The 56075-nt window shown below is 59.8% G+C and carries 54 protein-coding genes (1 of these 54 running past the window's edge); 21 read left to right on the top strand and 33 right to left on the bottom strand.

Going from position 1 to position 56075, the window contains the following annotated elements; genetic code table 11:
- Positions 1 to 307, top strand: a 307-nt coding sequence (locus PKE98_RS22825; protein ID WP_271197719.1) for a D-aminoacyl-tRNA deacylase, incomplete at its 5' end; no start/stop codon positions are given.
- A gap of 14 nt (positions 308 to 321) precedes the next feature.
- On the opposite strand, the gene PKE98_RS22830 is transcribed toward PKE98_RS22825, so the two are convergent.
- The 4 genes from PKE98_RS22830 to PKE98_RS22845 form a co-directional block, all read right to left on the bottom strand.
- Positions 322 to 2028, bottom strand: a complete 1707-nt coding sequence (locus PKE98_RS22830) for a trypsin-like serine protease (RefSeq protein WP_271197720.1) — start codon at positions 2026 to 2028, stop codon at positions 322 to 324.
- 339 nt (positions 2029 to 2367) lie between these two features.
- The gene (locus PKE98_RS22835; protein WP_271197721.1) at positions 2368 to 3495 is read right to left on the bottom strand and encodes a diguanylate cyclase domain-containing protein; all 1128 of its coding nucleotides are present in this window, start codon (positions 3493 to 3495) and stop codon (positions 2368 to 2370) included.
- Between the two features lie 96 nt (positions 3496 to 3591).
- Positions 3592 to 4071, bottom strand: a complete 480-nt coding sequence (locus tag PKE98_RS22840) for a GNAT family N-acetyltransferase (RefSeq protein WP_271197722.1) — start codon at positions 4069 to 4071, stop codon at positions 3592 to 3594.
- An 87-nt stretch (positions 4072 to 4158) separates the two neighbouring features.
- Positions 4159 to 4824 (bottom strand): hypothetical protein, encoded by a 666-nt coding sequence (locus tag PKE98_RS22845; RefSeq protein WP_271197723.1) that lies wholly within the window; start codon positions 4822 to 4824, stop codon positions 4159 to 4161.
- Positions 4825 to 5054: 230 nt separating this feature from the next.
- Between PKE98_RS22845 and PKE98_RS22850 the strand changes: the two genes are divergently transcribed.
- The gene (locus tag PKE98_RS22850) at positions 5055 to 5492 is read left to right on the top strand and encodes a hypothetical protein (RefSeq protein ID WP_271197724.1); all 438 of its coding nucleotides are present in this window, start codon (positions 5055 to 5057) and stop codon (positions 5490 to 5492) included.
- A gap of 21 nt (positions 5493 to 5513) precedes the next feature.
- Here the strand turns inward: PKE98_RS22850 and PKE98_RS22855 are convergent, their stop codons facing one another.
- The 5 genes from PKE98_RS22855 to PKE98_RS22875 are packed head-to-tail and all read right to left on the bottom strand — an operon-like array spanning position 5514 to position 8729.
- A complete protein-coding gene (locus tag PKE98_RS22855) occupies positions 5514 to 6074 on the bottom strand; it encodes a DUF4136 domain-containing protein (protein WP_271197725.1) in 561 nt (186 codons plus the stop codon).
- Between the two features lie 56 nt (positions 6075 to 6130).
- Entirely contained in the window at positions 6131 to 6736 is a 606-nt protein-coding gene (locus PKE98_RS22860; RefSeq protein ID WP_271197727.1) for a DUF4136 domain-containing protein, read from the bottom strand.
- A gap of 50 nt (positions 6737 to 6786) precedes the next feature.
- On the bottom strand, positions 6787 to 7536 hold the full coding sequence (locus PKE98_RS22865) for a methyltransferase (protein WP_271197728.1): 750 nt from the start codon (positions 7534 to 7536) through the stop codon (positions 6787 to 6789).
- Positions 7533 to 7838 (bottom strand): MazG-like family protein, encoded by a 306-nt coding sequence (locus PKE98_RS22870; RefSeq protein ID WP_271197729.1) that lies wholly within the window; start codon positions 7836 to 7838, stop codon positions 7533 to 7535. Before PKE98_RS22870 ends, PKE98_RS22865 begins: the two co-directional genes overlap by 4 nt.
- Positions 7839 to 7877: 39 nt before the next feature.
- Positions 7878 to 8729, bottom strand: coding sequence for a MaoC family dehydratase (locus PKE98_RS22875; RefSeq protein ID WP_271197730.1), 852 nt, complete (start codon positions 8727 to 8729; stop codon positions 7878 to 7880).
- Between the two features lie 196 nt (positions 8730 to 8925).
- Here PKE98_RS22875 and PKE98_RS22880 point away from each other — a divergent pair, with 196 nt between their 5' ends.
- Positions 8926 to 9933 carry an AraC family transcriptional regulator gene (locus tag PKE98_RS22880; protein WP_271197731.1) on the top strand — a complete coding sequence of 336 codons (1008 nt, stop codon included), beginning with the start codon at positions 8926 to 8928 and terminating at the stop codon, positions 9931 to 9933.
- Positions 9934 to 9952: 19 nt separating this feature from the next.
- On the opposite strand, the gene PKE98_RS22885 is transcribed toward PKE98_RS22880, so the two are convergent.
- Both PKE98_RS22885 and PKE98_RS22890 read right to left on the bottom strand, forming a co-directional pair.
- The gene (locus tag PKE98_RS22885; RefSeq protein WP_271197732.1) at positions 9953 to 10540 is read right to left on the bottom strand and encodes a 2-hydroxychromene-2-carboxylate isomerase; all 588 of its coding nucleotides are present in this window, start codon (positions 10538 to 10540) and stop codon (positions 9953 to 9955) included.
- A gap of 214 nt (positions 10541 to 10754) precedes the next feature.
- Positions 10755 to 11483 carry an SDR family oxidoreductase gene (locus tag PKE98_RS22890; protein ID WP_271197733.1) on the bottom strand — a complete coding sequence of 243 codons (729 nt, stop codon included), beginning with the start codon at positions 11481 to 11483 and terminating at the stop codon, positions 10755 to 10757.
- Between the two features lie 132 nt (positions 11484 to 11615).
- On the opposite strand from PKE98_RS22890, the gene PKE98_RS22895 reads away from it, so the two are divergent.
- A complete protein-coding gene (locus PKE98_RS22895; protein WP_271197734.1) occupies positions 11616 to 12104 on the top strand; it encodes a winged helix-turn-helix transcriptional regulator in 489 nt (162 codons plus the stop codon).
- Between the two features lie 101 nt (positions 12105 to 12205).
- On the opposite strand, the gene PKE98_RS22900 is transcribed toward PKE98_RS22895, so the two are convergent.
- From PKE98_RS22900 to ubiE, 9 genes are all read right to left on the bottom strand, one after another.
- Positions 12206 to 12913 (bottom strand): 16S rRNA (uracil(1498)-N(3))-methyltransferase, encoded by a 708-nt coding sequence (locus PKE98_RS22900; protein WP_271197735.1) that lies wholly within the window; start codon positions 12911 to 12913, stop codon positions 12206 to 12208.
- Complete coding sequence (gene tatC, locus PKE98_RS22905) at positions 12910 to 13698, bottom strand: twin-arginine translocase subunit TatC (protein WP_271197736.1); 789 nt, start codon at positions 13696 to 13698, stop codon at positions 12910 to 12912. Before tatC ends, PKE98_RS22900 begins: the two co-directional genes overlap by 4 nt.
- Positions 13695 to 14129 (bottom strand): Sec-independent protein translocase protein TatB, encoded by a 435-nt coding sequence (tatB, locus tag PKE98_RS22910; protein WP_271197737.1) that lies wholly within the window; start codon positions 14127 to 14129, stop codon positions 13695 to 13697. The genes tatC and tatB overlap by 4 nt, the downstream gene beginning before the upstream one ends.
- Before the next feature lie 3 nt (positions 14130 to 14132).
- Entirely contained in the window at positions 14133 to 14408 is a 276-nt protein-coding gene (locus PKE98_RS22915; RefSeq protein ID WP_271197738.1) for a twin-arginine translocase TatA/TatE family subunit, read from the bottom strand.
- Positions 14409 to 14433: 25 nt separating this feature from the next.
- The gene (locus PKE98_RS22920) at positions 14434 to 14766 is read right to left on the bottom strand and encodes a phosphoribosyl-ATP diphosphatase (RefSeq protein WP_108096276.1); all 333 of its coding nucleotides are present in this window, start codon (positions 14764 to 14766) and stop codon (positions 14434 to 14436) included.
- Positions 14759 to 15160, bottom strand: a complete 402-nt coding sequence (gene hisI / locus PKE98_RS22925; RefSeq protein ID WP_271197739.1) for a phosphoribosyl-AMP cyclohydrolase — start codon at positions 15158 to 15160, stop codon at positions 14759 to 14761. Before hisI ends, PKE98_RS22920 begins: the two co-directional genes overlap by 8 nt.
- Before the next feature lie 66 nt (positions 15161 to 15226).
- Positions 15227 to 16834 carry a ubiquinone biosynthesis regulatory protein kinase UbiB gene (gene ubiB / locus PKE98_RS22930; RefSeq protein WP_271197740.1) on the bottom strand — a complete coding sequence of 536 codons (1608 nt, stop codon included), beginning with the start codon at positions 16832 to 16834 and terminating at the stop codon, positions 15227 to 15229.
- Positions 16831 to 17460 carry a ubiquinone biosynthesis accessory factor UbiJ gene (locus PKE98_RS22935; RefSeq protein ID WP_271197741.1) on the bottom strand — a complete coding sequence of 210 codons (630 nt, stop codon included), beginning with the start codon at positions 17458 to 17460 and terminating at the stop codon, positions 16831 to 16833. Before PKE98_RS22935 ends, ubiB begins: the two co-directional genes overlap by 4 nt.
- The gene (ubiE, locus tag PKE98_RS22940; protein WP_271197742.1) at positions 17460 to 18230 is read right to left on the bottom strand and encodes a bifunctional demethylmenaquinone methyltransferase/2-methoxy-6-polyprenyl-1,4-benzoquinol methylase UbiE; all 771 of its coding nucleotides are present in this window, start codon (positions 18228 to 18230) and stop codon (positions 17460 to 17462) included. The genes PKE98_RS22935 and ubiE overlap by 1 nt, the downstream gene beginning before the upstream one ends.
- 151 nt (positions 18231 to 18381) lie before the next feature.
- Between ubiE and PKE98_RS22945 the strand changes: the two genes are divergently transcribed.
- The 3 genes from PKE98_RS22945 (at position 18382) to PKE98_RS22955 (ending at position 20381) form a co-directional block, all read left to right on the top strand.
- Entirely contained in the window at positions 18382 to 18657 is a 276-nt protein-coding gene (locus PKE98_RS22945; protein WP_271197743.1) for a polyhydroxyalkanoic acid system family protein, read from the top strand.
- Between the two features lie 181 nt (positions 18658 to 18838).
- Positions 18839 to 19297, top strand: a complete 459-nt coding sequence (locus PKE98_RS22950) for a phasin family protein (RefSeq protein ID WP_271197744.1) — start codon at positions 18839 to 18841, stop codon at positions 19295 to 19297.
- A 10-nt stretch (positions 19298 to 19307) separates the two neighbouring features.
- Positions 19308 to 20381, top strand: a complete 1074-nt coding sequence (locus PKE98_RS22955) for a phasin family protein (protein WP_271197787.1) — start codon at positions 19308 to 19310, stop codon at positions 20379 to 20381.
- A gap of 223 nt (positions 20382 to 20604) precedes the next feature.
- Here the strand turns inward: PKE98_RS22955 and PKE98_RS22960 are convergent, their stop codons facing one another.
- The 12 genes from PKE98_RS22960 to PKE98_RS23015 form a co-directional block, all read right to left on the bottom strand.
- The gene (locus PKE98_RS22960; protein WP_271197745.1) at positions 20605 to 21219 is read right to left on the bottom strand and encodes a TetR/AcrR family transcriptional regulator; all 615 of its coding nucleotides are present in this window, start codon (positions 21217 to 21219) and stop codon (positions 20605 to 20607) included.
- Positions 21220 to 21345: 126 nt separating this feature from the next.
- Positions 21346 to 23028: a class II poly(R)-hydroxyalkanoic acid synthase gene (gene phaC / locus PKE98_RS22965; RefSeq protein ID WP_271197746.1), complete on the bottom strand. Its 1683-nt coding sequence runs from the start codon at positions 23026 to 23028 to the stop codon at positions 21346 to 21348.
- Between the two features lie 195 nt (positions 23029 to 23223).
- Complete coding sequence (gene phaZ, locus PKE98_RS22970; RefSeq protein WP_271197747.1) at positions 23224 to 24087, bottom strand: poly(3-hydroxyalkanoate) depolymerase; 864 nt, start codon at positions 24085 to 24087, stop codon at positions 23224 to 23226.
- A 226-nt stretch (positions 24088 to 24313) separates the two neighbouring features.
- A complete protein-coding gene (phaC, locus tag PKE98_RS22975) occupies positions 24314 to 25996 on the bottom strand; it encodes a class II poly(R)-hydroxyalkanoic acid synthase (protein ID WP_271197748.1) in 1683 nt (560 codons plus the stop codon).
- A gap of 271 nt (positions 25997 to 26267) precedes the next feature.
- Complete coding sequence (locus tag PKE98_RS22980) at positions 26268 to 26639, bottom strand: gamma-butyrobetaine hydroxylase family protein (RefSeq protein WP_271197749.1); 372 nt, start codon at positions 26637 to 26639, stop codon at positions 26268 to 26270.
- A gap of 121 nt (positions 26640 to 26760) precedes the next feature.
- Positions 26761 to 28101, bottom strand: a complete 1341-nt coding sequence (hslU, locus tag PKE98_RS22985; RefSeq protein WP_271197750.1) for an ATP-dependent protease ATPase subunit HslU — start codon at positions 28099 to 28101, stop codon at positions 26761 to 26763.
- Between the two features lie 16 nt (positions 28102 to 28117).
- A complete protein-coding gene (gene hslV / locus PKE98_RS22990) occupies positions 28118 to 28648 on the bottom strand; it encodes an ATP-dependent protease subunit HslV (RefSeq protein WP_122494527.1) in 531 nt (176 codons plus the stop codon).
- 174 nt (positions 28649 to 28822) lie between these two features.
- Entirely contained in the window at positions 28823 to 29002 is a 180-nt protein-coding gene (locus PKE98_RS22995; protein ID WP_271197752.1) for a hypothetical protein, read from the bottom strand.
- Positions 28984 to 30330: a lytic polysaccharide monooxygenase gene (locus PKE98_RS23000; protein WP_271197753.1), complete on the bottom strand. Its 1347-nt coding sequence runs from the start codon at positions 30328 to 30330 to the stop codon at positions 28984 to 28986. The genes PKE98_RS22995 and PKE98_RS23000 overlap by 19 nt, the downstream gene beginning before the upstream one ends.
- 171 nt (positions 30331 to 30501) lie before the next feature.
- Complete coding sequence (locus PKE98_RS23005; protein WP_271197754.1) at positions 30502 to 31182, bottom strand: SPOR domain-containing protein; 681 nt, start codon at positions 31180 to 31182, stop codon at positions 30502 to 30504.
- Position 31183: 1 nt separating this feature from the next.
- Positions 31184 to 32923 carry an arginine--tRNA ligase gene (gene argS, locus PKE98_RS23010; protein ID WP_271197755.1) on the bottom strand — a complete coding sequence of 580 codons (1740 nt, stop codon included), beginning with the start codon at positions 32921 to 32923 and terminating at the stop codon, positions 31184 to 31186.
- A gap of 97 nt (positions 32924 to 33020) precedes the next feature.
- Positions 33021 to 35240 carry a primosomal protein N' gene (locus PKE98_RS23015; RefSeq protein ID WP_271197756.1) on the bottom strand — a complete coding sequence of 740 codons (2220 nt, stop codon included), beginning with the start codon at positions 35238 to 35240 and terminating at the stop codon, positions 33021 to 33023.
- A gap of 159 nt (positions 35241 to 35399) precedes the next feature.
- Between PKE98_RS23015 and rpmE the strand changes: the two genes are divergently transcribed.
- From rpmE to PKE98_RS23035, 4 genes are all read left to right on the top strand, one after another.
- Positions 35400 to 35615: a 50S ribosomal protein L31 gene (rpmE, locus tag PKE98_RS23020; protein ID WP_108096257.1), complete on the top strand. Its 216-nt coding sequence runs from the start codon at positions 35400 to 35402 to the stop codon at positions 35613 to 35615.
- A 26-nt stretch (positions 35616 to 35641) separates the two neighbouring features.
- A complete protein-coding gene (locus PKE98_RS23025) occupies positions 35642 to 36442 on the top strand; it encodes a thermonuclease family protein (protein WP_271197757.1) in 801 nt (266 codons plus the stop codon).
- Positions 36439 to 37875: a M48 family metalloprotease gene (locus PKE98_RS23030; RefSeq protein WP_373877905.1), complete on the top strand. Its 1437-nt coding sequence runs from the start codon at positions 36439 to 36441 to the stop codon at positions 37873 to 37875. Before PKE98_RS23025 ends, PKE98_RS23030 begins: the two co-directional genes overlap by 4 nt.
- Positions 37876 to 37976: 101 nt before the next feature.
- On the top strand, positions 37977 to 39245 hold the full coding sequence (locus tag PKE98_RS23035) for a malic enzyme-like NAD(P)-binding protein (RefSeq protein ID WP_271197758.1): 1269 nt from the start codon (positions 37977 to 37979) through the stop codon (positions 39243 to 39245).
- A 111-nt stretch (positions 39246 to 39356) separates the two neighbouring features.
- Here PKE98_RS23035 and PKE98_RS23040 read toward each other — a convergent pair whose 3' ends face one another.
- On the bottom strand, positions 39357 to 41786 hold the full coding sequence (locus tag PKE98_RS23040; RefSeq protein ID WP_373877906.1) for a penicillin-binding protein 1A: 2430 nt from the start codon (positions 41784 to 41786) through the stop codon (positions 39357 to 39359).
- Positions 41787 to 41970: 184 nt separating this feature from the next.
- Here PKE98_RS23040 and PKE98_RS23045 point away from each other — a divergent pair, with 184 nt between their 5' ends.
- The 10 genes from PKE98_RS23045 to PKE98_RS23090 all read left to right on the top strand — a co-directional run.
- On the top strand, positions 41971 to 43035 hold the full coding sequence (locus PKE98_RS23045; RefSeq protein ID WP_271197760.1) for a pilus assembly protein PilM: 1065 nt from the start codon (positions 41971 to 41973) through the stop codon (positions 43033 to 43035).
- Positions 43035 to 43607 carry a PilN domain-containing protein gene (locus PKE98_RS23050; RefSeq protein WP_271197761.1) on the top strand — a complete coding sequence of 191 codons (573 nt, stop codon included), beginning with the start codon at positions 43035 to 43037 and terminating at the stop codon, positions 43605 to 43607. Before PKE98_RS23045 ends, PKE98_RS23050 begins: the two co-directional genes overlap by 1 nt.
- Positions 43604 to 44278 (top strand): type 4a pilus biogenesis protein PilO, encoded by a 675-nt coding sequence (gene pilO, locus PKE98_RS23055; RefSeq protein ID WP_271197762.1) that lies wholly within the window; start codon positions 43604 to 43606, stop codon positions 44276 to 44278. Before PKE98_RS23050 ends, pilO begins: the two co-directional genes overlap by 4 nt.
- Positions 44275 to 44802, top strand: coding sequence for a type 4a pilus biogenesis lipoprotein PilP (gene pilP / locus PKE98_RS23060; RefSeq protein ID WP_271197763.1), 528 nt, complete (start codon positions 44275 to 44277; stop codon positions 44800 to 44802). Before pilO ends, pilP begins: the two co-directional genes overlap by 4 nt.
- Positions 44803 to 44855: 53 nt before the next feature.
- On the top strand, positions 44856 to 46946 hold the full coding sequence (locus PKE98_RS23065) for a type IV pilus secretin PilQ (protein WP_271197764.1): 2091 nt from the start codon (positions 44856 to 44858) through the stop codon (positions 46944 to 46946).
- A 4-nt stretch (positions 46947 to 46950) separates the two neighbouring features.
- On the top strand, positions 46951 to 47469 hold the full coding sequence (aroK, locus tag PKE98_RS23070; protein ID WP_271197765.1) for a shikimate kinase AroK: 519 nt from the start codon (positions 46951 to 46953) through the stop codon (positions 47467 to 47469).
- Positions 47470 to 47519: 50 nt separating this feature from the next.
- Entirely contained in the window at positions 47520 to 48623 is a 1104-nt protein-coding gene (aroB, locus tag PKE98_RS23075) for a 3-dehydroquinate synthase (protein ID WP_271197766.1), read from the top strand.
- 11 nt (positions 48624 to 48634) lie between these two features.
- The gene (locus PKE98_RS23080) at positions 48635 to 50263 is read left to right on the top strand and encodes an SPOR domain-containing protein (protein WP_271197767.1); all 1629 of its coding nucleotides are present in this window, start codon (positions 48635 to 48637) and stop codon (positions 50261 to 50263) included.
- Between the two features lie 226 nt (positions 50264 to 50489).
- Entirely contained in the window at positions 50490 to 54935 is a 4446-nt protein-coding gene (gltB, locus tag PKE98_RS23085; RefSeq protein WP_271197768.1) for a glutamate synthase large subunit, read from the top strand.
- A gap of 34 nt (positions 54936 to 54969) precedes the next feature.
- On the top strand, positions 54970 to 56075 hold the 5' portion of the coding sequence (locus PKE98_RS23090; protein ID WP_271197769.1) for a glutamate synthase small subunit GltD family protein. 313 nt of this gene lie beyond the right edge of the window; the window shows 1106 of its 1419 coding nt (coding positions 1-1106); it begins with the start codon at positions 54970 to 54972; the stop codon falls past the right edge of the window.

The following is a 56075-nucleotide window of genomic DNA, read 5'->3' on the forward strand; positions in this document are numbered from 1 at the left end:
CGGGGCGCATCATGGGCTGGCTCCAGAAAGAAAATCGGGAGCACAGCATCAGGTCGTACTTGGGTCATTTGAAGGTGGGGTTTATGGAGCGCTTACGTCGCAATTCACTTTGGCCGCCGATACCAAAAGCGGCCTGCGCCCGAGCTTTTCTACCGCTGCGCCGCCAGCGCTGGGGGCCGAATTATTCGATTACCTGGTGAATCAGGCCAAAATAAAACACCCGGTGGTGGCCACCGGGTGTTTTGGCGCGGATATGCAGGTGTCGCTAGTCAACGACGGGCCAGTGACTTTCCTTCTCGTCGTTTAAGTATCTTGTGTCGCTCAGTCGTCGACGGCGGGGTTGCCGCTATAAAGTAGTTTGGACGTCCTTGGGGTGCCGTAACTGTCCCCAGTTTTGCCAGGTACTATGCCGACCTGAACGGTAGGTGTACCCGTCACGAAAGCCGACGGGATACGAACAAGGCCGCCAACAGAGTACGGTTGGCGAGCACCGTAGTAATTCACACCGTTATAGAATTCGGATGAGTAGACCCCGTTTACCCAGGTAACTAAGCGAATGGGCGCATTGAACATGTCCGGGCTGATGTGGACGTCAAAACGTTTGCCGTTGCGAACGACATCCTGAATGCCGGAAAGTCGGCCGCTATAGAGCAACACCGAAGCAGCTGGTGAGTTGATGTTAGTGAATACGCCAATCTGTACGAGATCACCGTACTGGACGCCACCTGTTTTGAAAATTGTTCCGCCAGTAACATCTTGTCTAGATAGGGAGTACGCACTGTTGTTTTGGACTTGGCCGTGATAAGCACCGTTGACCCAGATGCCGATCTTGTGCCCGGAGTTGATCAGTTGGGTACTCATTTTAACCGAGAGTTGGCCACCGTTAATGCTGACATCTTCGACGCCGCCAGGAACCTTTTCATACAGCAATTTTGCCGCTTGGGGATTGTTTGCTCCGGTAACGATACCAATTTGTACGATATCCGTGTCGTTAACCCGGAAGCCGCCCATTCGATAGATGGCACCGCCGTTGATATTTTCTCTGGTCGCGTAGTAAGCGCCATTTTTATTAACCTCCCCCAAATATCGGCCATTAACCCAGACTACAATTTGCTTGCCTGAATTAATGAGTTCGGAGCTAATCGTTACCGAGACAGCGCTGTTTTCAACCTTGACATTGCTGATTGGCAGCAACGCAACAGGGTTTTCCGAGGCAGAACGCATTTCGCGGGCGTGCTCAAGTTGGCGGATGGTGGAAAGTGCCGGCGCAAGCCCTTGGAACTCACTAAACAAAACGCCACGGTGCGTGAAGTCTGCGGAAAGAATGCCTACCAGCATGTCATTGATAATTAGCGGCCCTCCAGAATCTCCACCTTCGGTTTGTCCATTAAGCCCCTGCACCACAAGCGCTTCGTTCAATAGTTTATTTTTGTGATGTGTAAAAACTTTTACGTCCAGGCTTTTTTGCTCGTCCATAAACGCAGACCCGTCGCCTCCATAAGCATACAGCGTACCTAGGGTGCCTGGAGGGAGGGGATTGTTCTTGGCAAGATAGTCTGGCGCTAGCTGTGGATATGAGGCGAGACGGTGCGCAGTTTGAAGAACAACTACCTGTAGGTCTGTTCCTTCGACGGGATGAGTACTGGCGACCATTGATTGCTGGAACTGTGTCGAGTCTTTGGCGCTATGAAATACTACTAGACTGACATTGCAGTGCTTGGCCGTGACAACCATCAGTTCGTTAATTGCCACTCCGGAACAGTATGTATAGTCCATCATGTCAGAAGTGAGACCGAAAGTTTGTACCACCCAAGGTTGGTTTGCACGCTCACCGCCAACTATGGCCAGTGTAGGGCTGGATGCCAACAAACTTCCTGCAGCTAGGGTAGTGGCGGTAACAGTGCACAGGGTACTTGATAGCTTTCGTAGCTGACTGTTGAATTTTTGATTGATGCCGTTCTCAGGTTTTTTGTTGGTATTCCTTGAAGGAGTTGAGGAATGGCTGATAGAGCTATTTGCAGTATTCATGCGGCGATCCTCTAGGTGGCTAGAATATTAGCGTGCCGGCAATGGGCGAACTTCTGAAGCTGCGAAAAGTTCAGCGTTTGGAGTTTGCTAATTAGCCGGTAGAGGAAAGCGTCTACCCGTTGGAGGAGTTAATCAATCCGCCAAGTAGTTGCTGGGAAAAAGGCTACAGAAATAACGTAGTTGTCGCTGGCTAAATTTTTATATGAGGTTTTATGTGCGTTAAATTTCAAAATTTTATTAGTGGTTTTGGCTTGGAAGGTTGGTGCGATACTCGCGCTTCGTCTTGTAAGTGATTAACTGCCTTCGGGCCTTTTTCCGGCGGTATATGGTGCAGGCGTATTAACCCGCCGCGAGTTCAAGTCGATCACGGCCATTGCGTTTGGCCTGATAGAGCGCGTTGTCGACGCGCTTGAAAAAGTGTTCGGCGTCCACATCCAGCAACGCATCGAAGCGGCCTACTCCCAGGCTGGTAGTCAGAGGCAGGTGTTCGCCTTGCAGGTCGATTCCGTTCTGGGCCAGCTCGCGGCGGAACTGTTCGGCCATTGACTGCGCCTGCTCCAGAGAAGTGTTGGGCATCAGCACACCGAACTCCTCACCTCCCAGGCGCAGCAAGGCATCGCTGTCGCGGCGAAAGACCTGGCGCATGCGCTGGGCAAATTCGCTCAGGCACGCATCGCCGCCGGCGTGGCCGCGCTGGTCGTTAACCTTCTTGAAAAAATCGATATCCAGCAACACCAAGGCCAACGGTTCGCCCGAGCGCTTGGCGGCAGCCACCATGTTCTGGAACAGGCTGTTGAATTGGTAGCGATTGCCCAGTTGGGTGAGGGTGTCAGTGCGGCTGAGCTGGTCCAGGGTGGCCTGCTGTTGCAGCAGGCGCAGCTCCAGGTCCAGGGTGCCGAGGTATTCGCGATGGCTGCGATTGAGCGCCAGCAACAGGTAGCTCAAGTAGAAAAGCAGGGTGATCAGCACGTAGTGGCCATTGCGCCAGTCCAGCGCCATCACCACTAGCCCAGGCACATACAGCAGCAGAATGGCTACAAACGCGCGCTTCTTGCGCATGGCGAAGTTGAAGGTCATGGCCGTGCTGAAGGCGATGGTGCTGAGGGTGGCGATAATCGCCGAGTCTTTCAGCGCGTCGCTGTACAAGGCCCAGGCGTGGGCTTGGCCCCAGCAGAGGGAGGTCAGCAACACCAGGCCCCAATGACGGTCGAGCCAGCCTCGCAGCTCGTGCTCATTCTGGGCTTTTGGCGGTGTGTGCAACAGGCGGGCAGCCATAAGCAGGGCGAACAGCACGCTGCCGGTGATGCCGCTTAGCCAGAGGGCAGAAGGGGTAGCACTGAAAATCCAGGTGAGCAGCCAGGCCAGCAAGTAGTAAATGCCGCCTAAGCGAGTGCGTACACGGGTGTCCTGTACTTCACGCCAGAGAGCAAAGGTTTGCGGCGAACGCGGTAATTCGGCGTCAGTCATTATTTGTGATCACAGGAGCAACGTCCTGCGAGCATAGTGCTTTGGCCGTGAAAAAAATATCAAAAGGCTATCATTCTGACCACTCGCCCGTCGGCGTCACAACGGTTTACGAAATTGCAGCAGCGCCACCCGTTGGCCCAGGTGGTTGCGACGCTCTTGCACGCCAACTACCTGATAGCCCATAGCGGGGTAGAGCAGCAGCCCGGCGGTGTTGGCGTTAAAGCAGCTGAGCTGCATTTCCCGCGCGGAGAAACGCTCACGGGCTATGTGCTCCATTTGCTCAATCAGGTAATGCGCCACGCCTTGACCGCGCGCCCATGCGGCCACCATCACATTGCCCAGTGCGCAGTACTCACCCGGCACGCAGGTATAAAAATTGGCGAAGGCAGCGATTTTTCCGTCCAACTCAACCACTGTGCTCGCCTCACGCTGGTCCACCGCTTCGCTCAATTGCGCCACGGTGAACGGCCAGGAGCCTTTGGGATAACAGAAGAACAGCTCGTCCGCGTGCTGGGGAATGGCGACGACGGTGGGCAGGTCGTCGGCCGTGGCGGGGCGATGGCGCAGTATCGGCATTGGAGGCTCGCAGTAGCTGGCTCGGAGGGGCCAGCTTAATCCGAGGGGCGGGGCGAACAACCCTAAGGTGTCCGCCTGGCACGTGGGTCAGTCCTTGAGTGCGGTCTGCACGACAGGATCTTCAATAAGCTGTTTCAACTGCTCGCGGTAGGCGCCCAGGATGTTGTTCTGCGGCGAAGAACTGGAGGTGACCGTGATGACGTCGCGCTCTTTTACTTGATGCTCTGCCACCCGCCCTCGCTCGCTGCGGAACACCGACACATCGGTGTCGGTATCGAAGTTGAAGTCCGATACCCAGTTGAGGTTGATGCTGAAGTACCACTCTTTAATGTCCAGCACGATCAAGCTGTCGGCATTGTTTTGCAGCAGCAGCGCTTTGGCTTCTTCTTCGCTGGGCACGCTGGTGAGGTTCAGTGGTTGAGCCGCCCAGCCTTGTTTTTGCAGGCCATTGGTCAGGCGGTGTTGCAGGAAGGCCGAGAGGTCGCGGTTTTTGTCACCGTCTTCGACGTCCAGTGCCTGCGGCACGCTCCAGTCGAAGGGAATGCCGAAGCTGCCATGCACCACACCGATGAAGTTGCGCGGCTTGCCCGCTTTAACGCGAGCACGGTTGTCGACCACGCTGATCAGTACGTCGCCATTTTTGCTGTATTGCGGCTTGGGCAGTTGTTCGTCGAAGGGGATGTGCGTGACGCAGCCTGTGAGTACTGCGGCGGCGAGCAGAGCAAAGAGGGTGCGCAAAAAGCGGTAGTTCATCGGGGCAAGTCCTTGTGCAGTCAACTGCGTAATTAGCGATTCGTCCGGCAAAGCGGCGGGAAGCACAGCAGTTTTTCTTTCGGCTTCCTTGCCGGGGTAGGAACGTTACTTGGCTGATAGCACTTTGCCAAGTAGCGGCGACCATTCGTCCAACACCTTGCACTCCCGACTCGCCTAGTGGCTCAAACCTGTACATCCAGCTAACGAGCCAGCGGCTCAGGGAGTGACAGATGAACCCACTTATCCACAAGCCGGCCCTGTTGGGCGCGGCCTTGCTGCTGGCCATGAGCGCCAGCGCGCAGACTTATGCTCTGGAAGCCGGTGCGTCGGGTCGAGCGGTGCAGGGCGCCAGTCCTTCGGGTTCCTCCACGCAGACGGCACCGTCTGGCGGCAGCAACACCAATTCCACCAACAGCAATTCGACCAACAACAATTCCAACACCAATGGCTTCAACAGCAATGGCTACAACAACAGCACCGGCAGCAGCGGCAGCGTGAACAACGGCGCCGATACCGGCACAGGTGACGGCAGTAGCTCGCAGCAGTTGAATAACCAGAGTGGCACCGGTGGCTCCACCAGCGGATCTTCCGGGACTTCTTCCGGGACATTGGAAGAGCAGCGTCGGGCCAGTGGCGAGGCGATGGAGCGCGAACGCACCGGCGAGTGACGTGCTATGCCCCGCCTGGAATCAATGCGGCGGGTATTGGCTCAAGATCTTGGCCACGGTCTGGCGAATCGCCGCCTCGCGTTCCACCGGGCTGGTCTGGTTGTTGCGCACAATCTGCTCGGCGCTGCCGCGCCAGACCAGCTTGCCGTCTTTGCCGTCGAATAGATCGACCTGCACGGTGCCGACTTTGTAATCGACGTTGCGGGTTTCGGTGTACGCCGGCCCGCCCCAGTAGCCATTCCAGTAACCGCCCCAGGCGCCGCCATAGCTGGTGCTGACTTGGTCGGTCTTGTTCTCCACAATCAGCCAGGCCTGCACACTTACATCGCCTTTGGCGCCGGCCGGCGCCAGGCGCAGGCCGCGCTGGTCGAGTTGTTCGCTCACTGCATCGCGCACCCGTTGTTCGGTCAGGTCGCTCTTGATGCGTGGGTCATCGGGGCTGTACTGCAACGCCGGCTCTTTCCAGGTGAAGCTACGGTACGCGGCAAAATCGCGGTTTTTGTCGAAATCCTGGTTGAGCTGGGTGCTCTGGCAGGCAGCCAGCAACAGCAGAGTAGGCACTAATAGAAGACGGGCAGTCATGGTGATACTTCCTTCTTAGCGCGGACGCGCTTGAGTCTAGACGTGGTTGAGACCCGCTAGCGCGGTGGGTAGGCGCTAAGGGCTTTGTTCACTGCCGAGCGCAATGCCTCTACGCGCTCGCTCTGGCTTCCACGGTTACTGGCTTCGGCACTGCCATTCCAGATGCTTTGCTGGTTGCGGCTATCGAGCAGTTCGACGCGCACCACCTGCACCTCTTCTTCATAGGTACGTACCAGCGGCACGCTGCCGTACACGCCCCCGTAATTGTTGCCATAAGGGCCGCGGCCGTAGTAGGTGCCGACGTCATCCTGAACCTGGCGCAGGCGGCGTTCCACCCGGACATCGGCGCGCACCTGCACATCGGCGACAGCGCCCTGGCGCGCCGGGCGCAGGCCGCGCTGGTCGAGGCTGTTACTGAGGATATCGGCCATTTGCTCGGGCGTCGCGCCCGCCGTGCCACCGGGCAGGCGACCGGCTTGCCAGGCCCAGGTCTGGTAGCGGCCGTAGTCGCGCGGGGCGGCTGGGTAGGCGCTGAGGTCGAGCGTCTGTGCTGCCGTCGGCGGCGCCGGCGGTAGCGGATTGGAGCTGGGCGTGTAGGGGTTCTGGCTCTGGCAGGCAGCCAGGCCCAGCGCGCAGATCAGCAGTGGCAAACGGCAGTTCATCATGCACTCCTTATCCTGAACAGCAGGGCCGCCAGCTACACCTCGGGTACCTAGCGCGGGCGGCAAATCCAATGCAGGTAACGCCCAAGGCCCATAAAGCTCGGATGGCGGCGGTGGGCCAATTCCATCTCCAGCAGGTCGATCAGCTCGGCCTTCAGCTGAAAGTCGCGCGGCATATAGTCGTGAAAAACCCGCACGCCGCTCTGGCTTTCGACTCGCCAAAGCGCAGCGAGTTGCGTCGCCAGCTCTCGCGGGTCCAAGGGCATTTGCGGGGTCAGGCTTTGCTTCTCGCCGGCAAACTCCTGTTTGCGCAGCTTACGGAAATGACCTTTGAGCAGGTTGCGGTAAATCAGCGCGTCTTTGTTGTAGAACGCCAGCGACAACCAGCCGCCCGGTGCAGTGAGCTGGTGCAGCACGGGCAAAATGGCATGGGGCTCGGCCAGCCATTCCAGCACGGCATGACACACCACCACGTCGTAACGCTCGGTCAATTGGCCGAGCAAATCCTGCCAGGGCGCCTGGATAAACGTGGCGGTTTGCCCGGCTGCCGCGAAGCGCTCGCGGGCACCTTGCAGCATAGGCTCGGCTGGTTCGGTTACGGTGAGTTGATGGCCGCGTTCGGCCAGCCACAGCGACATATGGCCAAGACCGGCACCGATATCCAGAATGCGCAGCGGCCGCTCGGGCAGCGCTTGGGCAAGGTCGGCCTGGAGCACGGCGAGGCGAATGGCACCCTTGGCGCCACCATAGATTTTTTCGGCAAAACGCGTGGCCAGTTCGTCGAAGTGGCGGTCACTCATTTGGCGAACCGCCGCTCGCTGTCGGCCAGCTTGGCGCGCACCACCTCGTTCATATCCAGCCCCAGCTCGCTGCACAGCAGCAACAGATAGAGCACGATATCGCCCACTTCCTGGCCGGCATGGGCCAGATCGGCAGCGGGCAGTTGGCGCGACTGGTCTTCGCTGAGCCACTGGAAAATTTCCACCAGTTCGGCCATTTCCACGCTGGCGGCCATGGCCAGGTTTTTCGGGCTGTGGAAACCACGCCAGTCGTTGTTGTCACGAATGGCATGCAGGCGGGCGGTGAGTTCTTCGAGGTTCATGCGGCTGTCCTGAGTGAAGAGCCGCATTGTTTCACGCAGCTAGATCACTCGCCAGCTGCCGGACATATGCGGCACATCGTTATTGCCGACCAGTTTGAATTGGCCGCTGCTGGCCGGGTTGCTCGCTTGCAACGTTACGGCGCTGGGCAGCAGCACAGGTTTTTGAAAGCGCACGTCCACCACATAACCGGCGGCGGGCACACGCTCGCCGAGCGCCGCCAGCGTGCGCGCCTTGTTCCACAGGCCATGGGCGATGGCGCGGGGAAAACCGAACAGCTTGGCGCTGACGGCTGACAAGTGAATGGGGTTGTAGTCGCCGGCCACGGCGGCGTAACGGCGGCCTATGTCTGCCGGCGCCTGCCAGTGCGCAATATCTTCCAGCGGCAGGGTGATTTCTTCACTTCGTTCGGCTGGCTGGCCGCCGAGTTTCACGGCCCGGCACAGAATCCGACTATCGCCTTCCCAGAGCAGGCCGAGCTGGTCTTCCAGGCGGGTGATCAAGCTGAACACCGCGCCCTTTTCGTGGGGCTGAAGGTTTTCCACATGCACGCTGACAATAAACGGCCCCATGCCGCCCAACGGCCGCACGCCGCGAATACGATTTTCCAGATGCACAAGGCCCAGCAGCGGAAAGGGAAAGCTGGCATCGGTGAGCAACTGCATCTGCAAGGGGAAGGCGAGGATATGGGGATAGGTTGGCGGCAAATGGCCGTCGTCGCTGAAGCCGCATAGCTGTCGGTAGCGTTCGAGTTTCTTGCCATCCACGCTGATGGCGCAGCGCAAACCGAGGTCGGGCAAGGTCTGCCCACGCACGCCCCGTCGCAGCGCCGCACGGGCAAACAGGCCGGGCAGGGCAGGGACGGCGGGCAGGTCGAGCCAGGTAGTGGTCATAGGCAGCTCCTTAATTTTTTATAAAAAACGCGATTGCCAGCAGCTTAGACTGCCAGCGCGTTGCGGCATTGGCCGCGCGGCCCGCTCTGTCGGCGGGCCAGCCAATTGCTGCTGGCAGGGCAAAGCGCGGCCTTGAGCCTGCAAGGCAAAACTGCCTAAGATGGCCGCGCCTCACGAACCTATAAGAATCCTAAAAATGACGCGTGATCTGACCGACGATGTGGCGCTGATGCGCCCGGTGATCGACGCCCTGCGAGCCAGCGGGACCGACCCTGATCGGGTGCTGGCGCGGGTCGGTTTGCCGCCTGGTGGCTTGCCTGCCGGGCGCTTCCCCCATTCGGCACAGGCGTTGTTCTGGAAAGCTGCCAGCGAGGAATGCGGCGAGCAGGATGTCGGCCTTTACCTGGCCCAACACCTGCCGGCATTCCACGGCCTGTTGCTGGAATACCTGTTTCTCTCCAGCGAGACCTTCGGCGAAGGCCTGCGCCACGCCTTGCGCTATGTGCGCCTGCTCTCCGATACCCTCAATGCTCGCCTTGAAGTTGGCGGTGACGTCGCCACCCTGTTGCTCGGCATGTCCGCCGGCGTGCCTCGGCATTTCCCCGAGATGCTCGCCGGTGCGGTAATTCGCCTGTTCGACGCCCTGACCGAAGGCCACTTCAAACCTCGCCTAGTGCAATTGATGCACAACGAAGGCGCTGCCCCTGCCCGTTACGTCAAGGTATACGGCTGCCCGGCCGAGCTGGGTGCCGAGCGCTATGCGCTGCAATTTGATGCGGATGTGCTGGCGCGTGCATCACGTCATGCGGCGCCGGAGTTGCTGCGCATGCACGAGTCGCTGGCCCGTCGGCAGCTCGCTGAAGTGGAACGGCTGGACTTGGTGCGCCAGGTGCGCGAGTTGATTGGCGAGCTGCTGGTCGACAGCGGCGCCACCCTGGAACAGGTCGCTGGCCGCTTGAATATGCCGCCACGTCGACTGCGTGAACGCTTGGCAATGGCGGGCGTGCGCTTTAACGATCTGGTCACCGACTACCGCTGCCGATTGGCCAAGGAACTGCTGCTCAAGACCGATGAGCGCATTGAAGTAATCGTCGAACGCACCGGTTTCTCCGAACCCAGCACCTTCTACCGCGCTTTCAAGCGCTGGGTGGGGGAGACGCCGGTGGAGTTTCGCAAACGGGGTAAACCGTCGGGCGAGCAGTAAGCGCCACTCGCCCAAACCCTTAGCGCTGCAACGCCTCGGCCACGAAGTCGAGGCGGTCCTGGCCAAAGTGCATTTCGCCGTCGACAAAGAAGATCGGCGCACCGAAAGCGCCGCGTTTGATGGCGTCTTCGGTGATGTCTTTCAGACGCTGCTTCACTTCTTCATCATTCACCAGGCGTTCAAATTCCTGCGGGTCCAGGCCAGCCGCGCTCAACACCTGCGCGACCACCGCTGGGTCGCCCATGTTCTTCTGCTCCACCCACAACGCGGTAAACACTGCCTGCAAGTACGTGTGAAAATTGGCCGTGCCCAGGTAGCCGGCCGCGCCGCGCATCAGAATCAGGGTGTTGATCGGGAAGAACGGGTTAAACGCCATCGGCACGCCGTAGCGGGTGGCGAAGCGCTGCATATCGGCGAGGGTGTACTTGCCTTTGGCCGGGATGGCGATGGGTGACTGATTGCCCGTTGCTTTGAACACGCCGCCCAGCAGCATGGGTTTCCAGGTGATATCCACGCCGGCATCGGCGGCGATTTTCGGCAGCTGCGTCCACGCCAGGTAGGTGGTCGGGCTGCCGACGTCGAAGAAGAATTCCAAGGTTTTGCTCATGGGGTTTCCCTGTCTTTATTGTTTTACGCACGGTTTGTCGGGCGGGTTATTCGATATATTTTTTAACACGAGCCCCGCCAGAACTGCCGTCATTCCCGCGCAGGCGGGAATCCAGAATCTGCCACGAAGCGGTGTTATCCGCCCGAGCCTGGGTCCCCGCCTTCGCGAGGACGACGTAGCGGGGGTAGGAGCGCGCATACCGGTAGCAGCCGCTTTAGAACGTTTCTAGCCAAGGGCGCAGATCCAGTTCGTGAGTCCAAGCGTCTTTGGGCTGCATATGAATCTGCCAGTAGCTGTCGGCAATGTGGTCCGGATTCAAAATCCCGCCTTCGTCTTTCAAGGCGTAACGCTCCGGGAAGTTGTCACGGATAAACGCGGTATCAATGGCCCCATCGATGATCGGGTGGGCCACATGAATACCTTTGGGCCCCAGCTCACGGGCCATGCTCTGGGCGGTGGCACGCAGGGCGAACTTGGCGCTGGCGAAGGCGCAGAAGCTTTTGCCGCCGCGAAGCGAGGCGGTGGCGCCGGTAAAGATGATGGTGCCGCGAGCGCGTGGCAGCATCACTCGCGCTGCTTCACGGCCAGTCAGGAAACCAGCCAGCGCCGCCATTTCCCACACCTTGCGGTACACCCGCTCAGTGGTTTCGGTAATGGAAAACTGCACGTTGGCGCCGATATTGAACACCACCACTTCCAGTGGGCCGATCTCGCGCTCGATGGTGGCGAACATCTCCAGCACTTGTTCCTCAACGCGCGCATCGCAGCCAAATGCGCGAGCTTCACCGCCAGCTGCGGTGATCTCCGCCACCAGCGGTTCCAGCTTCTCGGCGTTACGGCGGGCCACGCAGGCCACGTAGCCCTCACGGGCAAAACGTTTGGCTATCGCACCGCCGGTGGCATCGCCGGCTCCCACCACTAACACTGCTTTGCGTTCGCTCATTGTTGTTCTCTCGTCGGTTGCGTGAGTAAGTTCCTTTTTGGAACTGATATGGATAGTCAGTTCCTTTTTAGAACCTGTCAAGCTAGAGTGGCCAGCAGAATTGGCGACAACAGAACTACGTAGAGAATTCTTATGCGTTGGGAAGACCTGGGCGACCAGCCCTGCTCGTTATCGCGCACCTTGTCGGTGGTCGGGGACCGATGGACCCTGCTGGTGCTGCGCGAATGTTTTATGGGCGTGCGCCGGTTCGATGACTTCGAAAAACGTATGGGCATCACCCGTCATGTGCTGGCCGAGCGCTTAAAGCGCCTGACCGAGCACGGCGTACTGATGAAAAGCGCCTACCAGCAGCGGCCCGTGCGCGAGGAGTATAGGTTGACCGAGAAAGGCCACGACCTGTACCCGGCCATACTGGCGCTGGTGAACTGGGGTGACCGGCATATGAGCGATGACATCGGCCAGCCGATTCGTCATGTGCATAAAGCCTGCGGCCATGAAGTGCACGGTGTAATGGTGTGTTCCGATTGCGGCGAGCCGCTGCGGGCGCGGGATATGAGCTTGCGAGAGGCGCCGGAGCTGGAAGGGCAGTTATTGCCTGCGCATTGGCAAGCCAAGCGCTGATCCGATTTTTGTAGGAGCCAGCTTGCTGGCGAAGCTGCTGATTGTGGATCGCGCGCTGATCTAAGACCGCTTTCGCGATCAAGTTCGCTCCTACGGCAGAGTTAGAACAGTCTTGCGAGCAGCGCAGTCACCGCCGTTTCAACCCGCAGAATCCGCTCACCCAACTGCACTGGCTGCAAGCCCGCCTCGGCGAGCTTTTCCACCTCATACGGAATCCAGCCACCTTCCGGGCCGATGGCCAGCGTCACCGGGCCTTCGACGGCACGTGGACAGCTCGGATATTGGCCAGGGTGCCCCACCAATCCCTGCGTTCCGGCACAAATCTGAGCCAGCTGATCTTCCACGAAGGGCTTGAAGCGCTTTTCGATGCGCACCTCGGGCAGCACCGTGTCGCGCGATTGCTCCAGGCCGAGAATCAGTTGCCCACGAATAGCCGCAGGTTCCAGGAACGGCGTCTGCCAGAAGCTTTTTTCAACCCGGTAGCTGTTGAGCAGAATCAGCCGCGGCACGCCCATGCTGGCGACGGTTTGCAGTACGCGGCGGAGCATTTTTGGGCGCGGCAGAGCGAGCAACAGGGTCAGTGGCAGCTTGGCCGGTGGCGGCTGGTCGAGGGTGATGTGCAGCTCGGCCTCGCTGGCTTCCAGGCGCAGAATCTGCGCTTTGCCCATCTGCCCGCCAATACGCCCGACGCGCAGGCTATCGCCGGATTCGGCGCGATGCACTTGCTGCAAGTGGGTAAGGCGGCGGTCGCGCAGAACCACGCGGTCGGCGCCGACAAAGTCGGCGTCTTCCAGAAGCAGCAGGTTCACGGCTGGGTGGCTGGCGGTTGGGCGTCCTGGTCGGCGCTGTCTTCATCCTGGCGCTTTTTGCGCACCATGGCGCCGAAGAACACGCCGATCTCGTACAGCAGCCACATCGGCACTGCCAGCAGCGTTTGCGACAGCGGGTCCGGTGGGGTGAGGATCATACCGACCACGAAACAGCCGATGATCACGTATGGGCGAATCTTGCGCAGGTAGGCGACGTCGACGATGCCGATGATCACCAGCAGAACCACAGCCACCGGAATCTCGAAAGCCACGCCAAAGGCAAAGAGCAAGGTCAGCACCGAGTCGAGGTAGGTGTTGATATCGGTCATTGGCGTTACGCCAACCGGCGCCGAGCCCAGCAGAAAGTGGTAGATCAGCGGCAGCACGAGGAAGTAGGCGAATGCCATGCCGCCGTAGAACAGCACTACGCTGGACGTCAGCAAGGGCACGGCGATGCGCTTTTCGTGCTTGTACAGCCCCGGCGCAATAAAGCCCCAGGCCTGGTGGAGAATCACCGGCATGCTGGCGAACAGGGCAACCACCAAGGTCAGTTTTAACGGCGCAAGGAATGCCGACGCCGGGTCGATGGCAATCATCGTCGCGCCTTCGGGCAGAAAGCGGCGCAGCGGCTCGGAGGCCAGGGTGTAGATATCCCGTGCGAAGTAAAACAGCCCGGCGAAGATCAGAAAGGTCGCGGCCACGCAGCGTAACAAGCGCGTGCGCAACTCGGTGAGGTGCGAAACCAGCGGCATTTGCTGGTCGTTTTCCGGGGTATCTGCGCTCATGGGGCTCGCGGCGGTTGAGGAGGGACGGGCAGTTCCAATTGGCCTTGCAGCTCGTTGACGGGTTCGGCCACAGGGGCCGTTTCTGCCGGGGCAGCGGGCTGTGTGGTGGCGGGTGCAACGGCGGTGGCTGGCGCGGGAGTCGCGTTCACGTCGGCTTGCGCCAACGGCGGCGCGGCTGGCACCTGTGGTGGGGCGATAGCATTTCTGGCTTCTTGTTCCAGGGCCAGAATGTGCTCGTTGTGCAGCTGCCGACGAATTTCATCGGCGCCGATTTCGCGTTCCACTTCCTGTTTGATCGCATTGAAGCTGCGTTTCAGGCGGCCGATCCACAGGCCTGCGGTGCGTGCGGCACCGGGCAGACGCTCAGGGCCGAGCACCAACAGGGCCACCAGGCCCACCAGCAGCAATTCGCCGAAGCTGATGCCAAACATGAATTAGTCCTTGCGCGCCGGCTCTTCGACTTTCTGTGCTTGCACGTCGATGGTGTGCGGCTGGTTCAGCGGAGCGCTCTGGCCCGGCGCGGGCTGCGCTTGGGTAGGCTGTGCCGGAGCTTGCTGCTCGGCCGGTTTTTCGTCGTCGTTCATGGCTTTGCGAAAGCCCTTGATGGCTTCGCCGACATCGCCGCCCAGGCCCTTGAGCTTCTTGGTACCGAAGACCAACACGACGACGATCAGAATGACGACCCAGTGTTTCCAGTCAAAAATACCCATGGAGCTGTTCCTCTAGATAGATACGTTAAGAAGGGTCGCGAGCGGCTTTTTCCGCATGCCCGGACAACCCGAAGCGCCGGTCCAGTTCGTCCAGCACGGCCTGTGGGTGCTGGCCGAGAGCGGCAAGCATGACCAGGCTGTGGAACCACAGGTCGGCGGTTTCGTAGATCAGGTCGCTGCAGTCACCGCTGACGGCTGCGTCCTTGGCGGCGAGGATGGTTTCCACCGATTCCTCACCCACCTTTTCCAGAATCTTGTTCAGGCCCTTGTGGTACAGGCTGGCTACGTAAGAGCTGTCGGGGGCGGCGCCTTTGCGCTCTTCGAGCACTTGGGCAACGCGGCTTAAGGTGTCACTCATGGGCGTGTCCTGCGGCATAAATGGCGTGCGGATCTTTCAGCACGGGGTCGACGGCTGTCCAGGCGCCATTTTCATACACGCGATAGAAGCAGCTCTCACGGCCCGTATGGCAGGCAATGCCACCTAGCTGTTCGACCATCAGGATAATCACGTCTTCGTCGCAGTCCAGGCGCATCTCATGCAGCTTTTGCACATGGCCGGACTCTTCGCCCTTACGCCAAAGTTTGCCACGCGAGCGCGACCAGTAGATGGCGCGCTGCTCGGCGGCGGTGAGGGCGAGGGCCTCGCGGTTCATCCAGGCCATCATCAGCACGCGCCCGGTTTTGTAGTCCTGGGCAATTGCCGGCACCAGGCCGTCGCTGTTCCAGTTGATCTCGTCTAGCCAATCGTTCATTGCAATTCCGTAATACGGGCGTGGCCCGGTCAATCAGGCGAGTTTGCCAGTTGAGGCCGCCACTGGCTATCGGCGCAGAATCAGGTAGAGACCGCTGGCACTCATCAAACCGGCCGGCCACAGGGCGGCGACGGTCACACTGGCCGCTGCCAGGGCCAGGGTGATACCGCCGCCCAGCAGCGCTGTACCGACCAGGCGCAGGGCCCAGTGATCGCGGTCGGGTTGCTGCTGCAGTGGCGGGTTGTGCAGGTGCGGCTGCGCCATGCGCTCGAGCAATTCGCGCGTCATGTGAGCCAGGTGCGGCACTTGCTCCACCTGCGATTGCAGATTCTGCAGCAGGTTTTTCGGGCTTACGCGCTCGCGCATCCAGCGTTCCAGAAATGGTTGAGCGGTGGTCCACAAGTCCAGGTCCGGGTACAGCTGCCGCCCCAGGCCTTCGATATTGAGCAGGGTTTTCTGCAGCAGCACGAGCTGCGGCTGAATTTCCATATTGAAGCGTCGCGCAGTCTGGAACAGGCGCATCAGCAGCAGGCCAAAGGAGATGTCTTTCAACGGCCGCTCGAAGATCGGCTCGCACACGGTACGAATCGCCGCCTCGAAATCATTCACTTTGGTTTCTGCCGGCACCCAGCCCGAGTCGATATGCAGCTGGGCAACCTTGCGGTAATCACGCTTGAAGAAGGCGATGAGGTTACGCGCCAGGTAGTCCTGATCTTCCGGGGTCAAGCTGCCGATAATGCCGCAGTCGATGGCAATGTACTGCGGGCTCCACGGCGTGCGGGTGCTGACGAAAATATTGCCGGGGTGCATGTCGGCATGGAAAAAGCTGTCGCGAAACACCTGGGTGAAGAAGATTTCCACGCCGCGTTCGGCGAGCATCTTCAGGTCGGTGCGCTGGTCGGCCAGGGTTTCCATATCGGTGACCTGCACGCCGTAGATGCGCTCCATCACCAGCACCTGCGGGCGGCACCAGTCCCAGTAAACCTGAGGCACATACAGCAGCGGCGAACCTTCGAAATTGCGCCGCAACTGGCTGGCGTTGGCGGCTTCGCGCAGCAGATCGAGTTCGTCGTAGATGGTTTTTTCGTAGTCGCTGACCACTTCCACCGGGTGCAGGCGACGCGCTTCGGTGGACACCCGCTCAGCCAGTTTGGCCAACAGGAACAGCCAGGCGATATCGGCGCGAATCACCGGTTTGAGGCCCGGGCGAATCACCTTCACCACCACTTCTTCGCCGCTGCGCAGTTGCGCGGCATGCACCTGCGCGACCGAGGCCGACGCCAATGGCTGGCTGTCGAAGCGGGCAAATACGTCACCGACCTTGGCGCCCAGTTGCGCTTCGATCAGCGCCAGGGAATGGGCCGAATCAAACGGCGGCACCTGGTCTTGCAAAAACGCCAGTTCATCGGCCATGTCCACCGGCAGCAAATCCCGGCGGGTGGAGAGCAGTTGGCCGAACTTGATGAAGATCGGTCCCAGGTCTTGCAGCGCCAGGCGTACGCGTTCGCCACGGCTGAGCGCCAGCTTGCGTCGGGGCAGCCAGCGCCACGGCAGAACGTAGCCGACGGCGCGCAGCCACCAGGGCAGCGGCAGGTCGAGAATCAGATCATCGAGGCGGTAGCGAATAACCACGCGCTGGATGCGCAACAATCGGCGGACGGCAAGCAGGCTCATGCGGGTTCGCTAGGTTTTGGGGTGAGTGTCAGGGCCAGACGTTCAACCCGCGCATCGAGACGATCGAGGGCCATCTTGAGGTCATCCAGTTCGGCAAAGCGCGCTTGCGCTTCGTTGTTGCCCACCAGCGAGCGCGACTCCTCGGCCAGGTAATCGGCGAGGTTGTGGCGCAGGCTGTCGAGGTTCTGGCTTGTCCAGCGCGCGCGGCTTTTCAGGTGGCTGCTGAGCAGCTGGCTGCCCACCGGGCCTAGCCAACGGGCCAGCTCGTATTCCCAGTCCAGCTCCAGGTCTTGCAGCACGCCGGCAAGGTCGAGCAGCACGGCGCTGTCACCGTCCAGCTCCACCTCGGGGCTGTGCAGCACGGCGGTTTTATCATTGCTGGTGGCCAGGCGGAGCAGGCTGCTGGCCGGTGCCCGCAGACGGCAAGCGATGTCACCTTCCCAGCGGGCGGCCAGGCGCAAGCCGGCCTCATCGGCGAGGATAAACAGCTGTAACGCCGGTGCGCTGCACTCCACCTCGATCACTTTGCCGGCCAGGTGCGCCAGGCGAGGCAGGGCGGTGGCGTCCAAGCGTAATACGCGGTTGATCCCGGTTTCGGCAGTGGCCAGCAGCGCCTGGGTAAACATCAGGGCTTGATACCGCGGTGCAGGGCGACGATGCCGCCCGTCATGTTGTGGTACGTGGCGCGTTCGAAACCGGCTTCGACCATCATGGCCTTGAGGGTTTCCTGATCCGGGTGCATGCGGATCGATTCGGCCAGGTAGCGGTAGCTTTCCGAGTCATTGGTGATCAGCTTGCCCATCAGCGGCAGCAGGCTGAACGAGTAGGCGTCGTAAGCCTTGGACAGCAGATTGCTGGTGGGTTTGGAGAATTCCAGGATCAGCAGACGGCCACCGGGCTTGAGTACCCGCAGCATGGAGCGGATCGCTTGATCTTTATGGGTGACGTTGCGCAGGCCGAAGGCGATGGTCACGCAGTCGAAGTGGTTGTCCGGGAACGGCAGCTTCTCGGCATCGGCCTGCACGAACTGCACGTTGTTGGCCACGCCGCTGTCGAGCAGCTTGTCGCGCCCCACCTTGAGCATCGAGGCGTTGATGTCGGCCAGCACCACTTCGCCGGTAGGGCCTACCAAGCGCGAGAACTGGCGAGTGAGGTCGCCCGTGCCGCCGGCGATGTCCAGCACGCGGTTGCCAGTGCGTACGCCCGACAGCTCGATGGTAAACCGCTTCCACAGGCGGTGCACGCCGGCGGACATCAGGTCGTTCATCAGGTCGTATTTGGCAGCTACGGAATGGAAAACCTCGGCGACTTTGTCGGCCTTCTGGCTTTCCGGCACGCTCTGGTAGCCGAAGTGGGTAGTCGGTTCGGCATCACTGCCTTTGCGCGGATCGTTCATATGCGGTCACCGGAAGAAAGTGCCGGCCATTCTAATCGCCGTCGTGGGCTTTGTCTTGGCAAGGCGTGCGGCTGGGGACGTGGCAATGCTGCCCTTGGTCCTGTGCTCGCGTTATAGTCGCGCGACTTATGGTCGCAGGAGTTGCCAGGTTATGGCCCGCATTACCGTCGAACGTTCCCACACCCTTGGTCTGGATGGTGCTCGTGCCAAGGCCGAGGCGCTTGCTGAACGCCTGGCTGGCGAATATGCCGTGCGTTATCAATGGAAGGGCGATGTGCTGGAGTTCAAGCGCAGTGGTGCTGACGGCACTATTAAAGTCGGCGAAGACAGCGTACGCGTGGAGTTGAGTCTGGGGCTGCTGCTGTCCGCCATGAGCGGCACGATCAAGCGCGAGATTGAAAAAGGGTTGGATGAATCCTTGAGTTAACTCAGGTCAGGCGAGAGCGGCTTTGGCCGCAAGCGTTTTCAAGCAACAGCATCGCGGCTCAAGTCGCTCCCACGAAAACGCTGCGTCCATACCTAGTATGTGAATTCTAATTTTCCCGGCTAGTTTTGCTGCATGCCTGTAGACACAGGTGTTTCTTCCTTCCTTTCTTGTGGGGTGCACCATGGCCAAAGTTGCAGCTAAAAAAGTCGTCGCTAAAAAAGTTGAAAACACCGTTGAAAGTACCGCTACCGTGCTGACTGATGTAAAACATTACAGCCGTCAAATCTGGCTGGCCGGTTTGGGCGCTTACGCCAAGGCAGGCAAAGAAGGTCTGGGTTATGTAAAAGGCCTGGTCAGCGCTGGCGAAGGTATCGAACGAGAAGGAAAAAAACTGGTCACAACGCAAGTCGAAGCAGCGAATAGCCAGATCGACTCGGTTAAACAAACTGTCAGCAGCAATGTCTCCAGCGTCAAAAGCAAAGTTGAAGTGCAGTTCGACAAAATCGAAAAACTTTTCGATCGTCGAGTCGCCAGCGCGCTAAATCGTTTTGGTATTCCATCGCGCCAGGATGTTGATGCGCTCTCTGCTAAGCTGGACGTGCTGAATGCGTTGGTTGCACGTGTCGCTAAGACTCAATAAGGAGAGCGGGATGGTTGCTAAAAAGAAAGTCGAAAAACAAAGCAGTTCGTGGATTGGCGAAGTTGAAAAATACTCGCGCCAAATCTGGCTGGCTGGGTTGGGCGCCTATTCGAAAATCAGCAAGGACGGCACCAAGCTGTTCGACACGCTGGTAACCGATGGCGAGAAAGCTGAAAAACTGGCCAAGACCGAAGTCGAAAAACAAGTTGGCGCAGTTAAATCGTCAGCTAAAACATCTGCACGGTCGGCCAAAGATAAAGTCGACGAAGTAAAAGGTCTGGCGCTCGGCAAGTGGGGCGAGCTCGAAGAGGCCTTTGATAAACGTCTGAACAGTGCCATTTCGCGCCTGGGTGTTCCAAGCCGTAATGAAGTGAAGTCGCTGAACAGCAAAGTTGATACCTTGACCAAACAGCTGGAAAAACTGACTGGCATTTCTTCCAAGACAGTAGCCGCCAAGCCAGTTGCCGCAAAACCAGCTCCCAAAGCCGCTGCCAAACCTGCCGCGAAAGCAGCAGCAAAACCAGCTGCCAAACCAGCCGCGAAAGCCGCTGCCAAACCAGCTGCTAAACCTGCGGCTAAAGCGGCCGTTAAAGCTGCAGCCAAGCCAGTTGCCAAAGCGGCAGCGGCAGCCAAGCCAGCAGCAAAAGCTGCAGCCAAGTCGGTGGCAAAACCGTTGGCCAAAGCGGCGGCTAAACCAGCAGCCAAACCGGCCGCCAAAGCGGCTGCAAAACCAGCGGCCAAGCCGGCTGCAAAACCTGCCGTTAAAGCCGCCGCTAAACCGGCTGCCAAACCAGCGGTGAAAGCAGCAGCCAAGCCTGCGGCAAAACCTGCTGCCAAACTGGCCGCCAAGCCAGCAGCCAAACCCGCTGCCGCTAAACCGGCTGCCAAGCCTGCGGTGAAACCTGCCGCTAAACCCGCACCCAAGCCGGCCGCTGCCAAGCCTGCTGCACCGAAGCCTGCGGCCCCTGCCGCGGCCAAACCGGCTGCACCAGCTGCTGCGCCGACACCAGCACCCACTGCTGCGACCACAACCACGCCGGTTGCTTCGCCAGTTCCGCCGGTGACCCCAAGCACGTCTTCTTGAGTGCGTGTGCGGTAACTAAAAACCCGGCCAGATGGCCGGGTTTTTTATGCACCGTCATCCCAGCGAAGGCTGGAACCCAGTGTTTTGGATAGGACGGGGAACTGGGATCAACCCGATATTCTGGACCCCAGCCTGCGCTGGGATGACGGATGGTTTGCTCGAGATTTCCATTCAGCCTTCACCAGCGGGGTGGGCAGATCAAAAGCAGGAAAGCCAAACCGCGTTACGCTTGGAGATACCGTTGGGCCAACAACTCAGCCGCGCCGCGCGAGTCTTCCTGCATATGCGGGCTCACCAGCATCATCACCTGAAACACCACGAGCCGAATCTCGCCGACGTTGCCCAGAATGCGTTGGTAGTCGAGGGAGAACAGCAGGGTCAGGGTGATCTGCTCCACGAGCAAACCCAGCGCCTGGGTGCTGCTCACAACATGCCCCTGGGCTTTCAACCCGGCCAGCAGCGCCGCCAGGGTGCGTTTGAGCGCGTTAAGCCACAGGCGAATGCCCCGGGCCAGTTTAGGCAGACGACCGGCCAGGTTGGACAGGTCCTGGAATAGAAAGCGGTAGTGGGCCAGGCGTTCGACGATCAGGTGCAGAAACAGCCAGTAGTCTTCGACGTTCAAGCGCGCATCGGCGGGTGGGTCGAGCAGCGGGGCCATGTCGATTTCGAAGCGTTCGAACAGCTCCATCACCAACGGCTCTTTGCCGTGGAAGTGGTAGTAGAGATTGCCGGGGCTGATTTCCAGCTCGTTGGCGATTTCCAGGGTGGAGACGTTGGGTTCGCCCTGCTGATTGAACAACTGCAGGGCGCATTCAAGAATGCGGTCGCGGGTTTTCATCCATTCTTCTTATTGGTTTGACGGTCCGTTGGCCGACGTTCGTTCGCCGATGACGTAGGGCGAATACCGCGTAGCGGTATCCGCCGTTCCGTTATAGCGGGTTGCGGCGACGGTGGGTATCTGTCGTTAAACCTCGTGAACGTACGTCCCCGGCGCTGCCTGCATCGGTGGGTAGTTCTGGTTGCCGATGGCGAGCAGGGTTTCGCGTTGTTCGCCGGAGCGTGCCTGAATCCATTCCATCCACACCGGCCACCAACTGCCGGTGTGCTGCTGGGCATCGTAGTACCAGGCGCGTGGGTCGGAGGTGAGTTTGGCGTTCTCGAAGAAGTTGGCTTTCGGGTTGCCCGGCGGGTTGAGGATGCTCTGGATATGCCCGCTGTTGGACAGCACAAAACGCCGATCCCCGCCCAGCAGCAAGGTGGAGCGATACACCACGTCCCAGGGCGTGATGTGGTCGTTAATGCCGGCCACGCTGAAGCTGTCGACGTTGACCTTCTGCAAGTCGATGGGCGTGCCGCAGACTTCCAACGCGCCGGGGCGGGTAAGCGGGTTGTGTTTGAAGAAGTCCAGCAGGTCGCCGTGGAAAGCGGCTGGCAGGCGGGTGTTGTCGTTGTTCCAGTAGAGGATGTCGAACGCGGGCGGTTGTTTGCCCAGCAGGTAGTTGTTCACCCAGTAATTCCAGATCAGGTCGTTGGGGCGCATCCAGGCGAATACCCGGGCCATGTCGCGGCCGTCCAGCACTCCGTTCTGGTAGGAGCGACGCTTGGCTGCCTCCAGGGTTTTCTCGTCGGCAAACAACATGGCCGGGCTTTCGATCTGGCTGTCCAGCAGGCTGACCAGGTAGCTGGCGGAAGTGACTTTGCGCAGCTGCCGTTTGGCTTGCAGGTGGCCTTGCAGGGCGGCGATGGTCAGGCCGCCGGCGCAGGCGCCAATCAGGTTGACCTCTTTGCAGCCGGTGATGGCGCGGGCGACATCCGTTGCTGCTTCCAGTGCCTGTACGTAGCTCGACAGGCCCCATTCACGGTGACGGGCGTCGGGGTTGCGCCAGCTGACCATAAATACTTGCAGGCCGTTTTTCAGGCAGTACTGAACGAAGCTCTTCTCCGGGCTCAGGTCGAAGATATAAAACTTGTTGATTTGCGGCGGCACGATCACCAGGGGCTTGGCGTACTGCTTTTCGCTCATCGGCTTGTACTGGATCAGTTCCAGCATCTCATTGCGAAACACCACCGAGCCGGGTGTGGTGGCCAGGTTGCGGCCGACTTCGAAGGCCGTCTTGTTTACTTGGCGGGGCATGCCGCTGTTGTGCAGCAGGTCGTCGTAGAGGTGGCGCATGCCTTTGAAGATGCTGGTGCCGCCGCTATTGAGCAGTTCCTTGATCGCCAGCGGATTGAGCAGGCTGTTGGACGGCGCCAGCGCGTCGCCAAGCAAGGTGGCGATAAAACGCGCACGGGTGCGGTCATCGGCGGGCAGGTCGCTTTCTTCGATCCAGCGGTTGAGTTGCTGCTGCCAAGCCAGATACGCCTGCAGGCTGCGACGGTAGAACGGGTTGAGTTGCCAGGTAGGGTCGGCAAAGCGGGCGTCGTTGGGGTTGGTCTTGTGCAATGTGTCGCCGATCAACACGCGGCCCAATTGGCCGCCCAGCGCAAGGGCGTGCTTGGCGCTGTATACAGGGCGTCGCAAGCCCTGCATGGCCAGGGTGCGTACGGTGCTCAGCACATCGCGCCCGCGCAAACCCATCACCGCGTTTTGCGCATTCATTTTATTGGCCGGTGGTGTCACCGGGGTGGGCACAGATTTGTCTCGCATGGGGCAACACTCCGTCGTCAAACCAGCAAGGGACTCAACGTCAAATTGGTACAGAGCAAGGCTTGTACCAAGGCGCGCCGGAGGTGCATTCCAGACAACCGCGCAAAAAACAGAAGGTGGTGCGCCCGGCGCCCTAATGGGTCAGGCGCGTACTGACCGAACTGAATCAGTGCGCGCTGCCGGGGTGTTGTTAGATCAGTGATCGCGAGCCGGCGAAGGTGTCGGCTGTGGGTGCATCACCGCACGTTGGCGTTCCTCTTGTAAGAATTTCATGATGATTGGCGCGACCGCTTCGGCCCGCGTGATCAGGAAAAGGTGACCGTCGTCGATCACGTGCAATTCCGAATTGGGAATTCTCCAGGCTAGCAGACGCATGTTGATCAGGGGGATCAATGGGTCATCGTCGCCGGCCAGTACCAGGGTCGGCTGGGTGATCTTGTGCAGCCAGTGCACGCTCGTCCAGCCAAGGCCCGCGAACAGCTGCCAGTAATAACCCAGCTTGCCGGAAGAACGAACTTTGCTCGCATGGGCCATCGCCAGGTTGGGGTCGCGACGGAAGGCACCGCCGTAGATATCCGGGGCAATCTGCACGCCGTACGAGGGCTGCACATAGCGCCGCGGACTGGCCATGCGCCAGAGCACTTTCGGTTTGCCCGGTACCATCACGGCGCCGGCGGAAGTGGCGGCGAGCACTAGCTTCTTGCAGCGTTCGGGATAGTCATGGGCGAACTGTTGGGCCAGGGCACCGCCCCAGGACACGCCAATGGCATTGACCTGGCCGTAGTCGAGGTAATCGAGCATGCGCGCGGCCAGTTTGGCCAGGCCGGGAAAACGGTAGGGTTGGTTGGGCGTAGATGAGCCGCCCACGCCGGGCACGTCGAAGGCGATCACTTCGAGGTCGGGATCCAGCGCGGCCACGAACGGAAAGACCAGCTCCAGGTTGGCACCAATGCCGTTGAATATCAGCAACGGCGTCAGGTGCGGCTTGCCGGGACGGACCGCCGTGCGAATGGTTTGCCCATCAAGATCGATGGTGCGAAAAACAAATGGTAACGGCATGCGCTAGCCCTATGGGTGACCCTATGACGCTCTGGCGGCGCCGTCCCGCGCGCCTTTCCAGAATAACGAAGCGTGCTCCCTGCGGGCTTCTTGACAACTGCCGGCGCCTTGTGGGCGCTGGCAGCGGGCGGCACATCCGGGTGCCGCGGGCAGTGTATGCAGTAAATCCTGGCGTTCGAGTTTCGTGAACTATCGACGGGTTGGATTGCAGTTAACGGTTCGGCCGCTAGCGTTCGTGAACATAAGTCCCCGGCGATGCCTCACCCGGTGTATAGCTTTTATTGCCCAGGGTAGCCGGTGCTTTTTTCAGTTTGCCGGAACGATCCGCCAGCCACTTTTGCCAGTGCAGCCACCACGAGTCGGTGTGCTTGGTGGCGTCTTCCTGCCAGGATTTGGGGCAGTCCGGCAGCTCGCCCTCGCTGGTGGAGAAACGCGCTTTGGGGTTGCCCGGTGGGTTGAGAATGCTCTGGATATGTCCGCTGTTTGACAGCACGAACTCGATCTTGCCGCCGAACAGGCGGGCCGATCGGTAGCAGGCTTCCCACGGGGTGATGTGGTCGTTGGTGCCAGCCAGGCTGAAGATATCGGCGGTGACTTTTTTCAGATCGATCGGCGTGCCGCAGACTTCCAGCGCATCGGCGCGGGTGAGCGGGTTGGTTTTGAACAGCTCGATCAGATCGCCATGGAACGCAGCCGGCAAACGCGTGGTGTCGTTGTTCCAGTAGAGGATGTCGAACACCGGCGGCTCGTTGCCGAGCAGGTAGTTATTCACCCAGTAGTTCCAGATCAGGTCGTTGGGCCGCATCCAGGCAAATACCTTGGCCATGTCGCTGCCCTCCAGCACACCGGCCTGATAGGAACGGCGCTTGGCGGCTTCGAGAGTCTGCTCGTTGACGAACAGGGCCACCTGGGTATCGAGCTTGGTGTCGAGCACGCTTACCAGCAGGGTCAGGGCATTGACCTTCTTCTCGCCGATGGCCTGGTAGTGGCCGAGCAGGGCCGCGGTGGTAATGCCGCCGGAGCAGGCGCCGAGCATGTTCACGTCTTTGCTGCCGGTGATGGCCAGGATCACGTCGATGGCTTCTTTCAGCGCCTCGATATAGGTCGACAGGCCCCACTCGCGCTGCGCCTTGGTCGGGTTGCGCCAGCTGACGATAAAGGTCTGGATGCCGTTGCGCAGGCAGAAGCGCGCCAGGCTTTTTTCCTGCGACAGGTCGAACACGTAGAACTTGTTGATCTGCGGCGGCACCACCAGCAGCGGGCGTTCGTGTACTTGCTCGGTGGTCGGCTTGTACTGGATGAGCTCCAGCAGGTTGTTGCGAAACACCACCGAGCCTTCGCTCAAGGCCAGGTTTTTGCCGACCTCGAAGGCGTCCATGTTCACTTGGCTGGGCATGCCGCCGTTGTTCACCAAGTCTTTGGCCAGGTGGCCGAGACCATCGAGCAGGCTCTTGCCGCCGGTTTCGAAGAAGCGTTTGAGCGCTGCCGGGTTGGCCATGCTGTTGCTCGGCGCCATGGCTTCGGTGAGCAGGTTGATCACGAAGTGACCGCGGCTGATATCCGTCTCCGACAGGTTGCTGTGCTCGACCCAGCTGTGCAGTTCTTTGCGCCAGGCCAGGTAGCTTTGCAGGTAGCGCTTGTACAGAGGGTTCTGGCTCCAGGCCGGGTCGGCGAAACGTTTGTCGCCCACTTCGGATTCCAGGTCGGAACTGCCGAGGATGACGTTCTTCAATTCGATGCCCAGGTGGGCAAGGTGCTTGGCGCTGTGCAGGGGTTGCTTGTAGGCCTGCGCCAGAATCATGCGGGCAGAAGCGAGAATGTCTTTGCCCCGCAGGCCAATAACAGGATTGAGCCCTAGGGTGTTGTCCGAGGCCTGGCGTTGCAGGTCTTCATTATTTTTGTTGCTCATCAACGACGCTCCATTGTCCTGAGGCTGATACCGGCATGCTGCTGTGCGCGGACACAGGGCGTTAGCGCCTAGTACTGCTCGGGTTACCGGGGGCGGAGCTAGCTCCGCTTCATTCATTGCATCTGACACAGTCAAATGCACGGAACCTGCCAGGTAATTGGTTACCCGAGTTTCAGCGTTTGCGCAAGCAGGCCAGTCACTTGGCCAAGCGCAGCGGGGAGTATGCCGAGGGAGTTTAGAAAGTTCGCCCTAACCTGCTCGAAGGGTCGAGCTAGAGCATCAGCTTGACCACGGACTCGGCCGGATCGCGGGACTTTCCGGCGCGTGCAAGCTCTTGAAGATAATCGGCCCAGAGTTCGTCCTGACGTTGCGCCAGTTGCTCCAGGTAGTCCCAGGTGAACAATCCGCTGTCATGCCCGTCGTCGAAGCACAACTTTAGTGCGTACTGCCCGGCCGGTTCGATCTTGCTCAAACCTACGCCCAGTTTGCCGAATTGCAGAATCGGTTTGCCGTGGCCCTGTACTTCGGCCGACGGCGAATGCACGCGCAAAAACTCCGCCGGCAATGTGTAGCTTTCATCGCCGTATTTCAGGGAGAGGGTTTTCGAGGCCTTGTGCAGCTCGATGGCCGAGGGGATACGCATGGTGGATGTGCTCTGAACGTAGCGGGCCGGGGCGATCTTTTATCGTAGGAGCCAGCTTGCTGGCGAACCCTGAAGACAAAGGGCTTCGCCAGCAAGCTGGCTCCTACGGGAGTCGCGGGGGTTAGAGAATATAGCGCGACAGGTCTTCGTCTTGCGCCAACTCGCCGAGGTGGCTGTTCACGTACTCGGCGTCGATGCTGATGGCCTCGCCATTCTGGCTGCCGGCGAGGTCCCCGGCACTGAACGACACTTCTTCCAGCAAACGTTCAAGCAGCGTGTGCAAGCGACGGGCACCGATGTTTTCGGTTTTTTCGTTTACCTGCCAGGCGATTTCGGCCAGACGCTTGATGCCGTCGGCGGCGAATTCGATGCTCAGTCCTTCGGTTTGCAGTAGCTCGCGGTACTGCTCGGTGAGCGAGGCGTGCGGCTCGGTGAGGATGCGCTCGAAGTCATTCGGGGTCAGGGCTTTGAGCTCCACGCGAATCGGCAGCCGGCCTTGCAGCTCGGGCACCAGGTCGCTGGGCTTGCTCAGGTGAAACGCGCCAGAGGCGATAAACAGGATGTGGTCGGTTTTGACCATGCCCAGCTTGGTATTCACCGTGCAGCCTTCAATCAGCGGCAGCAAATCGCGCTGTACGCCTTCGCGCGATACATCGGCGCCGCCCACGTTGCCGCGCTTGGCCACTTTGTCGATTTCGTCGATAAACACGATGCCGTGCTGCTCGACAGCTTCCAGAGCCTGGGCCTTCAATTCCTCTTCGTTGACCAGGCGCGCAGCCTCTTCGTCGCGTACCAGTTTCAGTGCTTCTTTCACTTTCAGCTTGCGGGCTTTCTTCTTGCCCTTGCCCATGGTGGAGAACAGGTTCTGCAACTGATTGGTCATTTCCTCCATGCCGGGCGGGGCCATGATTTCCACGCCGCCGGGCAAGTCGGCTATTTCGATTTCAATTTCTTTGTCGTCCAGTTGGCCTTCGCGCAGGCGCTTGCGGAACAGCTGGCGAGTGTTGGAGTCGTTGCTCGGTGTCTGGTCTTCGTTGAAGCCCACGCGCGCCGGTGGCAGCAAGGCATCAAGGATGCGGTCTTCGGCGGCGTCTTCGGCACGGTGACGGACTTTGACCATCTCCTGCTCGCGCAGCATCTTGATCGCGGCATCGGCGAGGTCGCGGATGATCGATTCGACGTCACGGCCAACGTAACCGACCTCAGTGAACTTGGTGGCTTCCACTTTCAGAAATGGCGCGTTGGCCAGCTTGGCCAGACGGCGGGCGATTTCGGTTTTACCAACGCCAGTCGGGCCGATCATCAAAATGTTCTTCGGTGTGACCTCGGCACGCAGCTCGGCAGGCAGCTGCATGCGGCGCCAGCGGTTACGAAGGGCAATGGCAACGGCACGCTTGGCTTCGTCCTGGCCGATGATATGGCGGCTCAGTTCGTGAACAATTTCGCGGGGAGTCATGGGCATGGAAATGGTCGGGGCCTCAGACAGCGAGGTCCAGCTCCTCGATAGTCAGGTTGTGATTGGTAAATACGCAGATATCGCCGGCGATACCCAATGCGGTTTCGGCCACTTCGCGGGCGCTGAGTTCGCTGTGCATCAGCAGGGCGCGGGCGGCGGCCTGAGCGTACGGGCCGCCGGAGCCCATGGCGATCAGGCCGTCTTCGGGCTCAACCACATCGCCGTTACCGGTAATGATCAGGGAGGCGTCTTTGTTGGCGACCGCCAACATGGCTTCCAGACGGCTCAGGGAGCGGTCGGTGCGCCATTCTTTGGCCAGCTCTACGGCGGCACGCACCAGATGGCCCTGGTGTTTCTCAAGTTGCCCTTCGAAGCGTTCGAACAGGGTGAAGGCGTCGGCAGTAGCGCCGGCAAAACCGGCAATCACCTGGCCGTGGTACAGGCGACGAACTTTTTTCGCGTTGCCTTTCATCACGGTGTTGCCGAGGGAAACCTGGCCGTCGCCGCCCATGACGACTTTGCCGTGGCGACGAACTGAAACGATGGTGGTCAAGGAAGAGTCTCCACGCTGGGGGCGAAAGTGCCCTAGTGAAAACTCATATGGGGGGAGGTCACTGGCATTTCAACCGCGGATGACAAACGCACGGGAGTTGGCGGTTTGTCAGATTGTTTCGGTAGGGGCAGCAGGAAATTGCCGCAGGCAATCTCCGCTGCCGGGGCGAAGGCGTTATTGGCGCGTCCAGGCCATCTGCCAGTGCGAGCCGGTGCCAGGTTCGTACTGGGTGGCGCCGGTGCTCCATTGCACGCAATAACCACTGTAGGGGAAGGGTTTGCAGGTGTAGGTGTTGCCGTCGCGCGCCAGAACTTTGGTTCCGGCCTTGTAGCTCTTCAGACCGTTGGGGAACACAAAGTCATGGCCACCGGTAACAGGTGCTTCGATGGTGAAGCGGTGGGTCTTCTGCAGTGGTTCACCTTTCTCAGGTTGGCCATCACCACCAGGTCGTAGATACCGCCTGCGGGGTTGTCCAGGGTGAGCATCATGTGGGGCGATGTGGAGCCTTCGGCGCTTTGCTGGTGGGCCACACTTTCACCTTTGGCGTTGAACACCGTGGCGCTGACGGTATAAGGCCCGCCTTGGGTCAGGGCATTGAAGTGCAACTGGGTTTTGCCGCCCTGGACGTTGTAGGTGTCTTGCAACCCATCCAGAGACAGGCTGCCGATGTTGCCTGGCTGGGCCTGCACTTTCTGGATCTCCACGCGAACCACGTCACTGCCAGTCTCGGCGTAGACAGTGTTTTTGCCGTAGTTGGGTACCACTTCATTGCTGCTGTTGAGCTCGCCCATCAAGTAGCCAGCGTTGGCCTTCGCCACTTTTTGCGCCAGCAAAAATGGCCAGGTGTTTTCCTGTGCCTGCTCGGCGCTGTCGATGGTCAGCGTGGTTTGCCGGTTGGTTTGTTCGCCTTGTGCAGTGAACACGCGGGTCGTGATGGAATCGCCAACTTGCAGGGCTTCAGGCTGCACGACGCCGATGTTTTTCCAGGCGGCTACGGGAGCCGTGGCGCCAGGTGGGTTAGCTGCGCCACTGATGTTGACGTCAATCACTTGGTAGAACGTGGCGGCAGTGTCGGCAATTTTCCATGTGGCGAGTACCACGTGATAGCCGCTGCGGTCGGCGGGGATATTGACGGTGTGCGTACTGGTACCGCCGCTCGGGGGCCGCACGCCGTGTGCGTCCTGGTGCAGCAATGGAGTGAGCTCGAAGGCGTCGCGTGTCAGCGGCTGATTGGGGTTCCAGTCCTTTTTGGTGATGTAGAACTGGTGGTACGCCGTGGCGTGGCCGGCGGTATAGCGCCAGGTAAAGGTGTTGGGGCCAGGCTTTAGCAAGTTTTTGGCCCAGCGTGTGGCGGTCTGTTCATTGAGTTGGCCAAACGCGGCCATACCGCCAGCGGCGATGGTGGCGTCGGCTGGGCCGCACTGGGTGAAGTCACCAGCGCAATAGGCGCCATGGTAGTGATGGTTGACCGACGGGCCGTACTCGATGCTTTGTGGCTCGTAGGCGACGCTGCCGCACAGGCTGTTCTGGTTGCCGGCTACGGCGGTGCATAACACCGCGCGGGATTTGGGTTGTTCCACGTAGCCGTGGGCATTGGCGTGCTGGGCGCCAAGGCTGGCCAGGGTGATAACGGTGAGGAGGGGAAGTACGCGCGAGGGTTGGCGTAACGGAGCGTTCGGCATAGGAAGCGACCTTTTGGAAAAAGAGGGCGCTCGGGTTTAAGGCGTTAACTGTTGATTGTTTCAGTCGCCGCGGTTTTAGGCCCGAGCGGTCATCACTATGTCGCTCGGTACGCAGGCTTAATGTAGGAAGCCGCCCACGAAGCGGGCGGCTCGGTTGCTGCGTAGGGTGGCTTATCGCCCTTGACGCTGTTGCAGCAGCAGATTGCTGAAGCCGCTACCGGCCAGTTTTTTCTGCGCAGCCGTAAGTTGCTCACGGTTGCTGAAGGGGCCGACCAATACGCGGTACCAGGTTTCATCGCGGACCATGCCGGACTCCACCTGCACGTCCTGGCCGAGCAGAATGATCTGCGCGCGAACCTTGTCGGCGTCGTCCTGCTTTCTGAACGAGCCTGCTTGCAGGAAGTACTGGGTGACCGCTGCTTTCACCGCAGTAGGCAATGGCGGCGGCGTTTCACCTTTGAGCGCGGCTTCGGCGCGGGCTGCGTCGGCCTTGGCCAATTCGGCCGGGGAGGCCGGTGGCGGCGTTTGCTCAGGCACGGCTTCAGGCGGCACGATCACTTCCGATTCGGGTAGCAGCGTATAGAAGTCGTACTTGGGTTTGACCGGTGCATTGGGCGTCGGTGTGTTGCTGTTTGCCGGCGCCTTGGGGGCTACGGCGGTTTTGGTCGCTTTGTCGTCCGGCTTTTCGCGCTGGATTTCCTTGCGCCCAGGCTCAAGCTTCATCAGCAACACGATAAAGGCGCCGATAGCCAGGCCGCACGCCAGCCAGATCCAACCAGGGACCGGACGTTTTGGCGGGGCTTGGTAGCGGCTGGCGCCGCGCTTGGGTGCAGGTTTTTTCTTGGCCGCCAACTTACATACGCTCCAGGGTTTCCAGACCCAGCAGTTCCAGACCTTGCTTGAGGGTTCGCCCGGTCAGGGCGGCCAGGCGTAGGCGGCTTTGCTGGGTGGTCGGATCCTCGGCGGCGAGGATCGGGCAGTGTTCGTAGAAGCTGGAGAACAAACCAGCCAGTTCATACAGGTAGGTGCACAGGGTATGCGGGGTGCCTTTGTCGGCAACGTTGCCGAGCACTTCGCCGAACTGCGCCAGCTTGGCGGCCAGGTCTTGCTCTGGCGTGGCGTCGAGGCGGATCTGGCCTTCGACCTGATCGTAGCCCTTGCCCAGTTTGCGGAAGATGCTCACTACACGGGTGTAGGCATACAGCAGATACGGTGCGGTATTGCCTTCGAAGCTGAGCATCTGTTCGAAGTTGAAGCTGTAGTCGCTGGTGCGGTGTTTGCTTAGGTCGGCGTATTTCACCGAGCCAATGCCCACCACGCGCGCGATGGTGCGCAGCTCGTCTTCGCTGAGTTCGAGGTTCTTTTCCTTGACCAGGGCATAGGCGCGTTCTTGCGCTTCGTCCAACAGGTCGATCAGTTTTACCGTACCGCCGTCGCGGGTTTTGAATGGCTTGCCGTCGGCGCCGTTCATGGTGCCAAAGCCCATGTGTTCGAGCCGCATGCCGGGGTGTACGAAGCCTGCGCGGCGTGCCACTTCGAATACTTGCTGGAAGTGCAGGGCCTGACGCTGGTCGACGAAGTACAGCACGCGGTCGGCTTTCAAGACTTGGCTGCGGTAACGCATGGCGGCCAGGTCGGTGGTGGCATACAGATAGCCGCCCCCGGCTTTTTGCACGATCACCGGCAGCGGGTTGCCTTCGGCATTCTTGAATTCGTCGAGGAATACGCACTGTGCGCCGCTGCTTTCCACCAGCAGACCGGCGCTTTTCAGGTCAGCCACAACATTGGCCAGGTCGTCGTTATAGGCGCTTTCACCTTTGACGTCGGCCGGGGTCAGTTTGACGTTCAGGCGGTCGTACGCTTTCTGGCAGTGGGCCAGGGAGATGGCGTTGAAGCTGTGCCACAAGCGCAGACACTCAGGTTCGCCGGCTTGCAGTTGCACGACCAGTTCACGGGCGCGTTCGGCAAATTCCGGCGACTCATCGAAACGCTGTTTGGCGGCGCGGTAGAAGCCTTCGAGGTCGGACAGCTCGGTTTCGTTGGCGACCGGGTTTTCCTGCAGGTAGGCCAGCAGCATGCCGAACTGGGTGCCCCAGTCGCCAACGTGGTTTTGGCGGATGACGGTGTCGCCAAGGAATTCAAGTACGCGCGCAACGCCGTCGCCAATGATGGTGGAGCGCAGGTGGCCCACGTGCATTTCCTTGGCAAGGTTCGGCGAGGAGAGGTCGACCACCACGCGCTGCGCCGGACTGCTTTTGCGCACAGCCAGTTTTTCGTCGGCCAGGGCCAGCTCCAGACGCTGGGCCAGGGCCTGAGTGTCTTGGTAAAAATTGAGGAAGCCTGGGCCGGCGATTTCCACTTTGCTGATTTGCGCATCGGCAGGCAGGGCGGCAATCAGTTTTTCCGCCAGATCGCGTGGCTTCATGGCCGCAGGCTTGGCCAGCATCATGGCGATGTTGCTGGCGAAATCACCGTGGGTTTTATCCTTGGTGTTTTCGACCTGGATCACGGGCGTCAGGCCCTCAGGCAATACGCCGTCGCTGACGAGGCGGGTGAGGGCGTGCTGGATCAGCTGGCGGATGGTGTCTTTCATGGTCTGCTCGTACGGCCATCGCGGCGCCGGGGCGTCGGGAGGCGGGTGAAAAGGGGACCATTATCCGTGGCCATGGCGCTATTGCCAACCGCGCCGCCTAGAAGAGGTCGATCGGGTCGACATCCAGCGACCAGCGCACCGCGCGGCCGGCGGGCATTTTTTCCAGCGCCGTCAGCCAGTAACTGAGCAGCTTGTGCAGCGGCGCCCGGGCATTGGCCTGTACCAGCAGTTGCGCGCGGTAGCGGCCGGCTCGGCGTTCCATGGGAGCCGGCACTGGGCCCAGTAGTTCAATGCCGCTGAGGCGCAGTTCGCTCAGCAGGTGTTCAGCTTCGGTACAGGCTTGATCCAGGAAGCCTTCTGCCTGCCCCGGCTTATGCGCTTCGGCGCGCAGTAGCGCCAGATGGCAGAAGGGCGGAAGGCCGGCAGCGCGGCGTTCGCTCAACGCCTGCTCGGCAAACGCGAAATAGCCTTGCTCGGTGAGTTGCACCAGTAGCGGGTGGTCGGCCAGGTGTGTCTGGATGATCACTCTGCCCGGTTCTTCGGCACGCCCTGCGCGGCCAGCGACTTGCACGATCAATTGGGCCATGCGCTCGCTGGCGCGGAAGTCGGCGGAAAACAGGCCGCCGTCGGCATCCAGGATCGACACTAACGTAACGCGCGGAAAGTGGTGACCTTTAGCTAGCATCTGCGTGCCAATGAGGATGCACGGCTCACCCTTATTGATAGTCGTAAACAGATTCTGCATGGCGTCTTTGCGCGAGGTGCTCTCGCGGTCGACGCGGAGCACCGGCACATCCGGGAACAAAGTGGCCAAACGGTCTTCGGCGCGCTCGGTGCCGGCGCCGACCGGGCGCAGGTCTACCTGGGCGCATTTGGGGCAATTGCTCGGCTGGCGTTCGGCATGGCCGCAGTGGTGGCAGCGCAATTCCCGTGAGCGTTGGTGAACAGTCATGCGCGCATCGCAGCGCGGGCATTCGGACAGCCAGCCGCAGTCGTGGCACAGCAGCGTCGGCGCAAAACCGCGGCGGTTGAGGAACACCAAGACTTGCTGGCCGGCCGCCAACGTTTGACCGATGGCTTGCTGCATGGGGCCGGAGATGCCGCTGTCCAGTGGTCGACTCTTGATATCCAGGCGCAGAAAACGGGGCTGCTGAGCGCCACCGGCCCGTTGGGTCAGGCGCAGCAGGCCGTAACGGCCGGAATGGGCGTTTTGCAGGCTTTCCAGCGACGGCGTGGCCGAGCCGAGCACGATGGGGATGTTCTCCTGCCGCGCGCGCACCAGTGCCAGGTCACGGGCGTGGTAGCGCAGGCCTTCCTGCTGTTTATAGGACGCGTCGTGTTCTTCGTCGATGATGATCAGGCCGGGGTTTTTCATTGGCGTGAACAGGGCCGAGCGGGTGCCGATAATGATGTCGGCTTCGCCGTCGCGCGCGGCGAGCCAGGCGTCCAGGCGTTCGCGATCGTTGACCGCCGAGTGCAGCAGGGCGATGCGCGCGTTAAAGCGACGTTCGAAACGCGCCAGTGTCTGCGGGCCCAGGTTGATTTCGGGGATCAGCACCAGGGCTTGTTTTCCGGCCTCCAGGGTTTCGCGGATCAGTTGCAAATACACTTCGGTTTTGCCGCTGCCGGTCACGCCGGCCAATAAAAAGGCGTTGAAGGTATCCAGGCCACTGCGGATGGCTTCGGTCGCCGCGCGTTGTTCCTCGTTAAGCGGCAGTTCCGGCTGTGCCAGCCAATTGCCGTGCCGCTCGATTGCCGCATGGCGACGGGCTTCGATGGTGACCAGGCCTTTTTCGCGCAGCAGGTCGAGGCTGTCTTTATTCAATTGCAACTGGCTGAGCAGGCGGTGAGCAACACCGTGGGGGTGTTGCGCGATGGTCTTCAAGGCATCGCGCTGGCGCGGGGCGCGGGCCAGGCGTGGGTCGTCGAGGGAGGCGCCTTGAGCAACGTGCCAGTAGCGCTCCTGGCGCGCTTCAGCCGGCTCGCCCTGACGTAGCAGATTGGGCAGTGCCCAACTGAAGGTGTCGCCGAGGCTGTGCTGGTAATACTGGGCAGTCCACAGGCACAGCTTGAAGAAGGCGGGCGGCACGGGGGATTGCGTATCGAGCAGGGCGATGGCCGGCTTTAGCTTTTCCAGCGGCACGTCACTGGTTTCGCTGACTTCCACCAGAATGCCGATGATCTCGCGTTTGCCAAACGGCACGCGCAGGCGCATGCCCGGCTGCAAGGTACTGGCCGGCACGCCTTGGGGGGCCAGATAGTCGAACAGGCGGCGCAGCGGAGAGGGCAGGGCGAGGCGCAAAATGGCGGCGGGCACGCGGTATATGTCCTGGAAAACGAGGCGCGATCTTAGCATGCAAGCGCCTGACGATCGGTCTTGCGTGCTTGGCGTTCTCTGGTAAGATGCGCGGCCTAATTCCGTGCGGTACTCGACAATAGTGTTGGGTGGCGGCGCGATAGCCCTGAGGAATACACCATGAAAGCTGATATCCATCCAGTATACGAAGCCGTAACCGCTACCTGCAGCTGCGGTAACGTGATCCAGACTCGCTCCACCCTGGCCAAGCCTCTGAGCCTGGACGTTTGCAACGAGTGCCACCCGTTCTACACCGGCAAGCAGAAAGTGCTGGACGTTGGCGGCCGTGTTGATCGCTTCAAGCAGCGTTTCGGTGTGTTCGGCTCCAAGGCCTAATTGGCTTTGTTGCTTCGGGAGGCCTGATGGGCTTTTCGGTGCTGATGAAAAAGGCGTCCCTTGTGGGCGCCTTTTTCGTTTCTGCGATTTGCTTCGGGCCGGCGTGGGCATTGTGCCCAGCGCCGGTCGGGCTGCCTGTGGTGGCTGTAAAACAGGTGGTGGATGGGGATACCTTGCGTCTGGCTGACGGTCGCAGCGTGCGCCTTATCGGTATCAATACGCCGGAAGTGGCGCACAAGGGGCGGCCGGCTCAGCCATTCGCTGAGCAAGCCAAGCGCCGTTTACAGGCATTGGTTGCCGCCAGCTCGGGGCGCGTAGCCGTGCAGGTGGGCCAGCAAGCGAAGGATCATTACGGCCGAACGCTGGCGCATGTCTATGATGATCAAGGGCACAACCTTGAAGCCCGGTTGCTGGCAGAAGGGCTGGGTTTTCAGGTGGCTATCGCGCCGAATGTGGCGCTGTTGGAATGCCAGCAGGCGGCCGAACGCACTGCTCGAGCGGCCAGAGAGGGTGTGTGGCGAGATGCGCCGATACTGACGGCGGCGAAACTCAACGACAGTGGCTTTGCATTGGTTCAGGGACGGGTCATTAAGGTGGAACAGAATCGCGGCGGGCTCTGGTTGCAATTGGACGGGCCGCTGGTGCTGCAGGTGGCGAACAAGGCGTTGCCGGCATTTGACCCCAAAGCGCTGCGCGCCTTGCGTGGGCGCTCTGTCGAAGCGCGTGGCTGGGTAATTGACCGCGCGCGAAGCGGCAAGCCGCAGGCCGGGCAAGCGCGCTGGATGCTGCCACTGACCCACCCGGCCATGCTGGAGGTGCGTCCATGATGCGGCGTCTGTTGGGCGCGTTGATCGCGCTGATGCTCCTGCAAGGCTGCGCGCAGAACCCGGCCACCGGCGAGCGCAATTTCGTGATGATGAGCGAAAGCCAGGAGCTGGAGCTGGGGCGTAAATACAGCCAGGAAATTGCCAAGGAGTACCCGCGCTATCCCGATGAAAAGCTGCAGGCCTATGTGCAGCAAGTGGGTGAACGGGTGGCCAGCCACAGTCATCGCACCAACCTGACCTACCACTTCACCGTTATCGATAGCCCGGATATCAACGCCTTCGCGCTGCCGGGCGGCTACATCTATATCCACCGTGGCTTGCTGGCCTATCTGAGTTCCGAGGCCGAGCTTGCTGCCGTGCTTGGTCATGAAGTGGGGCATGTCACCGCCCGCCATAGCGTGCAGCAGCAAAGCCAGTCGCAGGCCTGGGGCATCCTGGGTCAGGCGGTGGCCATTGGCACGGGTGTCGGTGCGGCGGGGGATATCACCGGTGCGCTCGGCTCGGCCTTTGTGCGAGGCTACGGGCGTGACATGGAGTTGCAGGCCGACGGCCTGGGCGCCCAGTACCTGGCGCGCGCCGGCTATGACCCGCAGGCCATGATCCAGGTAGTCGAGGTGCTGAAAAACCAGGACGACTTTGCTCGCGATGAAGCGAAAAAGGCCGGCAAACCCGAACCCACCTCCAGCTACCACGGTGTATTCGATACCCATCCCGGCAATGACCGACGTCTGCAAGAGGTGGTGGGGCCCGCGCGTGCCTTGGCGACCGGCCAGCAAGAGGTGAACCGCGACGTATTTATGCAGCACCTCAACGGGCTGCCCTATGGCGATTCCGAGTCCACGGGCATTCGCCGCGGCCAACAGTTCTACCATGCCGAACTGGATTTCACTTTTAGCGCCCCGCCGGGCTGGGAGCTGCTCAATCGCCCGAATGCAGTGATCGCCCATACGGCTGATCAGAATGCTTTTGTCGCCCTGGTATTGGAGAAAGTGAAAGCCGGGCAGACCCCGCAGCAATTTGTCCGCTCCAGGGTCTCGGGCAAGCTGGCCGATGAGCGTGAGCTTTCGCAAGCCGGGTTGCAGGGCTATACGGCGGTCATTCCCGGGCGGCCCGCCAAGCGCGTGGCGGTAATCTACAAAGACAACTCGTCTTATGTGTTTATCGCCAGCGTGAAGGCGCCGGCGTCGCTGGAAACCGAAGACGAAAATTTCCTTAAAGTGATCAATAGTTTTCGACCTCTGAGGGCGGAGGAGCGTAAGCTAGCGCAACCTCTCCGGCTGCAACTGGTGCGTGCCACAAGCGCGCAAACCATGACCAAGCTAGCCCAGGGCAGTACGCTGCCCGGTGACGCCGAGTCCCGTCTGCGCCTACTCAATCATCTATATCCAAGTGGCGAGCCCCGTCCCGGGGATTGGCTTAAAGTCGTACGTTAGAGCCCTTGACAGACCTGACTGACCAGTCTTGTTCGCGTTGGGCATCTTGCGTATCCTCGCTGCCTGTCTGTTTAACAGCATAAAAAAGCGGAAATGCCACCATGTCTGATTTGAAAACTGCCGCTCTGGACTATCACGCCAATCCTCGTCCGGGGAAGCTGAGCGTCGAGCTGACCAAGCCTACTTCCACCGCCCGTGATCTGTCCCTGGCCTATAGCCCGGGCGTGGCCGAGCCGGTGCGTGAAATCGCCCGTGACCCTGAGCTGGCGTACAAATACACTGGCAAAGGCAACCTGGTTGCAGTGATTTCCGACGGTACCGCCATTCTCGGTCTGGGTGATCTGGGTCCACTGGCATCCAAGCCGGTAATGGAAGGCAAAGGCGTACTGTTCAAGCGTTTCGCTGGTATCGATGTGTTCGACATCGAAGTCGACTCCGAAAGCCCGCAAGCCTTTATCGACACCGTAAAACGCATCTCCATCACCTTCGGTGGCATCAACCTGGAAGACATCAAGGCGCCTGAGTGCTTTGAGATCGAGCGCGCGCTGATCGAGCAGTGCGACATTCCGGTGTTCCACGATGACCAGCACGGCACCGCCATCGTGACCGCCGCCGGCATGCTCAACGCGCTTGAAATCGTTGGCAAAAACCTCGCGGACGCCAAGATCGTCTGCCTGGGCGCTGGCGCTGCTGCCATTTCCTGCATGAAGTTGCTGGTAAGCATGGGCGCGAAGATCGAGAACATCTTCATGATCGACCGCAGCGGCGTGATTCATTCCGGTCGCACCGATTTGAACCAATACAAAGCCGTATTCGCCCACGAAACCGACAAGCGCACGCTGTCGGACGCGCTGGACGGTGCTGACGTGTTTGTCGGTCTGTCGGGTGCCAACCTGTTGAGCCCGGAAAACCTGCTGCGTATGGCGCCGAACCCGATCGTGTTCGCCTGCTCCAACCCGGACCCGGAAATCTCCCCGGAACTGGCGCATGCCACCCGCAGCGACGTGATCATGGCCACCGGCCGTTCGGACTACCCCAACCAGGTCAACAACGTGCTTGGCTTCCCCTTCATTTTCCGCGGTGCGCTGGATGTTCGCGCTACCCGTATTAATGAGGAAATGAAGATTGCCGCTGCTGTGGCCCTGCGTGAGCTGGCCAAACTGCCGGTGCCCAAGGAAGTATGTGATGCCTATGGTGGCGCGCCGCTGTCGTTCGGTCGCGAGTACATCATTCCGAAACCGATGGATGTACGTCTGATCACCGTGGTGGCTGATGCCGTTGCCAAGGCGGCGATTGAAAGCGGTGTGGCAACGCTGCCGTATCCGAAGCACTATCCGCTGACCTCCGTTGAAGATGTGTTCAACGGCTAAGTCCAGTAGATAAAAAAGCCCCGCAGATGCGGGGCTTTTTATTGGCTTCGATTTGGGTGCGTAGGGCGGATATCGCCGCTGGCGATATTCGCCTTACGGTTCAGAAGTTGATCAGAACAAGTCGATTGGTGCGGCGTCATCCGCCGGTAACGGACTGCCCGGGGCGCTGGTGCCTGGGTCCAGTTCGTTCATGGGTGGCGGTGAGTCTTCGTTCTTGAACACTTCGAAGTACGCGTTCGGCGTGCCTGGCGAAGCGGCGCGGCCGCTGACGGGGTCGATACGCAGGGTCAGCAGGCCAGGTGGTTCGGGCAGCATATGTTCGGGTTTGTCTTTGAGCGCTGCGCTCATGTAGCTCATCCAGATCGGCAGTGCGACAGTGCCGCCGAACTCGTGGCTACCCAGGCTTTCCGGCTGGTCAAACCCGGTCCACACGGTAGTCATGTAGTCGGCGTTGAAGCCGGAAAACCAGCTGTCTTTCGACTCGTTGGTAGTACCGGTCTTGCCTGCGATGTCGCCTCGGCCCATGGCCAGGGCACGGCGACCGGTGCCGCGTTTGATAACGTCCTGCAGCATGCTGGTGAGGATGTACGTGGTGCGTGCGTCGACAATGCGCTCGGCAACCGCTGGAGTCGGCACTGTGCTGGCCGGTGCGGGAATGTTTTCGGCGAGGGCCGCAGGGTCGACCACAGTGGCCGGTTGATCGTCATTTTCACCCGGTGCGCTCGGCGGGTTGGCGATATACAGCGGATCGCCGTTGCGGCTGTGGATGCTCTGGATCAGATAGGGCTGAATCTTGTAGCCGCCGTTGGCAAAGGTGCTCCAGCCGCCGGCGATTTCCACCGGCGCGAGGTTAGCCGTACCAAGAGCCATCGAAAGGTTTCGCGGCAAGTCCTGCTTGTTGAAACCAAAGCGGCTGACATAGTCCAGGGCGTAGTCGATGCCGATGGCCTGTAACAGGCGGATCGAAACCAGGTTGCGGGACTTGTACAAGGCTTCGCGCAAACGGATCGGGCCAAGGAACGTGTTGGTATCGTTCTTCGGGCGCCAGACCTGATCGAGGTTGTCGTCAGCGAAAACAATCGGTGCGTCGTTGACCAGGGTGGCGGCGGTATAGCCCTTGTCCAGTGCCGCGCTATAGATGAAAGGTTTGAAGCTCGAGCCCGGTTGGCGCTTGGCCTGGGTGGCGCGGTTGTAGTTGCTCTGCTCGAACGAGAAGCCGCCGACCAGGGCGCGGATGGCGCCGTTTTTTGGATCAAGCGAGACCAGTGCGCCTTGTGCTGCCGGGATCTGGCTGAACGCCAGGTTGCCATCTGGCTGACGCAGCACGCGAATCAGGTCGCCCACTTGCACCACGTCGTCCGGCTTTTGCGGGCGGGGGCCGAGGCTATTGGTGTTCAGGAAGGGGCGTGCCCATTTCATGCTGTCCCACGCCACGGTTTCTTCCTGGCCGCTACGGGTCAACACCATGATCCCGCTTTTCAGGACCTGGGTAACGAAGGCCGGTTCAATGCCGTTCTGGGTTTTCTGTTTGGCCAGCTCGGCCTGCCACGCTTCGCGGGTCATACCGGGTAGACGGGATTCCGGGCCGCGGTAGCCATGACGTTGGTCGTAACTGATCAGGCCGCTGCGTACCGCTTCGTTGGCCGCTTCCTGAAGGTTGCTCGGAACCGTGGTAGTAACGTGGAAACCTTCTGTATACGCCTCGCTCCCATAACGCCCCACCATTTCGGCGCGGGCCATCTCGGCAATATACGGCGCCTGCACTTCGGGGGTGGGGACGTGGTAGCTGGCGTCGATGGGTTCGGCCAGGGCGGTCTGGTATTGGCCCTGGTCGATTTTGCCCAGCTTGTACATGCGGCCCAGAATCCAGTCGCGACGTTCTTTACTGCGCTGCGGGTTGACCAGCGGGTTGAAGCGTGACGGTGCTTTTGGCAGGCCGGCGATCATCGCCATCTGGCCCAGGCTCAAATCGTGCATGGGTTTACCGTAATAAACCTGCGCCGCCGCTTCGATACCGTAAGCACGGTTACCGAGGTAAATCTTGTTGACGTACAACTCAAGAATTTCGTCTTTGCTCAGTTCGCGCTCAATTTGTAATGCCAACAGTATTTCATTGATCTTGCGCGAGAAACTGCGTTCGTTAGTGAGGAAGAAGTTCTTCGCCACTTGCATGGTGATGGTGCTACCGCCGGATTGGATTTGGCCGCCACTTTTTAATAATTGCGTGGCAGCGCGCATCAGGCTGCTGAGGTCGACGCCATAATGATTGGCAAAATTGTCGTCTTCGGCCGAAAGCAGGGCTTTGATGAAGTTCGGTGGAATGTCTGCAAAGCGAATGGGCGTGCGGCGCATCTCGCCGAATTCGGCAATCAGCTTGGCGTCGCTGCTGTAGATGCGCAGGGGGATCTGCAGCTGAATGCGGCGCAGCGAGTCCACGGATGGCAAACCGGGGCTAAGGTACAGATAAGCGCCAGAGAGACTGAGCAACAGTCCACAAAAAACGGCTACGCAGGACCACCAGAAGAACTTCAGCAGGCGCATCAAAATGTTTGGATTTCCAGATAAAAGAAAGAGTTAAGCGTAGGGCGATGTCGAAAGGGAAAAACTGTTCACATTATAAGCGCTTTTTTTGCTAGGTAGCCATTTGCGCTTATGTCAAGACTGTTATTTAATGTGAAAAAACATAAATAGTCCGTAAGTCGCGGATGCCAATAGGAAATCGGTCGTGCTAGGGCTCTTCAATAAGAAAGCGAATACGCTGCTGGGGATCGATATCAGTTCGACCTCAGTCAAGCTCCTCGAATTGAGTCGCTCAGGAAGCCGCTACAAAGTAGAGGCTTATGCTGTAGAGCCGCTCCCACCCAATGCAGTGGTCGAGAAAAACATTGCTGAACTGGAAGGTGTAGGCCAGGCATTGTCGCGCGTATTGGCCAAAGCCAAGACGGGCGTCAAAACTGTAGCCGTAGCTGTGGCCGGTTCCGCTGTCATTACCAAAACCATCGAAATGGAAGCCGGGCTTTCAGACGACGATCTGGAAAACCAGCTGAAAATCGAAGCCGACCAGTACATTCCCTATCCGCTCGAAGAAGTCGCCATCGACTTCGAAGTGCAGGGTGAGTCGGCGCGCAACGCCGGGCGTGTGGATGTATTGCTTGCCGCTTGCCGCAAGGAAAACGTCGAAGTTCGTGAAGCGGCCTTGGCGCTGGCCGGCATGACCGCGAAAGTGGTCGATGTCGAAGCCTACGCACTGGAGCGCGCTTATGGGCTACTGGCTGCCCAACTGGGCAGTGGTCACGATGAGTTGACCGTGGCAATTGTCGACATCGGCGCCACCATGACCACCCTCAGCGTGCTGCACAACGGCCGCACCATCTACACCCGCGAGCAATTGTTCGGTGGTCGTCAGCTGACGGAAGAGATTCAGCGCCGTTACGGCCTGTCGGTCGAAGAGGCTGGGCTGGCCAAGAAACAAGGTGGCCTTCCGGATGACTACGAGACTGAAGTGTTGCAGCCGTTCAAGGAAGCGGTGGTGCAGCAAGTGTCTCGCTCGCTGCAGTTCTTTTTCGCAGCCGGCCAGTACAACGATGTCGACTACATCCTCCTGGCGGGTGGTACGGCTTCGATCCCGGATCTGGATCGCCTGATCCAGCAGAAGATCGGTACGCAAACCTTGGTCGCCAATCCGTTTGCCGACATGGCGCTCAGTGGCAAGGTCAATGCGGGGGCGCTGGCTAGCGACGCGCCTGCCTTGATGATTGCCTGTGGTCTGGCAATGAGGAGTTTCGACTAATGGCGCGTATTAACTTACTGCCGTGGCGCGAACAGCTGCGCGAGGAGCGCAAACAGCGGTTTCTGGTAACCCTGGCCGGGGTGCTGATTGTGGCCGGTGGTGCTGTTTTCCTAGGCGATCAATATTTGAGCGGGGCGATTGACCAGCAGAACGCGCGCAACGATTTTATTAAAAAAGAAATTGCAGTGCTGGATGCGCGAATCAAGGAAATCAGCGAGTTGAAAACCCGCCGCCAGCAATTGCTTGAGCGGATGAAGATTATTCAGGACTTGCAGGGTAACCGGCCCATTATTGGTCGAGTGTTTGATCAACTCGCGCGCACCTTGCCGGATGGCGTTTATTTCACGTCGCTGAGTATGAAGGGCAATAAAATTGCCATTGAAGGCGCCGCCGAATCGAACAACCGTGTTTCGAACCTGATGCGTAACCTCGATGCTTCTGACTGGCTCACTGCGCCCAACTTGACTGCGGTAAAAGCAGTTACTGCCGGCGAAGTCGATCAAGCCAACGTATTCCAGCTGACGGTCCAGCAGACCCAGCCATCGGTTGAAGCAGAAGGGGTCAAGAAATGAGCTTTGCTGACTCTCTAGAGAATTTACGCAAAACAGATTTTTCGGATCTGGATCTGAACAATCTCGGTTCGTGGCCTGCTGCCGTTAAAGGCTTGGCCTGTTTGATTCTGTTGATCGTGGTGTTGTTCCTTGGATACAACTTCCACCTCAAAGACTTACAGGCGCAGCTCGATAGCCAGCGCGCTCAGGAAGAAACCCTAAAGAAACAATTCTCTTCCAAGGCGTTTCAAGCGGCCAACCTGGAAGCCTACAAAGACCAGATGAAAGAAATGGAAGTTTCTTTCGGTGCGCTGTTGCGGCAACTCCCAAGTGATACGGAAGTGCCTGGCTTGCTGGAAGATATCACCCGCACCGGTCTGGGCAGCGGGCTGGAGTTTGAAGAAATTAAATTGCTTCCAGAATCCACTCAGCAGTTCTATATCGAGCTGCCGATTCAGATTTCGGTAGTGGGCGCTTATCACGACCTGGCAACTTTCGTCAGCGGCGTGGCGAGTTTGCCGCGCATCGTCACTTTGCATGATTTTGCGATCAAGCCTGTCGAAGACAGTAATACCAAATTGCGCATGACAATCCTGGCCAAAACCTATCGTTACAACGACAAGGGGTTGGAGCAGGCTCCAGCAGGTAAGGGTAAGGCGCCGGCTAAAGCAAAACCGGGAGCCAAGAAATGAGAGCCTCCAAACTGATTCTCGGCACCTTGTTGCTCGCGACATTGGCCGGTTGTGATTCGAGTGGTGATTTCGCTGACCTGCAGGCCTTCATGAGCGACGTTCGGGCCAAGCCAAAGGGCTCCATCGAGCCTTTGCCCAAGTTTCAGCCATATGAAGCCTTTACCTATAGCGCCGCTGCACTCAGAAGCCCGTTCCAGCCGCCAGTCAAGATCGACCTGGTCAATCGTCAGAAAGGCTCGAAAGAGATCAAGCCTGACGAAACACGCATCAAACAGTTCTTGGAAGGCTTCAATATCGAAGTCTTCCAGATGGTCGGTACGCTCTCCAACGAAGGTGGCATGTTTGCCTTGGTTAATGGTGCAGGGGGCGTCCATCGCGTGAAAGTGGGCGACTATCTGGGGCGCAATAACGGACGCATCATTGCTATCAGTGAAGCGAAAATCGATGTAGTCGAGATTGTTCCTGATGGTGAAGGTGGCTGGCTAGAGCGGCCGCGAAGCCTCTCTCTCAAAGAGCGCTCTTAAGGGTGGGGTGGAAAATGACAAACAATTACCGGTCGGTACAACGGAACCTGAGTATGAAAAGTTCGCTCTCGCGCATCTGCATATCTGTTTTGGTCGCGGTTATGTCGCCAACCCTGTTGGCCGCAAACTTGAAAAACCTTGATGTAGCCGCCTTGCCGGGTGATCGCGTCGAGCTCAAATTGGCGTTTGACGAGCCTGTCGCCGCCCCGCGTGGTTACACCATTGAGCAACCGGCACGCATCGCGCTGGACCTGCCGGGCGTCAGCAACCAGACCGGTTCGAAGAATCGCGAACTGGGTGTGGGCAACGCCCGTAGCGTGACGGTGGTTGAAGCCAAAGACCGCACCCGCCTGATCATCAACCTGGCGAGCCTGGTTCCATACAGTACCCGTGCCGAAGGTAACTATCTCTACGTGGTTGTCGGTGAGGGGGCAGTTTCGGGTGCTTCCACCGCTGCGGCTCCGGTTGCGGCTCCAGTCGCGCCAATGGCCTCTGCTGCGCCGGTAAAGAAGAGTTTCGCGCCGGTCAACAAGAGCATTTCCAATATTGACTTCCAGCGCGGCGAGCAAGGTGAAGGTAACGTCGTTATCCAGCTTTCCGATGCCTCGGTGAACCCGGATATTCAGGAGCAGGGCGGCAAAATTCGTCTGGCCTTTGCCAAGACTGATCTGCCCGAGTCGCTGCGCGTTCGTCTGGATGTAAAAGACTTCGCAACACCGGTGCAGTTCGTTAGCGCGGTAGAGCAGGATGACAAGGCGATCATCACCGTCGAGCCTACCGGCATGTACGACTACCTGGCCTATCAGACGGATAACAAGCTGACCATCAGTGTCAAACCGCTGACCCAGGAAGACGCAGAAAAACGTAAGCAAGACCGTTTTGCCTACAGCGGTGAGAAACTGTCGCTGAACTTCCAGGACATCGATGTGCGTTCAGTTCTGCAATTGATCGCAGACTTTACCGATCTCAACCTGGTTGCCAGTGACACTGTGCAAGGCAATATCACCCTGCGCCTGCAAAACGTGCCATGGGATCAGGCACTGGACCTGGTGCTGAAAACCAAAGGCCTGGACAAGCGCAAAGTGGGCAACGTGCTGATGGTTGCCCCAGCTGACGAAATTGCTGCACGTGAGCGTCAGGAGCTGGAGTCGCAGAAACAGGTCGCCGAGTTGGCGCCGCTGCGCAAAGACATCATTCAATTGAACTACGCCAAAGCGTCGGACATTGCCAAAATCTACGAAGCCGAAGGCAAGAAAGGCGCCCTGAAGGACGACATGCGTGGCTCGGTGATTTTTGATGACCGTACCAACAGCCTGATCGTGACCTTGACCCAGGAGCGCATCGACGAGCTGCGTCGCATCATTACCCAATTGGACATCCCGGTTCGTCAGGTAATGATCGAAGCCCGCATCGTTGAAGCCAACGTCGACTACGACAAGAGCCTCGGCGTACGTTGGGGCGGTACCAAAACCTTCGGCAATGGCGTGGTTTACGGTAACGACGACAGTGGTGACGAAAGCGGCGATAGCGGCGAAGACAGCACCGGCAACTATCCATTCGTGGATATGGGTGTGGCCAACCGCACCGCAGGTATCGGCATCGGTTTCGTAACCGATAACCTGATTCTCGACCTTGAACTGACTGCGATGGAAAAAACCGGTAACGGTGAAGTAGTTTCCCAGCCCAAGGTTGTTACCTCGGACAAAGAAACCGCGAAGATCCTCAAGGGCTCCGAGATTCCTTACCAGGAAGCCAGCTCGAGTGGCGCCACCAGCACCTCCTTCAAAGAGGCATCGCTGTCGCTGGAAGTGACGCCGCAGATCACCCCCGACAACCGCATCATCATCGAGGTGAAAGTCACCAAGGATGAGCCTGACTTCGCTAACGCCCTTAACGGTGTTCCGCCGATCAAGAAAAACGAAGTCAACGCCAAGGTTCTGGTGGCAGATGGCGAGACCATCGTGATCGGTGGTGTGTTCTCCAACACCCAGACCAAGTCGGTCGACAAGGTGCCGTTCCTGGGTGACCTGCCATACCTCGGTCGCCTGTTCCGTCGCGACGTGGTGGCTGACAGCAAAAACGAACTCCTGGTTTTCCTGACTCCGCGTATCATGAACAACTCGGCAATCGCTGTGAGTCGCTAAATCTGTGCGAAATTTGATTCTCGTAGGCCCGATGGGGGCAGGTAAAAGCACCATCGGGAGGTTACTGGCAAAAGAGTTAAGGCTGTCATTCAAAGACTCGGATAAGGAAATCGAGCAGCGTACCGGAGCCAATATTCCCTGGATCTTCGATGTTGAAGGGGAGGCTGGTTTCCGTGAGCGTGAGCAGGCCGTTATCGGCGAGCTGTGTGAGCTCGACGGTGTTGTGCTTGCAACCGGGGGCGGCGCGGTGCTGCGTCCGGAAAATCGCTCGGCGCTGCGTGCCGGTGGCCGCGTGGTGTACCTGCATACCTCGGTTGATCAGCAGTTGGACCGAACCTCTCGTGATCGCAACCGTCCGCTGTTGCGCACGGCCAATCCGGGCAAGGTGCTGGCTGATCTGATGCGCATCCGTGACCCGCTGTACCGCGAAATCGCCGATGTGATTATCGAAACCGATGAGCGTCCGCCGCGCATGGTGGTGCAGGAAATTCTGGAGCGCCTCGAGGCGCTTCATCCACGTTAAAGCGCACGCCGATATGCGCTATCCTATGGCCCTTTTATCGTGGGGGCTTCATGCAGACTCTTCAGGTTGAGCTGGGCGAACGTAGTTATCCCATCTATATCGGGGCAAACCTGTTGGTTCAGCCCGCGCTTTTTTCTCGGCACATTGCGGGTAAGCAAGTTGCCATTGTCAGTAACGAAACCGTTGCACCGCTCTATCTCGAGTCAGTGAAGCAGGCTTTGGCTGGTTTTGACGTGACGACGGTGATTCTTCCGGACGGCGAAGCCTTTAAAGGCTGGGAAACCCTGCAACTGATCTTTGACGGTCTGCTCACCGCGCGCCATGAGCGCAGTACCACGGTGATTGCCTTGGGTGGTGGTGTAATCGGTGACATGGCTGGCTTCGCGGCTGCCTGTTACCAGCGTGGTGTCGACTTTATCCAGGTGCCCACCACGTTGCTGTCGCAAGTCGACTCCTCGGTAGGCGGCAAAACCGGCATCAATCATCCGTTGGGCAAGAACATGGTCGGTGCGTTCTACCAGCCCAATGCGGTGCTGATCGATACCTCTACCTTGAATACTCTGCCGGCGCGCGAGCTGTCTGCCGGGCTTGCCGAGGTGATCAAGTACGGTCTGATTTGCGATGAGCCGTTTCTGACTTGGCTGGAAGCCAATGTCGATGCGCTGCGTAAACTTGACCAGGCAGCGCTGACTGAAGCGATCGCCCGTTCCTGTGCAGCCAAGGCCAAGGTCGTGGGCGCTGATGAGCGCGAGTCCGGCGTTCGTGCCACGCTCAACCTGGGGCACACTTTTGGCCATGCCATCGAAACCCACATGGGCTATGGCGTGTGGTTGCACGGTGAGGCTGTGGCGGCGGGTACGGTGATGGCGTTGGAGATGTCCTGCCGCCTGGGCTGGATTACTGCCGCCGAGCGCGATCGCGGTATTCGCCTGTTCATACGCGCCGGTTTACCGGTCATTCCACCGGAAGAAATGACCGCTGAGGATTTTCTCACCCATATGGCGGTCGATAAGAAAGTCCTTGGCGGTCGACTGCGGCTTGTCTTGCTTCGCCAGATGGGTGAAGCAGTGGTGACGGGCGATTTGCCGCGCGAGATTTTGGATGCCACCCTGGTTGCGGATTACCGCGCCATGGTGGAACACCTTGAAGACTAATTGAGAGCCACATGACCAGTCTGCATGCCGACGAGGCCTTTCTCGGCCACTACCAATTCAGTCACGATCCCTTTGCTGCGCGTGTACCAGGCTTCAAGTTCTTTCCGGCGCAGCGCAAGCCCGTGCTTGGCCAATTGCATCACCTGGCGCGCTACAGCCAACTGCTTCTGGTCGTCAGTGGCCCGCAGGGCAGCGGTAAAACCCTGCTGCGACAGGCGCTGGTCGCCAGTACCAACAAGCAGGCGGTGCACAGCGTGGTGTTCTCAGCCCGCGGCGCGGCGGATGCTGGCGGCGTGATGCGCCAGATCGCTCAGGGCCTGAATGTTCAGCAGTCCGACGCGCGTTCGCTCCTGTCTCAGGTTGCCCAGCTGTCGTTGACCGGTCAGGAAGTCTATCTGCTGATTGATGATGCCGAGTCGCTGGATAACGATGCCCTGGATGCGCTCTTAGCCCTGGCTGCGGGCAATGCCGAAGGTCGCCCGCACGTGTTTCTGTTCGGTGAGTCGGCCCTCTTGCCGCGCCTTGAACTGCTGGCCGATGGCGAAGAGCGTTTCCACGCCATTGAACTGAGTGCCTACAGCGAAGACGAAACCCGCGACTACCTGGCGCAGCGACTTGAAGGCGCCGGGCAAGGTATCGAGCTGCTTACTGACGAGCAGGTCGCCGATATCCATCTGCAATCTGCCGGCTGGCCGGGCGCGATCAATCAGGTGGCGAGAGAAACCCTGATCGACTCGATGCTGGCCAATCGTGGCGGTGCAGCCAAAGGGGGGATGGCTTTGAAATTACCGAAGAAACATCTGTTGGCGTTGTTGGTGGTTGCTATCGCCGTTGGCGCTGCCTGGATGATGCAAGGGCGGAGCAAGTCGGAGCCTGAAGCCCCGGCTACTGCGCAATTGCCGCTGGGTACTGCACCGGCACCGACCGTGGATGCAGCCGCGCCGACCGCACCCGCCGATGGTAAAGGTCCGGCAGTAGAATTTGCCGGTTCCACCCAGCCACTGCCGCTGCCATTGGTGGGCCAAGCGCAGCCGGTTATTCGTGAGCCATTGGCGCAGGCCTCCGGTTTGGGCGACAGCGACGACGATGGCGCCATTGAGCCGCCTGCCAGCGCTGTGCCGCCAACCGTCACCACCGTGGCGCCGCCACAAGGCGCAACCGCGAGCACCGCGCCTGCGGCGCCAGTGATTGCGCCGGTTATCAAACCGGCTCCTACGCCGGCGCCAACTGTAGCGGCCGCTGCGAAGCCGCAAACGCCGGCACCCGCGGCGGCAAAACCTGCTGCGCCGGCTACCGCCAAACCCACGACTGTAGCCAAAGCTGAGAAACCAGCTGCCGCAGCTGCTAGCGGTTCAGCCAGCGGCTGGTACGCGAGCCAGCCAGGCGGCAACTTTGCGCTGCAAGTGTTGGGAACGGGGACTGAAAGTGCCGCTCAGGCCTTTGTGCGTGCGCAAGGCGCCGAATACCACTACTTCAAGAAAACCTTGAACGGCAAACCGCTTTACGTGGTGACCTACGGCAACTTCTCCAGTCGCGCTGCTGCGCAGGCTGCGATCAAGACCCTGCCTGCCAAGGTCCAGGCTGGCAAGCCTTGGCCCAAGACCTTCTCCAGCATCCAGCAGGAGGCTCAAGCACGCTGATTTAATGCGCGCTTGAGGGCAATGACTGGGTGGTCTTTAGCACGACCGCCTGGTACTTTCTTATAAAAAGGCGACATAAGGTTTCGCGCTTTCGCCGCGCGACATTTGTTCGCTGATATTCGTCTGTGTACAATGACCCCCCTTTTGCCTGCGCAAAGCTGGCGCAATGACCTGCGCGCACGGTAAGTGTTTGAAATAGATCAAAGTTTGCCTGGTGAGAGTCCCTATGAAAGCAGGTCTATACCATCCTGATGAGTTCAAGGATAACTGCGGCTTCGGCCTGATCGCCCATATGCAGGGCGAGGCGAGTCATCACTTGCTGCAGACGGCTATTGAAGCGCTGACCTGTATGACGCACCGCGGCGGTATCAACGCCGACGGCAAGACAGGTGACGGCTGTGGTCTGCTGATCCAGAAACCCGACGCCTTCCTGCGCGCGGTGGCCAAAGAGCAATTTGCCGCCGACCTGCCGGCCCAATACGCCGTCGGCATGGTGTTCCTCAACCAGGACGCGGCCAAAGCCGACGTCGCACGCGAGAACATGAACCGCGAAATTCTCGCGGCGGGTCTGCAATTGGTTGGCTGGCGCAAAGTGCCGCTGGACACCAGCGTGCTCGGCCGCCTGGCCCTCGAGCGTCTGCCGCAGATCGAGCAGGTGTTCATCGGCGGTGAAGGCCTGAGCGATCAGGAATTCGCGATCAAGCTGTTCAGCGCCCGTCGCCGTTCTTCGGTGGCCAACGCTGCTGACACCGATCACTACATCTGCAGCTTCTCGGCCAAGACCATCATCTATAAAGGCTTGATGATGCCGGTCGACCTGCAGCAGTTCTATCCGGATCTTGGTGACGAGCGCCTGATGACGGCGATCTGCGTGTTCCACCAGCGCTTTTCCACCAACACCCTGCCGAAATGGCCGTTGGCTCAACCGTTCCGCCTGCTGGCGCACAACGGCGAAATCAACACCATCACTGGCAACCGCAACTGGGCGGTGGCCCGTCGTACCAAGTTCGCCAACGACCAGTTGCCCGACCTCGACGAATTGGGCCCGCTGGTTAACCGCGTGGGTTCGGACTCGTCGAGCATGGACAACATGCTCGAGCTGATGGTCACCGGCGGCATGGACCTATTCCGTGGCATCCGCATGATCATTCCGCCGGCATGGCAGAACGTGGAAACCATGGACGCCGACCTGCGTGCGTTCTACGAATACAACTCCATGCACATGGAACCGTGGGATGGCCCGGCCGGCGTGGTTCTCACCGACGGTCGCTATGCCGTGTGCCTGCTCGACCGTAACGGTCTGCGTCCGGCCCGTTGGGTCACCACCAGCAACGGCTATATCACCATCGCCTCGGAAATCGGCGTGTGGGATTACAAGCCCGAAGACGTGATCGCCAAAGGCCGTGTTGGCCCCGGGCAAGTGCTGGCTGTGGACACCGAAACTGGCCAGGTGCTGCACACCGACGACATCGATAGTCGCCTGAAATCGCGCCACCCCTACAAGCAGTGGCTGCGTAAAAGTGCCGTGCGCATTCAGGCCACCATGGACGACGACCATGGTGCCGCCACCTACGGCAGCGACCAGCTCAAGCAATACATGAAAATGTTCCAGGTGACGTTCGAAGAGCGTGACCAGGTGCTGCGTCCGCTCGCCGAGCAGGGCCAGGAAGCCGTGGGCTCGATGGGTGACGACACGCCGATGGCTGTGCTGTCGCAGCGCGTACGCCCGACTTACGACTACTTCCGTCAGCAGTTCGCGCAGGTCACCAACCCGCCGATCGACCCGCTGCGCGAAGCCATCGTCATGTCCCTGGAAATCTGCCTGGGCGCCGAGCGCAATATTTTTGAAGAGTCGCCGGCTCACGCTTCCCGCGTGATCCTCAGCTCGCCAGTAATTTCGCCGGCCAAGTGGCGCTCGCTGATGAACCTCGACACCCCAGGGTTCGAGCGTCACGTCATCGACCTCAACTATGAAGAAAGCATCGGCCTCGAAGCCGCCGTGCGTAACATTGCCGACCAGGCCGAAGAAGCCGTGCGCAGCGGCAAGTGCCTGCTGGTGCTGACCGACCGCAATATTGCCCCCGGCAAGTTGCCAATCCACGCCTCGCTGGCTGTAGGCGCTGCGCACCACCGCCTGATCGAAAAAGGCCTGCGTTGCGACTGCAACATCCTGGTGGAAACCGCCACTGCCCGTGACCCGCACCACTTTGCCGTGCTGGTTGGCTTTGGTGCGTCGGCTGTTTACCCGTACCTGGCCTACGAAGTGCTGGCCGACCTGATCCGCACCGGCGAAGTGCTGGGCGATCTGTACGAAGTGTTCAAGCACTACCGCAAAGGCATCTCCAAAGGCCTGCTGAAAATCCTGTCGAAGATGGGTATTTCCACCGTGGCCTCGTACCGCGGTGCTCAGTTGTTCGAAGCCGTCGGCTTGTCCGATGAAGTCGTCAACCTGAGCTTCCGTGGTGTTGCCAGCCGTATCAAAGGCGCGCGTTTCGTCGACATCGAAGCCGAGCAGAAATTGCTCGCGGCCGAAGCCTGGAACAACCGCAAAACCATCCAGCAGGGCGGTTTGCTCAAGTTCGTGTACGGCGGTGAATACCACGCTTACAACCCGGACGTGGTCAACACGCTGCAGGCCGCCGTGCAAATCGGCAGCTACGAAAAATTCAAGGAATACACCACGCTGGTCGACACCCGCCCGGTGTCGATGATCCGTGACCTGCTGAAAGTCAAAGAAGCCGAAACGCCGCTAGCCCTCGACCAAGTCGAGCCGCTGGAAGCGATCCTCAAGCGCTTTGACTCGGCCGGTATTTCCCTGGGCGCGCTGTCGCCGGAAGCTCACGAAGCCATCGCCGAAGCCATGAACCGCCTGGGCGCGCGTTCCAACTCCGGTGAAGGTGGTGAAGACCCGGCGCGTTACGGCACCGTGCGCAGCTCGAAAATCAAACAAGTGGCCACCGGCCGTTTCGGCGTTACGCCGGAATACCTGGTGAACGCCGAAGTGCTGCAAATCAAGGTGGCCCAAGGCGCCAAGCCAGGCGAGGGCGGCCAACTGCCAGGCGGCAAGGTCAACGGCCTGATCGCCAAGCTGCGTTATGCCGTACCGGGCGTGACGTTGATTTCGCCACCGCCGCACCACGACATCTACTCCATCGAAGACCTGTCGCAGCTGATCTTTGACCTCAAGCAGGTCAACCCATCGGCGCTGGTGTCGGTGAAGCTGGTAGCAGAAGCTGGCGTGGGCACCATCGCCGCCGGTGTGGCCAAGGCCTATGCCGACCTGATCACCATCTCCGGTTATGACGGCGGTACCGGCGCTTCGCCGCTCACCTCGATCAAATATGCCGGCGCACCGTGGGAGCTCGGCCTGGCCGAAACCCACCAGACCCTGCGCGGTAACGACCTGCGCGGCAAAGTGCGGGTACAGACCGACGGCGGCCTGAAAACCGGCCTGGACGTAATCAAGGCGGCGATTCTCGGCGCTGAAAGCTTCGGTTTCGGTACCGCACCGATGATCGCGCTCGGTTGCAAATACCTGCGTATCTGCCACCTGAACAACTGCGCCACCGGTGTCGCCACGCAGAACGAAAAGCTGCGCAAGGACCACTTCATCGGCACCGTCGAAATGGTGATGAACTTCTTCACCTTCGTCGCCGAAGAAACCCGCGAGTGGCTGGCCAAAGTCGGCGTGCCGAGCCTGGAAGAGCTGATCGGCCGTACCGATCTGCTGGAAATGCTGCCGGGTGAAACCGACAAGCAGAAATTCCTCGACTTGAGCCCGCTGCTGGGCAGCGACCATATTCCTGCGGACAAACCCCAGTTCTGCCAGGTCGACCGCAACCCGCCGTTCGACGAAGGCAAGCTGGCCGAACACATGGTCGGTTTGGCCAAGTCGGCCATCGACGGTTTGACCGGCGCCGAGTTCGAGCTGGATATCTGCAACTGCGACCGTTCCATTGGTGCCCGTGTGTCCGGCGAAATCGCCCGTGTGCACGGCAACCAGGGGATGGCCAAGGCGCCGATCACCTTCCGCTTCAAGGGCACTGCCGGGCAGAGCTTCGGGGTGTGGAACGCTGGCGGCCTGAACCTGTACCTGCAGGGCGATGCAAACGACTACGTGGGCAAGGGCATGACCGGCGGCAAGCTGGTTATCGTGCCGCCGGCCAACAGCGCGTTCAAAACCCAGGACGGCGCCATTGTCGGCAACACCTGCCTGTACGGCGCCACCGGCGGTAAGTTGTTCGCCGCGGGTACTGCCGGTGAGCGGTTTGCTGTGCGTAACTCCGGTGCTCACACCGTGGTTGAAGGCACGGGCGATCATTGCTGCGAATACATGACTGGCGGTTTCGTCTGCGTGCTGGGCAAGACTGGCTACAACTTCGGTTCGGGTATGACCGGCGGTTTCGCCTACGTGCTCGACCTGGACAACACCTTCGTTGACCGCGTGAACCATGAGCTGGTGGAAATCCAGCGCATCAGCGGCGAGTCGATGGAGTCGTACCGCAGCCACTTGCAACGCGTGCTGGAAGAGTACGTACAGGAAACGTCCAGCGAATGGGGGCGCAACCTCCTGGAAAACCTGGACGACTACCTGCGCAAGTTCTGGCTGGTCAAGCCGAAAGCCGCCAGCCTTGGGTCGCTGCTCTCCAGCACCCGTGCTAACCCACAATAATTTGCGCCTGCCGTAGTGTGATGAGGTTTTTACAATGACTGAACGTCTGAACAACGACTTCCAGTTCCTCGATGTCGGGCGCAAAGATCCGAAGAAGAAGCTCTTGCGCCAGCGCAAGAAGGAATTCGTCGAGATCTACGAGCCCTTCAAGCCGGCCCAGGCCGCTGACCAGTCGCATCGTTGCCTGGGCTGCGGTAACCCGTATTGCGAGTGGAAGTGCCCGGTGCACAACTTCATTCCGAACTGGCTCAAGCTGGTGTCGGAAGGCAATATCCTGGCCGCCGCCGAACTGTCCCACCAGACCAACACCCTGCCGGAAGTCTGCGGCCGCGTGTGCCCGCAAGACCGTCTGTGCGAGGGGGCCTGCACCCTCAACGACGGCTTTGGTGCGGTGACCATCGGTTCGGTGGAGAAGTACATCACCGACACCGCCTTCGCCATGGGCTGGCGTCCGGATATGTCCAAGGTGGTGCCGACCGGCAAACGCGTCGCCATCATCGGTGCCGGCCCGGCGGGCCTGGGCTGCGCCGACGTACTGGTGCGTAACGGTGTGTCGCCGGTGGTGTTCGACAAGAACCCGGAAATCGGTGGCTTGCTGACCTTCGGCATTCCCGAATTCAAGCTGGAGAAAAGCGTACTCAGCCGCCGCCGTGAAGTGTTCACCGGCATGGGGATCGAATTCCGCCTGAACACCGAAGTGGGCAAGGACGTTACCGTCGACCAACTGCTCGAAGAATACGATGCCGTCTTTATGGGCATGGGCACCTACACCTACATGAAGGGCGGCTTCCCCGGCGAAGACCTGCCGGGCGTACACGATGCGCTCGACTTCCTGATCGCCAACGTGAACCGCAACCTGGGTTTCGAAAAGGCCCCGGAAGACTTCATCAACATGAAGGGCAAACGCATCGTCGTGCTCGGTGGCGGCGACACCGCCATGGACTGCAACCGCACCTCGATCCGTCAAGGCGCCAAGTCGGTGACCTGTGCCTACCGTCGTGACGAAGAAAACATGCCCGGCTCGCGTAAAGAGGTGAAAAACGCCAAGGAAGAAGGCGTGAAATTCCTCTACAACCGCCAGCCAATCGCCATTGTTGGCGAAGACAAGGTTGAAGGCGTGAAAGTGGTCGAGACCCGTCT

This window comes from Pseudomonas turukhanskensis (genome assembly GCF_027922365.1).
In the GTDB taxonomy this organism is placed as follows: domain Bacteria; phylum Pseudomonadota; class Gammaproteobacteria; order Pseudomonadales; family Pseudomonadaceae; genus Aquipseudomonas; species Aquipseudomonas turukhanskensis.

Coding starts and splice junctions, on each gene's coding strand:
- PKE98_RS22850 (WP_271197724.1), top strand. CDS start 5,055: ATGAACCCACTTATCCACAAGCCGGCCCTGTTGGGCGCGGCCTTGCTG.
- PKE98_RS22840 (WP_271197722.1), bottom strand. CDS start 4,071: ATGCCGATACTGCGCCATCGCCCCGCCACGGCCGACGACCTGCCCACC.
- PKE98_RS23025 (WP_271197757.1), top strand. CDS start 35,642: ATGGGCTTTTCGGTGCTGATGAAAAAGGCGTCCCTTGTGGGCGCCTTT.
- PKE98_RS22980 (WP_271197749.1), bottom strand. CDS start 26,639: ATGCGTATCCCCTCGGCCATCGAGCTGCACAAGGCCTCGAAAACCCTC.
- gltB (WP_271197768.1), top strand. CDS start 50,490: ATGAAAGCAGGTCTATACCATCCTGATGAGTTCAAGGATAACTGCGGC.
- PKE98_RS22960 (WP_271197745.1), bottom strand. CDS start 21,219: ATGAAAACCCGCGACCGCATTCTTGAATGCGCCCTGCAGTTGTTCAAT.
- PKE98_RS23080 (WP_271197767.1), top strand. CDS start 48,635: ATGACCAGTCTGCATGCCGACGAGGCCTTTCTCGGCCACTACCAATTC.
- phaZ (WP_271197747.1), bottom strand. CDS start 24,087: ATGCCGTTACCATTTGTTTTTCGCACCATCGATCTTGATGGGCAAACC.
- PKE98_RS22890 (WP_271197733.1), bottom strand. CDS start 11,483: ATGAGCGAACGCAAAGCAGTGTTAGTGGTGGGAGCCGGCGATGCCACC.
- ubiE (WP_271197742.1), bottom strand. CDS start 18,230: ATGAACGATCCGCGCAAAGGCAGTGATGCCGAACCGACTACCCACTTC.
- PKE98_RS22950 (WP_271197744.1), top strand. CDS start 18,839: ATGGCCAAAGTTGCAGCTAAAAAAGTCGTCGCTAAAAAAGTTGAAAAC.
- PKE98_RS22955 (WP_271197787.1), top strand. CDS start 19,308: ATGGTTGCTAAAAAGAAAGTCGAAAAACAAAGCAGTTCGTGGATTGGC.
- PKE98_RS22920 (WP_108096276.1), bottom strand. CDS start 14,766: ATGAGTGACACCTTAAGCCGCGTTGCCCAAGTGCTCGAAGAGCGCAAA.
- PKE98_RS22935 (WP_271197741.1), bottom strand. CDS start 17,460: ATGTTTACCCAGGCGCTGCTGGCCACTGCCGAAACCGGGATCAACCGC.
- phaC (WP_271197748.1), bottom strand. CDS start 25,996: ATGAGCAACAAAAATAATGAAGACCTGCAACGCCAGGCCTCGGACAAC.
- PKE98_RS22865 (WP_271197728.1), bottom strand. CDS start 7,536: ATGAGTGACCGCCACTTCGACGAACTGGCCACGCGTTTTGCCGAAAAA.
- ubiB (WP_271197740.1), bottom strand. CDS start 16,834: ATGAGCCTGCTTGCCGTCCGCCGATTGTTGCGCATCCAGCGCGTGGTT.
- PKE98_RS22895 (WP_271197734.1), top strand. CDS start 11,616: ATGCGTTGGGAAGACCTGGGCGACCAGCCCTGCTCGTTATCGCGCACC.
- PKE98_RS22885 (WP_271197732.1), bottom strand. CDS start 10,540: ATGAGCAAAACCTTGGAATTCTTCTTCGACGTCGGCAGCCCGACCACC.
- PKE98_RS22870 (WP_271197729.1), bottom strand. CDS start 7,838: ATGAACCTCGAAGAACTCACCGCCCGCCTGCATGCCATTCGTGACAAC.
- phaC (WP_271197746.1), bottom strand. CDS start 23,028: ATGCGAGACAAATCTGTGCCCACCCCGGTGACACCACCGGCCAATAAA.
- PKE98_RS23065 (WP_271197764.1), top strand. CDS start 44,856: ATGAAAAGTTCGCTCTCGCGCATCTGCATATCTGTTTTGGTCGCGGTT.
- PKE98_RS22880 (WP_271197731.1), top strand. CDS start 8,926: ATGACGCGTGATCTGACCGACGATGTGGCGCTGATGCGCCCGGTGATC.
- PKE98_RS22855 (WP_271197725.1), bottom strand. CDS start 6,074: ATGACTGCCCGTCTTCTATTAGTGCCTACTCTGCTGTTGCTGGCTGCC.
- argS (WP_271197755.1), bottom strand. CDS start 32,923: ATGAAAGACACCATCCGCCAGCTGATCCAGCACGCCCTCACCCGCCTC.
- PKE98_RS22835 (WP_271197721.1), bottom strand. CDS start 3,495: ATGACTGACGCCGAATTACCGCGTTCGCCGCAAACCTTTGCTCTCTGG.
- PKE98_RS22875 (WP_271197730.1), bottom strand. CDS start 8,729: ATGACCACTACCTGGCTCGACCTGCCCGCCGTCCCTGCCCTGCCCGGC.
- pilO (WP_271197762.1), top strand. CDS start 43,604: ATGAGCTTTGCTGACTCTCTAGAGAATTTACGCAAAACAGATTTTTCG.
- PKE98_RS22830 (WP_271197720.1), bottom strand. CDS start 2,028: ATGAATACTGCAAATAGCTCTATCAGCCATTCCTCAACTCCTTCAAGG.
- hisI (WP_271197739.1), bottom strand. CDS start 15,160: ATGAACGATTGGCTAGACGAGATCAACTGGAACAGCGACGGCCTGGTG.
- aroB (WP_271197766.1), top strand. CDS start 47,520: ATGCAGACTCTTCAGGTTGAGCTGGGCGAACGTAGTTATCCCATCTAT.
- PKE98_RS23050 (WP_271197761.1), top strand. CDS start 43,035: ATGGCGCGTATTAACTTACTGCCGTGGCGCGAACAGCTGCGCGAGGAG.
- rpmE (WP_108096257.1), top strand. CDS start 35,400: ATGAAAGCTGATATCCATCCAGTATACGAAGCCGTAACCGCTACCTGC.
- PKE98_RS23040 (WP_373877906.1), bottom strand. CDS start 41,786: ATGCGCCTGCTGAAGTTCTTCTGGTGGTCCTGCGTAGCCGTTTTTTGT.
- PKE98_RS22945 (WP_271197743.1), top strand. CDS start 18,382: ATGGCCCGCATTACCGTCGAACGTTCCCACACCCTTGGTCTGGATGGT.
- PKE98_RS23030 (WP_373877905.1), top strand. CDS start 36,439: ATGATGCGGCGTCTGTTGGGCGCGTTGATCGCGCTGATGCTCCTGCAA.
- PKE98_RS22845 (WP_271197723.1), bottom strand. CDS start 4,824: ATGAACTACCGCTTTTTGCGCACCCTCTTTGCTCTGCTCGCCGCCGCA.
- tatC (WP_271197736.1), bottom strand. CDS start 13,698: ATGAGCGCAGATACCCCGGAAAACGACCAGCAAATGCCGCTGGTTTCG.
- pilP (WP_271197763.1), top strand. CDS start 44,275: ATGAGAGCCTCCAAACTGATTCTCGGCACCTTGTTGCTCGCGACATTG.
- hslU (WP_271197750.1), bottom strand. CDS start 28,101: ATGCCCATGACTCCCCGCGAAATTGTTCACGAACTGAGCCGCCATATC.
- tatB (WP_271197737.1), bottom strand. CDS start 14,129: ATGTTTGGCATCAGCTTCGGCGAATTGCTGCTGGTGGGCCTGGTGGCC.
- PKE98_RS22915 (WP_271197738.1), bottom strand. CDS start 14,408: ATGGGTATTTTTGACTGGAAACACTGGGTCGTCATTCTGATCGTCGTC.
- PKE98_RS22860 (WP_271197727.1), bottom strand. CDS start 6,736: ATGAACTGCCGTTTGCCACTGCTGATCTGCGCGCTGGGCCTGGCTGCC.
- PKE98_RS23000 (WP_271197753.1), bottom strand. CDS start 30,330: ATGCCGAACGCTCCGTTACGCCAACCCTCGCGCGTACTTCCCCTCCTC.
- PKE98_RS23035 (WP_271197758.1), top strand. CDS start 37,977: ATGTCTGATTTGAAAACTGCCGCTCTGGACTATCACGCCAATCCTCGT.